Genomic DNA, 44,025 nt, shown 5'->3' with positions numbered 1-44,025 from the left:
CCGGTGGAGCGGATGATGCGGGACGCGAAGATCACCCAGATCTACGAGGGGACCAACCAGGTCCAGCGCATCGTCATGGCCCGCAACCTGCCGTAGCCGGACGACCGCCCCCGCTCCGGCCTCTGGCGCCTGCTCGTCGACGCCGACCGGCGAGACGAGCGGCGACCAGACGGCGGCGGAGCGGGAGTTGGAGCCGGCCGCGCGCCAGACCCGGCGGTGACGAGTAGGGTGCCGGACCATGACCGAGCCGGACTTCCTCGCCACGACCAGGGCGTTCTACGACGCCATCGCCGTCGACTACGCCGACCGCTTCCGCGACGAACTGGCCGGCGAACCGCTGTCCCGGGCGGTGCTCGCGGCCTTCGCCGAGCTGGTCCGTGCCGAGCGCGCCGACGGACTGGCAGCCGAACTGGGCTGCGGCCCAGGCCGGGTGACGCACCACCTGCACGGCCTGGGCCTCGACGTCCGCGGCATCGACCTGTCGCCGAGGATGGTCGAGCTGGCCCGCGCGACGTACCCCGGGCTGGACTTCACCGAGGGTTCGCTGTTCGACCTCCCGCTGCGGGACGGCGAGTTGACCGGCGCGGTCGCCTGGTACTCGATCATCCACACCCCGGCGGAGCGCCTGCCGGAGGTGTTCGCCGAGTTCGCGCGGGTGCTCGCCCCGGGCGGCCACCTGCTGCTCGCCTTCCAGGTCGGTGACGAGCCCCTGCGGATCGACCAGCCCTTCGGTCACCCGGTGGCGCTGGACTTCCGCCGCCAGCAGCCGGACCGGATCGCGGAGTTGGTCCGCGCGGCCGGCCTGCGGCTCACCTCCCGCACGCTCCGGGAGCCGGAGGAGGGCGTGCAGCCGACCCCGCAGGCCTACCTGCTGGCCCGCAAGCCCGCCTGAGCCGCGCGGGGCGGCGGTGACAGCGGCATGACAGCGGTGCCGGTGGGATGTGAGAGGTCTGGCAGCGGGCGCCCCGACCCTTGGTGACTGCACGTCAGTCCACCGAATCGGGAGGCCCTGCCCATGCCCCGACCCCGTCTCACCTCCGCCCTCAGAACCGGCGCCGCCGCGGCCACCGGGCTGCTGCTGGCCGGTCTCGCCCCGGCCGCCGCGGCGGCGGATGCCCTCGCGGCGCCGGTGCCCCGGCTGGACTGGCGGTCCTGCGTACCGGACTTCGACTGCGCCCGCGCCACGGTGCCGATGGACTACCGCGACCCGGCCGGGCGCACCGTCGAGCTGGCCGTCATCCGGCACCCCGCGACCGACCCGGCGCACCGGATCGGCTCGCTGTTCTTCAACCCCGGCGGCCCGGGCGTGCCCGGCACCCAGGCGCTGCCCGCCGTGTACGGGATGCTCCCGGAGCAGGTGCGGGAGCGGTTCGACCTGGTCAGCTTCGACCCGCGCGGCGTCGGCGACTCCACCGTGCCGCAGTGCTTCCCGGACGCGGCGGCCGAGCAGGGCCTGCTCGCCGGGCTGCCGGCCGGCTACCCGGTCGGCGCCGCCCAGGAGTCGGCCTGGGCGACGACGTACGCGCGCTTCGGCCGCCAGTGCGCCGACAACGAGCGGACCGGCCTGCTCGCCCACCTGTCCACCGCCGACACGGCCCGCGACCTGGACCTGCTGCGCGCCGCCGTCGGCGACCGCCGGCTGAGCTACCTCGGCACCTCGTACGGCAGCTACCTGGGCGCCACCTACGCCAACCTCTTCCCGACCCGGGTGCGCGCGATGCTGCTGGACAGCGCCCCCGACCCGGTCGCCTGGTCCACCGGGCGCTCGCCGCAGCAGCGCGCCCTGCCGCCGTTCCTGCGCACCGGCAGCGACCTCGCCGGCGCCCGCACCCTCGACGCCTTCCTCGACCAGTGCGCCGACGCCGGCCCCGCCGCCTGCGCCTTCGCGGCGGCGGACCGGGACGCCACCCGCGCCAAGTTCGCCGAACTGCTCGACCGGCTGGGCCGGACGCCGGTGACGCTCGGCACCCCGCCGGCGGCGGTCACCTTCGACCAGGCCTCCACCGCCTCCACCGTCCTGCCGATGCTCTACGCCGCCACCCCGGTGCCGAACGCCCCCGGCACCGGCTGGCCGGCGCTGGGCGGACTGCTCCAGCAGCTGTGGACCGCCGCCCCGGACGCCTCGGCGCCGCTGCCGACCGGCGGCCAGCCCAAGCAGGCGCAGACCCTCGGGGCGCTCTGCGCCGACACCGTCAACCCGCCTGTCTCCGGTGCCGACCCGGCCGCCGACACCACGTACCCGGCGCTGTCCGCCCTCGCCCGGGCCCGCGCGGGCGCCACCGGCCCGTACCTGGTCTGGCAGAACCAGCGCTGCGCCGCCTGGCCGGCCGAGGCCGCCCGGGACCGCTACACCGGCCCGTGGAACCGGCCGACCTCCGCGCCGATCCTGGTCGTGGCCCTCACCGGCGACCCGGCCTGGCCCTACGAAGGGTCCCGCGCGCTGGCCGACACCCTCGCCCGCGGCCGCCTGCTGACCGTCCACGGCTACGGCCACACGGCGCTGGGCAACCCGAGCGCCTGCGCCTGGGACCGCGAGCAGCGGTACCTGGTCAGCGGTGAACTCCCGCCGCCCGGCACGGTCTGCGAGCCGGACCACCAGGCGTTCTAGCCAGGACGCTCTGGCGGTGCAGCCGCCGGAGTCGTGCGCGTGCGCGGAGTCCGTGCACGCGCACGCACCTCGGTACGATGAACGTCATGAACCGTGCCGACCTCTCCCTGGGCCCGCTGTCCGAGCAGGACCACGCCTTCTACGGCCTGGTCTGGGCCGGCACCACCCTCGCCGCCCAGGTGGACCGCGAGCTCACCAGGGTGCACGGGCTGTCGCTGTCCTGGTTCGAGGTGATGCTCTGGCTCAACGGGCAGCAGGAGCCGGTCGCCGCCTCCGACTTGGGCGCGAAGACGATGCTCAGCCGCAGCCAGGTCTCCCGGGTGGTCGACGCCCTGGCCGCACGCGGCCTGGTGGCCCGCACGCCCTCCGCCTCCGACGCCCGGTCGGTGCGGATCGAACTGACCGGGCAGGGCCGCGCCGCCTTCGCCGAGGCCGACGCCACCCGGCGGGCCGTCCTCGCGCCGGTCTTCACCGACCGGCTCGACGAGGGCGACATCGCGGCCCTGGAGGCGGTCTGGCGCAAGCTGAAGGCCTGAGCCCTGAGCCCTGAGCCCCGGGCCTCCGCGGTCTCGGGCCTCCGCCGTCTCGGCTACACCGCGTCGGCCTCCGCCGCCCCGGCCCGCGGCCGGCCGGAGGCGGTCGCGATCACCTCGTCCAGCACCTCGCGGGAGCGGAGCAGGTCGGTGATCATCCGGTCGATCCGGTCCCGTTCGGAGGCCAGCTCCTCGACCAGCAGCGGGGTGGCGATCTCGTTCGGGCCGCCGTCGGAGTCGCGCATGCAGGGGAGGATCTTGTAGATCGTGCGGCTGTGCAGCCCGGCCGCGAACAGCTCCTGGATCAGCACGACCCGGTCCACCGCCGGCTCCGGGTACTCCCGGTGCCCGCCGTCGGTCCGCCGGGCGACCAGCAGGCCCTGCTGCTCGTAGTAGTGCAGCGAGCGCTCGCTCACGCCCGTCCGCCTGGCCAGTTCACCGATCCGCATGCCGTCCACCCCGTCGCCGTGACCGAACGCCTGAACCCGACGGCGATGGTAGCTTCCGCGGTCCTCGCGCCGGCCGGATAACACGGGGACGCCACCCGGCGGCGGGCCGGGGGTGACGCGCGTCGGCCGACGGGTCGTGCCATGATCCCTGCATGGCTTCCAACGTTTTCTTCGACATCGAGATCGACGGCGTTCCGTCGGGCCGCATCGTCTTCAAGCTGTACGACGACGTCGTCCCCAAGACCGCCCGGAACTTCCGCGAGCTCGCGACCGGCCAGAACGGCTTCGGCTACGAGGGCTCCGGCTTCCACCGCGTGATCCCGCAGTTCATGCTGCAGGGCGGTGACTTCACCAACCACAACGGCACCGGTGGCAAGAGCATCTACGGCGAGAAGTTCGCCGACGAGAACTTCAAGATCAAGCACACCCGCCCGGGCCTGCTGTCGATGGCCAACGCCGGCCGCAACACCAACGGCTCGCAGTTCTTCATCACCACCATCGTCACCGACTGGCTGGACGGCAAGCACGTCGTCTTCGGCGAGGTCGTCGAGGGCATGGACGTCGTGACGGCGGTCGAGAAGCTCGGCTCGCAGAGCGGCCGCACCTCGGCGAAGGTCACCATCGCCAAGTCCGGCATCGTCGAGTAGTCACCGGTTCATCAGTTCGAAACCGCACACCGCCCCGGCCGGGGAAGTCCGATCAGCCGACTTCCCGCTCCGGGGCGGTGGCGTGTCCGGGGGCAGGGTAGCCCGGTGAGCAGGCGGGCGGGCCGGAACCGCGCAATCACTCCGTGTGCCGACCCGGTCGCTCTAGGCTCTCCGTGCGCGGTCGGAGCCGCGGCGAACTCGACACTCCGGCAAGGTGGTTCACCGATGGAACAGGACGCCGACGACGGCGCGGTGACGTACGAGCAGGTGACGGTGGTCTCGCTGGCCTCGTGCGAGCCGGTCAATCCGGCGCGGATCGCGGTGCGGGTCGCCTGCGAGGTCATGACGGTCAAGCGGGTGGCGGGCTACTGGGTGCGCTGGGACGAGCGCTGGGGGCCGGAGGAGATCCGCCACCACTCGCGCTGGGTGCCGGACGAGGAGTACGTGCGGCCGGGCACCGGCGGGGTGGACGGCGCGCTCACCGTGACGGTGGCCGCGTACTGGACGTACCGGGAGGGCGGCAGCCCGCGCCGGCCGGCCACGGAGACCGCGGTGGCCTTCCGGCCGGGCGAGGCCGAGCACGAACTGGTGCTGGAACGGCCCGACCCGCACCGCCCGGCGGCCCTGACCGTGCACCTGACCGGCGCCCGCTGGCTGGCGGGCGGCGAGGGGCGGCTGATCCACTACGGCTACGCGGGCGCCACCGAGGCCGCCGGCGGCGAGGGGGAGTGGCTGGTCCGCTTCCCCGAGTGCGGCACCGGCCTGCTCCCGCAGGCGGGTTAGGCGACCGCGGCCCGCGGCCCGGGCCGACATCCACCCATGGTGTCGGCGTGGCCACTTCACGTCACGACGGGCTACTTGATGTCCGGTACCGCGGTGTCGTTCTTGAAGGCGTCGAAGACCTGCTTGGACTTGGCGGCGTCCCACAGCACCGCCGACTCCCCGGTCTTGGTCCGGTAGTCCGGGTTGCCGATCGGGACGGTCAGGGTCTTGCCGCCGCCGCCGTTGACGTCCTTCATGGCGAGGAAGAGCGAGCCGAGGTCGGTGAGGCCGGCGTCGTCGTCGACGATGAGGGTGCCGAGGGCGGAGTCGACCAGCGGGTAGAAGGTGAACGGGTTCAGCACGGTGCCGGGGGAGGCCGCCTGGTGGGCGAGGGCGCCGAGGAACTTCTGCTGGTTGCGCATCCGGCCGAGGTCCTGGTCGGCCATCTGGTGGCGCTGGCGGACGAAGGCGAGGGCCTGCTTGCCGCTGAGGGTCTGGTCGCCGGCCTTGAGGTCGAGACCGGAGTCCTTGTCCTTGAGGTCCTGGTCGATGTGCATCTCGACGCCGCCGATGGAGTCGACGATGCCGACGAAGCCGGCGAAGCCGATCTCGGCGTAGTGGTCGATGCGGATGCCGGTGTTCAGCTCGACGGTCTGGACGAGGAGGCGGCCGCCGCCGTTGCCGAAGGCCGAGTTGATCTTCGAGGTGGTGCCCTTGAGGGTCTTGCCGCTGCTGCTCTTGTACTCGGGGATCGGCACCCAGGAGTCGCGCGGGATGCTCATCAGGGTGTTCCCGTTGTCCCCGACGTGCAGGATCATCATCGAGTCGCTGCGCTTGCCCTCGGTGTCGTGACCGGTGTGCAGGTCGTCCTGTTCCGAGTCGGTGAGGCCCTGGCGGCTGTCGGAGCCGACGATCAGCCAGTTGGTGCCCTTGCCGGCCGGCGGGCGGCCGGGGTAGTCGGCGAGCACGTTCTCGTGGTTGAGCTTGGAGTCGGCCCAGAACCAGGTCGAGACGGCGGTGACCATGACGGCGATCAGGAGGCCGAAGACCGACCACTTGACGATCCGGCGCCGCGGCCACCGCTTGGTCTGTATACCGCCCGGCTGGGCGCCGCCCGGCCCCCCGGGCCCACCCGGTCGTCCGGGACCACCGGGACCGCCAGGACCGCCGGGGCCCCCAGGCCCACCGGGGCGGACGGCGGGCTGCCCGCCCGGACCCTGCGGCGGGACGCCGCCGAGCCGGGACGGCTCCGGCTGTCGTGGCGCGGGCGCACCCGGCCCGCGCGGGTTCATCGACGACGGCAGCGGCGGTTCGGCCGCCGCGCCGCCCCCGCCGCGCCCGTACGCGCCGCCGTTGCCGCCGCCCCCATACGGGTTCCCGTCTCGGTACGGGTTCCCGCCGCCTCCCGGGCGGCCCTCCTGCCACGTGTTCATGTCGTCGAGGATGCCCGACCCCGCTCGTGCTGACTCCCCCCGGGGTACTCCACCAGGTCGCTTGTAGCAGTTTTGATGCACGGGTCGGATCGTTCCGCCGCAACTTCCGCGCCGCCGTACGACGGTGGGGACGGGCGGCGCGGGCGCCGGGTCGACGTGAGCCCGGTCACCACGCGTCACGTCACCCGCCGTTCAACTGGCGAAACGATTCTTGACCGGCTCGAACGCAGCGTGTTTGCATTTCGGGTATGGATCAGCGTTGGGCACTCACGCGTCGGCGGCACGTCGACCTGCGGCGTGGTGTGGCCTGTTCGCTCTGTCGCGGCTGAAGCGCGCCCACCGGATCACCTCGGCGTCACCCCACCCGCGCCGAGCACCTCACCTCGAGCACGTCGAGCACGTCGAGCACGTCGAAACACCTTCCAGGGCTCCGACCCGCAGCGGTCCTCCTGCGCCGCGTGGCGCCGCCCCCGCTTCCAGCCAAAGGTGAACCCCATGGCCACCGTCCTGTCCGTTTCCGGCTCCCCGTCCGCCACCTCCCGCACCACCCGCCTGCTGCGCCACGTCGACGCCGGGCTGGAGGCCCGCGGCCACCACGTCGTCCCGTTCGAGGCGCGCAGCCTGCCCGCGCACGCGCTGCTGTCGGGCGACTTCGACCACCCGGAGATCGTCGCCGTGACCGAGTTGTTCGCCCGGGCGGACGGCGTCGTGATCGGCACCCCCGTCTACAAGGCCGCCTACTCGGGCCTGTTGAAGGCCCTGCTGGACGTGCTCCCGCAGTACGCGTTGGCCGGCAAGGCCGTCCTGCCGCTGGCCACCGGCGGCTCGCCCGCGCACGTGCTGGCGGTGGACTACGCGCTGCGCCCGGTGCTCAGCTCGATGGGCGCCGGCCACATCACCCAGGGCTGGTTCGTGCTCGACCGCCACATCACCACCGGGGAGGACGGGACGACCCTGGTCGAGCGCGAGACCGACGCCCTGCTGGCCCCGGTCGTGGAGGGTTTCGCGCAGGCCCTGGATCGGCTGGCCGTACCGGCGCTGACCGGCTGAGGGACCGGGGCCCGGGCCCCGTACGGGGCGTCCCCGAGACGGGGCGCGGCACCCCTTAGGGGGAGGGGGTGCCGCGCCCCGTAGATCCTTGGTTGGACGGCTTCATTCCGGCGGATGACGAGCGCGCCCGCCGTTGCTCCTAACGTTGTGGACGTCCCCGCTCGTGCCGACGAGGGGCGAGGTTCTCCCGGGAGCCGGCGCCCGCCGGGCCCGGTGGGTGGGGTCAACTCCCGGTCGACGACCCTTCCCGCGCCATGCCCGCGTCCTGCGGCATGCCCGCGCACGGAGGGCCGGCCGGGGTCGACGGTCGGGCCCACTTCTTAGGAGACTCCAGTGACGACGGCAGCCACAGCCGTGTACGACCCCCAGCTTCCCGGCGGCGCACCCGCCGTCGCCGCCGCGGCCCGTCAGGTCAGCAAGGCGTACGGCGCGGGCGAGACCAGGGTCACCGCGCTCGACGCGGTGGACGTCGACATCCAGCGTGGCCGCTTCACCGCGATCATGGGCCCGTCGGGCTCCGGGAAGTCGACCCTGATGCACTGCCTGGCCGGCCTGGACACGGTCAGCGACGGGCGGATCTGGATCGGCGACACCGAGATCACCGGCCTCAAGGACAAGCAGCTGACCAGGCTGCGCCGGGACAAGATCGGCTTCATCTTCCAGGCGTTCAACCTGCTCCCGACGCTGTCCGCGCTGGAGAACATCACGCTGCCGATGGACATCGCCGGCCGTCGGCCGGACCAGGCCTGGCTGGACCAGGTGGTGGAGACCGTCGGCCTGGCCGGCCGGCTCAAGCACCGCCCGGCGCAGCTCTCCGGCGGCCAGCAGCAGCGCGTCGCGGTGGCCCGGGCGCTGGCCGCCCGGCCCGAGATCATCTTCGGCGACGAGCCCACCGGCAACCTGGACTCCCGGGCCGGCGCCGAGGTGCTCACCTTCCTGCGCCGCTCGGTCGACGAACTGGGCCAGACCATCGTGATGGTGACCCACGACCCGGTCGCCGCGGGCTACGCGGACCGCGTGCTCTTCCTCGCCGACGGCGTGATCGTCGACGAGATGCACGCGCCCACCGCCGACTCCGTCCTCGAACGCATGCGCCGTTTCGACGGCAAGCGGACCAGCTGAGCGGGCGGGACGGGACAGATGCTGCTCAAGACCGCTCTGCGGAGCTTCTTCGCCCACAAGGGCCGCATGGCGCTCTCCCTGATCGCCGTGATGCTGTCGGTCGCGTTCGTCTCCGGCACCCTGGTCTTCTCCGACACCGCGACCAGTACCTTCGACAAGCTGTTCGCCGCGACCGCCTCCGACGTCTCCGTCCAGCCGCCCAAGCCGGCCGAGGACGACGACCAGCAGGCCTCCGACAAGCCGCGGACCGTCCCGGTGGCGGCCGCGCAGCAGGTCGCCGCGGTGCCGGGGGTGAAGTCGGCGGTCGGCCAGGTCATGGTCGAGAACGCGACCCTGGTCGACCCGGCCACCAACAAGCTGGTCGGCCCGACGTCCGGCGCGCCGACCCTGGTCGGCAACTGGACCGAGACCCCGCGCAGCGCGGTGCACCTCACCCAGGGTCACGCTCCCCAGAACGCGGGCGAGTCGGTGCTGGACGCGGACACCGCGAAGAAGGCCGGGCTCGGCCTCGGCGCCAAGCTCCGGGTCGACAACGCCGACGGCCGGCACGAGTTCACGATCTCCGGCATCGCCTCCTTCACCACCACCAACCCCGGTGCGGCGCTGGCCTTCCTGGACACCCCGACCGCCCAGCAGGTGCTGCTCGGCGAGCAGGCGTACACCTCGGTCGAGGCGTTCGGCGACGGCAGCCGCGGCAACGACCGGCTCAAGGCCGACGCCCTGGCCAAGCTGGGCGCCGGCTACCAGGTGAAGACCGCGGCCGAGCAGAAGGACGAGAACACCAAGAGCATCGGCAGCGGCCTCGGCTTCATGAAGAACGCGATGCTCGGCTTCTCGCTCATCTCGGCGTTCGTCGGCTGCTTCCTGATCATCAACACCTTCTCGATGCTGGTCGCCCAGCGCACCCGGGAGATCGGCCTGCTGCGCGCCATCGGCGGCAGCCGCCGGCAGGTGAACCGCTCGGTCCTGGTCGAGGCGCTGATCCTCGGCGTGCTCGGCTCGACCCTCGGGGTCGCGGCCGGTCTGGGCATCGCGGTCGGCCTGATCAAGCTGATGAACGCGATCGGCATGAAGCTCGACGCGGGCGACCTGAAGATCGGTCCGACGGTGTTCCTCGCCGGGTACGCCCTGGGCATCGTGGTGACCCTGGTGGCGGCCTGGGTCCCGGCCCGCCGGGCGAGCCGGATCGCGCCGATGGCCGCGCTGCGCGACCACGGCACGCCGGCCGAGGGCCGCGCCAACCTGGTCCGCACGGTGGTCGGCCTGGTCCTGACGGCGGGCGGCGGCGGTCTGCTGGTGCTGGCCGCGCAGGCGGAGAAGGCGGCCACCGGCGGCCAGTACCTGGGTCTCGGCGTGCTGCTCACCCTGGTCGGCTTCGTGGTGCTCGGCCCGCTGCTGGCCACCGCCGTGGTGCGGGTGCTGGGCGCGCTGCTGCCGGCGCTGTTCGGTCCGTCCGGCCGGCTCGCCCAGCGCAACGCGATGCGCAACCCGCGTCGTACCGGGGCCACCGCCGCCGCGCTGATGATCGGACTGGCGCTGGTGATCGGCTCCTCGGTGTTCAGCGCCTCGACGGTCACCTCGGCCAACGCGCAGATCGACCGGTCGGTGGGCGCGGACTACATCGTCCAGGGCGGCCGCACCTCGATCACCCCCGAGATGCTGGACGCCGTCCGCCGGACCCCGGGCATCGACCACGTCACCACCCAGAAGTTCTTCAGCCCCAAGCTCCAGCTGCCGGACGGCCGGAGCGTGAAGACCAACCTCACCGGCGCGCCGCCCGCCTTCTTCGGCACCGACTTCCACCTCCCGGTCACCGCCGGTTCGGTGGACGCGATCGGGCGGGGCGAGCTGGGGATCGGCGAGGCCTTCGCGAAGGACCACGGCCTGAAGGTCGGCGACCAGGTGACCGTCGCCTACGGCAAGGGCCGCACCCAGGTGCTGCCGGTGGGCGCCGTGTTCGCGAAGGGCTCGCTGTTCGGCGACGGCTCCTTCGTCGACTTCGACACCATGGCCAAGGCCGTGCCCGCCGCCGAGCAGCCGCCGGTCTGGACGTTCTTCGCCAAGGCCTCCTCCGGAGCCGACGTCGCGAAGACGCTGACCGCCCTGGAGGGCGCGCTCAAGGAGTACCCGCAGCTGACCATCAAGGACCAGGCCGGCTACAAGGAGGTCGTGCAGTCCCAGGTCAACACCCTGCTCTACCTGATCTACGGCCTGGTCGGCCTCTCCATCACGGTCGCCGTGCTCGGGGTGGTCAACACCCTGGCGCTGTCGGTGGTCGAGCGGACCAGGGAGATCGGCCTGCTGCGGGCGATCGGGCTCTCCCGCCGCCAGCTGCGCCGGATGATCCGGCTGGAGGCCGTGGTGATCTCGGTGTTCGGCGCGGTCCTGGGCACCGGGCTCGGGCTGGCCTGGGGCGTCACCGCCCAACGGGTGCTGCGTGACCAGGGTCTGGCCACGCTCTCCGTCCCGACCACCACGCTCGCGGTGACGCTGGTCGCCTCGGTGGTGATCGGACTGGTCGCCGCCCTCGTCCCGGCCTTCCGGGCCGGGCGGATGAACGTCCTCGCGGCCATCGCGACGGACTGACCGGGGCCGTCGCGACGGACCGACCGCGGCCATCGCGACGGACCGACCGGGCGGCGCGGGCCGCAGGACCCGGCGGTGGGGGGCCGCCGAGGGGGGAACGGGGGCAGGGGCCGGGTGCGGGCAGCACCCGGCCCCTGCGGCACGGGCCGCCCCCGGCCGACTGAGATGATCGTCCGATGTTCGCCCCGGATACCCCGGACGCCCCGCCGCTGCCCAGCGCCGCGCCCCTCACCGCCGCCGCTGCCACCCGCTGGCGCGCCGCCCGCACCGCCTGGCGCCTGGACAGCCGCTGGTCGGCGCTGCTGCCGGCCGCCTTCGTCGTCCTGGCCACCGCGGTGGAGCCGACCCCCGGTGACTGCAACGTCCAGGGCGTCTGCCGGGACACCTGGGGCTCCTCGCTGGCCGCCTGGTCGGTGCTCGCCGAAGTGGTCCTGCTGGCCGGCCGGTTCCGCGGCCGGGCGCTGGTCCCGCCGGCCGTCCTCGCGGTGCTCTGGTACGCCCCGCACGGCCTGGTCACCCCGCTCGGCCGCTGGACGGCCGTCCTGGTCCACCTGCTGCTCTCCGCCGCGCTGATCAGCGCCGAGCTCGGCCGCCGCCGCGCCCGCCAGCAGCTCGACGAACTGATGGCCCCGCCCGTCCCCTTCCCCTGGACCGCCGCCGGAGCGCCCTCACCCGTCCACCCCGACGGCCCGCCGGTGCTGCGCCGCGCGCTCGGCGGCCTGCTGCTCGCCGCCGCCCTGGCGTTCCCGCTGTACGGGTTGTGGGGACAGGCCCGGCAGCAGGCGAGCGCCGAACGGGCCGACCAGGTCACCGGCACCGCGGGCGACACCGACCAGGACGGCGTCCTGACCGTCCGCTTCCACCCGCCCGGCGGCGGCCCGGAACGCACCGCCCGGCTGGACGTCTGGTGGGCCCGGCCGCCGCAGCCCGGCGAGGCCGTCCCGCTGCTGGTGGACGGCGCCGCCGTCCGCGCCGCCGGCGACGACTACGACCTCACCGGCGCGCTGACCGCCGGCGGCCTGCTCGCCCTGCCCGGCCTGCTGCTGCTCGGCTCGGCCGCCACCGCGAACGCCCGCCGCTCCCGGCCCTCCTTCGCGGGCTCCGCGCCCGCCCTCGCCGTCCGGGTCCGCGCCGACGCCCGGGGCGACCTGCTGGTGCAGCCGCTGGACGGCCCGCCGGACGGCCCCGCGCTCTGGCGGCTGGTCGAGGGCGACCGCTACCGCTGGGCCCGCTACGGCGCCCCGGGCGGCGAGGGGCCGGCCTGGGTGCCCGAACACCTGGAGACCGAGGACGACGACGCAGACCACCTCGATCTCGAGGTCTCCTACGACGAGGAAGAGGAGGAGCTCGGGGACGTCTTCGACCGGCTGACCCCGGAGCAGGCCGCCGCCTGGCTCGCCCGTGCCGGCCGGAGCGTGCCGGCCGTGCTGTACCGGGGGCCCGACGGGCCGGAGCAGCAGCTCCTGGTCCGCCCCGGACTGCTGGACCACGACCCGCGCTGGGTGGCGGCCGTGGTCGCCCCCGCCGCCCGGGCCCCACGGCCGGGCCGGCGCACCGAGGGCTACCGGGAGCGGGAACTGGCCGTCGCCGCCCTGACAGCGGGGACGGTGGCCGCCGCCCCCGCGGCCGGGCCGGACGCCGAACCGGTGCCCGCCCGGCGCTGGGAGATGCCGCTGCCGCTGCGGGCGGTGGCCGGTCCGGTGCCCGCACTGCTGCTCGCGGGCCTCGTCGCGCTGCTCGGCAGGAGCGGCTGGTGGGGCGGGCTGGTGCACCCGCTCCTGACCGGCACGGTGGCGATCCTCGCCTGCGGCCGCACCCTCTCCTGGCAGATGGTCGTCGACCGGGACGGCCTGCGGATGGCCACCGCGCTGCGCACCCGGACCTTCCGGTGGCAGGAGATCAACGCGGCCGCGGTCCACCGCAACCTGCTCACCGTCCAGCTGCGCTCGGGCGAGGAGGTCACCGTCGGCAGCCGCCCGGCCGCCTGGCTGGCCGGACACTTCGGGGACCGCTACGACCCGGTGGAGCTGGCCCGGGCCGTCGCGACCGCCGCCCACCGGCCGGACCTGCGCCCGCACCGGTCGCTGCCGGATCGGCTGGGCGGCCCGCAGCACCTGCTGAACCGGTTGTCGCTGGCCGGCTACGCGCTCTTCACCATCGTTCACCACCTGCTCTGAACCTGCGCCGAACCTGCACCGAACCTGCACCGAACCCGCGCGGCCACCGCCGAACCCCGCCGGGGGCGCCCTCCCGGGCTCCGTCCCGTCCTCCGGAAACCGCCCGTTCCGACCCGGCTGCGGGCCCGTACGGGGAGCGGAGTACGGTGGGCGTGATCAAGGAGCTCAACCGGGCGTCGCGGGCTGCGTGCAGCGGCCCGGACCGGGACAAGACGGAGACGTGTCCGCACCGGTACGGTTGGCCCCGATGAACACCAAGGCTGCTGAGGAGCTGCCGGCTGTCTCCGTGATCATGCCGGTGCTCAACGAGGAACGACACCTGCGGACGGCGGTCCGGCGCATCCTGGACCAGGAGTACCCCGGGCCGATGGAGGTGGTGATCGCCCTCGGTCCGTCCACCGACCGGACCGCGGAGATCGCGGCCGAACTGGTGGCGGAGGACCCGCGGGTACGGACCGTGCCGAATCCCACCGGTCGCACCCCCGCGGGGCTGAACGCCGCGATCCGTGGCTCGCGCCATCCGATAGTGGTGCGCGTGGACGGCCACGGCCTGCTCACCCCCGGCTACATCACCACCGCGGTCCGGCTGCTCGACGAGATGGACGCCGCCAACGTCGGCGGCATCATGCACGCCGAGGGCGAGACCGAGTGGGAGAACGCGGTCGCCGCCGCGATGACCTCCAAGATCGGTGTCGGCAACGCCGCCTTCCACACCGGCGGCCTGGCCGGCCCGGCGGACACCGTCTACCTCGGGGTGTTCCGGCGCGAGGTGCTGGAGAAGCTCGGCGGCTACAACGAGGAGTTCATCCGCGCCCAGGACTGGGAGCTCAACTACCGGATCCGCCAGGACGGCGGGCTGGTCTGGTTCACCCCGCAGCTCAAGGTGACCTACCGGCCCCGGCCGTCGGTGAAGGCGCTGGCCAAGCAGTACAAGGACTACGGCCGTTGGCGCCGGGTGGTCACCCGCTACCACCGCGGCTCGGTCAACCTCCGCTACCTGGCCCCGCCGACCGCCCTGCTGGCCGTCACCCTCGGGCTGGTGCTGGGCGTCGCCGTCCACCCGGCCCTCCTCGCGGTGCCCGGCGCCTACCTGCTGGGCATCCTCGGCGGCGGGCTGGTCGGCGGCCGCGGCCTGTCCTTCAAGGCCAGGGCGATGCTGCCGGTGGCGCTCGCCACCATGCACCTCAGCTGGGGCTTCGGCTTCCTCACCTCGCCCCGCTCACTGGCCCGCCGGGTGATAGGCAGCGTCGGACCGGCCGCCAAGGACGTGCTCTCCAGGGCGAGCTGACGCCGACCCGGCAGGGTTTGTCCGACAATTTCCGCCGGGCGCGCGAATTGTCGGACGAACCCTGAGAGTCGAGCCCGCACCGCTATCGTCGGTGCGCATGGCGACAGTTGAGGGCGGGCCCGGCGCGGCCCGGATCGAGCCGAGCGCGGACGTCGACGAACGGGCCGTCATCGGCGCGGGGACGACGGTCTGGCACCTCGCCCAGGTCCGCGAGGACGCGGTGATCGGCGCCGAGTGCGTGATCGGCCGCGGCGCCTACGTCGGCCCAGGCGTCCGGATCGGGGACCGGGTCAAACTGCAGAACCACGCGCTGGTGTACGAGCCCGCGCTGGTCGAGGACGGGGTGTTCATCGGCCCCGCGGCCGTCCTCACCAACGACCGCCACCCCCGCGCGGTGACCCCGGACGGTCGGCCCAAGCGTCAACAGGACTGGCGCGCCGAAGGGGTGACGCTCCGTCAGGGCTGTTCGATCGGCGGCCGGGCGGTCCTGGTCGCCGGGGTGACGGTCGGCCGCTGGGCGCTGGTCGCGGCCGGCGCGGTGGTCCACCGGGACGTCCCGGACTTCGCTCTGGCCGCCGGCGTCCCGGCCCGCCGGATCGGCTGGGTCGGCCGCGCCGGCGAGCCGCTGGAGCCCGCCGGCGACGGCCGCTGGCACTGCCCCCGCACCGGCGAGCACTACCGGGAGACGGACGGAACCCTCGCGCCGGCGTAGGGCCTGACCACTCGGCGCACACGTCCTACTTGGCGCACGCGTCGGTGTCGTCCGCCTGCACCCGCTGGAGGTCCTTCGGTGCCTCGGTCGGGGCCGCCGCCGGAGCGGCGAGGACGTCCTTGCCCAGCACCAGCACCAGCGGGCCCTTCGGATCCGCCTTCGGGTCCGGCCGGACGGCGTCGCCCGGCAGGCCGAGCGCGGCGGCCAGGGCGGCGGCCGCGGCGTCCTGCCCGGCCGGGAAGGACACCGCGGTGGTCGCGGTGACGGGCGCGTCGGGGGCGGTCGTGGCCTTGGCGAAGCCCTTGCTGCGGAGCTTGTCCACGGTGGGCCCCGACTGCCCGCGCGTCCCGCTGCCGTTGCGCACCGTCACCCGGACGTCCTTGGGGTCCACCGTCGGGGCGGCGGCGGTCGGGGCCGCCGCGGTCTCCGGTGCGGCCGTGGCGGCGTCGGCGGGCGCGGCGGTCTCGGTCAGCGAGCGGTCGCCCGCGACCATCGAGAACAGCTGCCCGGCGTCCGGCTGCTTGAGCACCAGCCGGTCCTTGTCCTTGGGGTCGTCCAGGACCGGCACGGTGGCGAAGGTGATGTTCTTGGTGTCGACCTTGCTGAGGTCCAGCGCGAGGTCCTTGAGCTTGTCGACGCTGCCGATCCCGGAGTCCACGGTGAGCGCCTTGGTGGCGGCGTCGGCGAGCTTGTAGAGCTTGCTCGGGCTGGTCAGGGTGTCGTCGCTCTTGATCTTGCGGATCATCGAGCTGATGAACTGCTGCTGGAGCGGGATGCGGGTGAGGTCGCCCCCGAAGCCGACGGCGTGCCGGGTGCGGACGAAGGCCAGCGCCTCGTCGCCCTGGACCACGTGCCGGCCCTTGCTCATCTTCAGGTGCGAGTCCGTGTCGTTGATGTCCTTGGCCGCGCAGACCTCGACCCCGCCGACGGCGCTGGACAGCGTCTTCACCGCCTCGAAGTTGACCTGCACGAAGTGGTCGACCCGGATCCCGGTCATCTTCTCGACGGTCTTCCAGGTGCAGCCCGGGTCGCGCCCCTCCTGGCCGAGGCTGTTGTTGAACATGTCCCGCGCGGAGCCGGGGATCTTCTTGCCGTTGCTGCTCTGGCACTCCGGGATCGGCACCATCAGGTCGCGCGGGATGCTGATCGCGGTCGCGTTGGAGCGGTCCTTGGAGATGTGGAACAGCAGCGTGGTGTCGGCGTGCCCGGCGCTGCCCTCGTCGCCGTAGTCGCGGCCGAGGCCCTGCCGGCTGTCGGTGCCCAGCACCAGGATGTTGAGCGCGTCCCCGGCGGCCTTGGGCCGCTCCTCCTCGTTGCCCAGCTGGACCTTGACGGAGGTCAGGTTGCTGTTGAAGTGCTGGTACAGGTAGTACGCCCCGCCGCAGCCCGCGACCATCACCAGGGCGCCGGCCCCGGCGGTCCACTTGAGCGCCCGGCGGCGCCGGGTCCGCTTGGCGGCGGCGGCCGCCCGGCGCCGGGAGTCGCGGCGGCCCGGCCCGGGGGTGCCGGCGGTCCCGGTCCCGGACTCGGTGGCCGGCGTCTCCTCGGCGGCTCTCCGTTCGGCCGTCCGGCGGCGCTGCCCGGGGATTCCGGCGGCCGGGTCGAGGCGGTACTGGCCGGTTTCCGGGTCGCGCGTCCACTGGTCGGCGGGATCGACCTCCGGTTTGTCCTGCTGCACGGGGGTTCCCTACCTCCGACCGGTCACGGCTCCGGCTCGCCCGTTCGGCGGGCCGATCCGGACACACTAGACGAGCCGAACGGCGGAATCGCGCCGGTGTGATCTGCGCCATGTTCAGGTAATGGCCGGGTAAAGTTCCCTGGGTGTGCGGGATTTCCGGAAAACCCGTGCCGACCTGCGGCGCAGCCGCGGTCAGTGCTGCGCGCAGGCGTCCACGTCGGCCGTGCGTCCCTCGAAGGTGGGCGAGGCGTCCGCCGAAGGTGACGCCTTCGCCGGTGCCCCCGCAGCCCCCACGGCCCCGGCCGCCCCGTCCGACCCCGCGCCCGCACCTGCACCCGTCGCCACCGGGCTCGGGCTCGCACCCGCCCCGGCCCCGACGCCCGCCCCGGCCCCGACGCCCGCCCCGGCCCCGGCCCCGACACCGGCCCCGGCGACGGCGCTCGGCGACGGCGCCGAACCGGGCGGCCGGACGGCGACCGACCGGTCGTCCCGCAGCGCGGTGAACAGCTGGGTGGTCTGCGGCTGCACGAACTCGTCCCGGTCCGAGTCGTACCGGTACGGGCGGCGCGGCGCGGTCAGGAGCACCACGTCCGCCGAGGGGATGTCCCGCAGGTCCTGGGTGAGGTCGTACAGCGCCCCGAGCGAGGACAGCCCCCCGTCCGCCTTGACCGAGGAGGTGGCCGCGTCCAGCACCGGCCACAGCCGCGCCGGGTTCAGCAGCACGCCCTGCGACTGCACCTTGCGGATCAGCGCGGCCAGGAACTGCTGCTGACGGCCCATCCGCTGGGTGTCGCTGCCGTCGCCCAGGCTCTCCCGGGCCCGGACGTAGCCGAGTGCCTGCTCGCCGTGCAGGGTCTGCCGCCCGGCGGGCAGGTCGAGTCTGGCGTCCTTGTCGTGGATCGCCTGCGGGACGCACACCTCGACCCCGCCGATCGCGTTCACCATCGTCTTGAAGCCGTTGAAGTCGAGGATCACGTAGTGGTCGATCCGGATGCCGCTGAGCTGCTCGACGGTGCGGATCGAGCAGGCCGCGCCGCCCATCTCGAACGCCCAGTTGAACTGCATCAGCCCGGCCTTGCTGCGGGTGCCGTCCGGCTTCTCGCAGACGGGGACGGTGACCATGACGTCGCGCGGGAGGGAGACCGCCGTCGCGTGCTTCCGGTCGGCGGCCAGGTGCAGCAGGATCGTGGTGTCCGAGCGCTGGGTGCCCGGCTCGCCGCCGTACGAGGAGTTGGTGCCGGAGCGGTCGTCGCTGCCGATCAGCAGGATGTTCTCGGAGCCCTTGGCCCCGGCGGTCCGGCTCGGCCGCTCGGCCTCCAGTCGGGCGAGCAACCGGTCGGTGGCCGAGTCGGTGCGGATGTTGCCGTCCAGCTTGCGGTAGGCGATCCAGAGCAGTGCCCCGGTGGCGACCAGCAGGAACGCGACGACGCCGGCGGTGATCATCAGCCACCGCCGGCGCCGACGCGGGCGTTCGGGTTCGGAAGGGTGCGCATCCGTCGGGGGCGGGTCGGTCGGGAGGTGCGCGGTGTCGTCCTCGGCCATGGCAGGGATCCCTACCCGCCCGGTCCGACCCGGGGGTTACCCGAGGCGCAGTGTCACCCGTTCGGATTCGGTCCGCTTCTCCCACTGCTCGGGTTCGAGCCCCTGCGAGTTGCGGCACAGCACCACCGAGGCGCCGGCCGCCAGCGGCGCCAGCAGACCGGCCTCCAGACCGGTCCAGTCGTCGAACGAGAGGGTGGACAGCACCCGGTCGCCGGGCTTGAGCCCGAGCCGGGCGGCCCCCTCCCGGGCCAGCGCGACGGTCTGCTCGCCGGTCAGCTTCAGCGGCAGTCCGTCCACGGCGGTCTCCAGCGCGTGGCCGTCCGGGGCGACGGGCGAGTACGGCGCGAAGCGGTCGCCCTGGCCGGGCACCTCGGCGGCGTAGTCGAGGAAGCCGTCGGGGCGCTGCGGGAAGCGTCCGCCGAGCGGGCGCAGGGCCAGGGCCACCCGCTCGCCCTCGCAGGCCTGGGCGGCCGCCAGTCCGTCCGGACCGCTGACCACCAGGTCGGCGTCGGCCGGGTCGCCGCCGGGCACCGCCGTCACCCCGACCGACCAGCAGGCCAGCAGCCAGACGGCGCTCTGCCAGTGGGCGGGGAGCAGCAGTACGGCCCGGTCGCCCGGGCCGGCGTTCAACTCGTCCTGGAGGAGGTTGGCCGTCTTGGCCACCCAGTTGTCGAAGGTCCGGGCGGACAGCTCCACCCGTTCGCCGGTGGCGTCGTCGTAGAAGGTGACCAGCGGGGCCGCGGGATCGACCGTGGGCGTGCCGCCTCGCAGATATGCGTGCAGCAGTTCGACGGGGGTGCGGGCATCGGCAGCGAAATGCGCAGTCATGGTGCGCCCCAGCCTACGGCCTTCGAGTGGGCCGTCGGGAGGGGTGGCGGACCGGGCGCGAGGCGACGTGGCGAGCGGCCCGATTTGCCGCCACCATCCGGTTTATGCGCCTTTCCCTCCCGGCCGCCGTGCTCGCCGGCTGCACCGTCGCCCTGCTCCTCCAGCCCGCCGCCACCGCCGGCCCGGCCGACCCCGACGGCGCCCGGCGCCGCGGCTCCGCCGGCGGCGGGTCGGTCACCTCGCTGCCGCTCGGCCCCGGCCCCGCCCTGGCCCCGCGCACCACCCGGCCGTTCGAACTCCTCGGCGTCGGCTGGGACGGCCCGGCGGACGCGCTGGCCGGCGGCGCCGTCCGGGTCCGCACCCGGGACGCGGCCACCGGCCGCTGGGGCGACTGGCACGACCTGGAGGCCGACACCGAGGACGGCCCCGACCGCGCCCCGCGCGGCGCCACCGCGCCCCTGTGGACGGGCCGCAGCGACGGCGTCGCCGTCGAGGTGCGTCCCGGCCCCGCCGGGCCCCCGCCCGGCCTGCGGCTCGACCTGGTCGACCCCGGTCAGGGCGCGCCCTCGCCCGCCGCCCGGGTCCTGCCCCGCCGCCCCGCCGACGGCCGCCAGGCCCCGCGCCCCGCCATCGTCGCCCGGGCCGGCTGGGGCGCGGACGAGTCCCTGCGCGACCGGACCTTCGAGTACACCGGCCCGGTCCACGAGGTGTTCATCCACCACACCGCCACCGCCACCGACTACGCCTGCTCCGACGCCCCCCGGGTGATCAGGTCGATCTACCAGTACCACGTTCAGAGCAGCGGCTGGCGGGACATCGGCTACAACTTCCTGGTCGACCGTTGCGGCACCGTCTACGAGGGCCGGGCCGGCGGCGTCGACCTGCCCGTCCACGGCGCCCACACCCTCGGCTTCAACACCGACTCGGCCGGCGTCGCCGCCATCGGCACCTACGTCGGCGACGCCCCGCCCCAGCCCCTCCTGGACGGCCTGGCCGCCATCGCAGGCTGGAAGCTCGGCCTCGCCGGCCACCCCGCCGACGGCCGCACCAAGCTCACCTCCGCCTCCGACGCCAGCCGCTACCCCAAGGGCACCGTCGTCGACTTCGACGCCGTCTCCGGCCACCGCGACGCCTTCAACACCGAATGCCCCGGCAACGCCCTCTACGCCCGGCTCCCCGCCCTCCGCACGGCCGCGGCCCACCTCCAGGCCCCCTGACGCGCCGCACCGCACCGCCCTACGCCGGCCCGGGCCCCCGCCCGACCAGCCCCCGCAGCTCCGCCGTCAACGCCGCCGCCAGGTCCGGCCGGAGGTCGTAGCGCGCCGGCGTGTTCTGCAGCAGTCCGATCCGCCAGCCCGCCCCGGCGTTCACCGCGATCACCGTCTGCACCGCGTTGAGCGCCGGGTCCAGGTCCTCCGCGGCGTCCGGCACCAGCCCCGCGACGGCGTCCAGCTGCGCCACCCCGGGCCCCAGCGCGCGGACCCGGCGCACCCTGGCCACGTACTCCGGCGTCGCGTGGTCCGCGAAGAGCCGCCCCAGTTCGGCGGCGATCACCGACCGCCCGCAGTGCCGGGTGCCGTCGAAGCCGATCACCTCCCCGTCCTCGGCGAACGGCCCGGCGAAGGCCGAACCGTCCCGCTGGTTCCACCCGTCCAGCGCCCGGTGGTACAGCGCCCGCACCGCGCTCTCGTCCCCGGAGGACAGCTCCGGCAGCCGCGTATCGTTCATATCCCCATGGTCGACGAAGGCGGTGGAGCCGGACAGCGGAGGAGGTGCGCGGCGGTGACGGGCGAGTCGGTACGGCGCTGGCGGCCGGGTTTCCCGCTGGACGTCGCCCGGACGCTGCTGCCGCTGCGCCGGGGCCCCGCCGACCCGGCGTACCGCACCACCGGCGACGGCGCGCTCTGGCGGGCGTCCCGGACCCCGGCCGGGATCGGCACGCTGCGGGTGCTGGCGCGCCCGGCCGCCGGCGAGGTGGAGGCGACCGCCTGGGGCCCGGGTGCGCCGTGGCTGTTGGAGCGGCTGCCGGTGCTGCTGGGCGCGCAGGACGACCCGGAGGCCCTGGTGCTGCCGCCCGGCCCGCTGCGGGACGCCCAGCGCCGCACCGCCGCGGTCCGCCTCACCCGCACCGGGCTGGTCCTGGAGTCCCTCGTCCCGGCGATCCTGGAACAGAAGGTGACCACCGACGAGGCCTACCGCGCCTGGCGCACCCTGCTACGGGACTTCGGCACCGCGGCGCCGGGCCCGGCCGAGGGCATGCGGGTGGCGCCGTCGGCCCGGGAGTGGGCGCTGGTGCCGAGCTGGGAGTGGCACCGCGCGGGGGTGGACCCGAAGCGCTCGGCGACGGTCATGCGCGCCGTCCGGCTGGCGCCCCGGCTGGAGGAGGCCGCCGCGATGGACCACGCCGAGGCCTTCGCCCGGCTCACCGCCGTCCCGGGGATCGGCCCCTGGACGGCCGCCGAGACCCTGCAACGCAGCAACGGCGATCCGGACGCGGTCTCGGTCGGCGACTTCCACCTGCCCAACCTGGTCGGCTGGGCCCTGGCCGGCCGCCCCCGCAGCGACGACGCCCAGATGCTCGCCCTGCTGGAGCCCTACCGCCCGCACCGCCACCGCCTCTGCCGCCTCCTGCTGGCCACCACCCCCCACGCCCCCCGCTACGGCCCCCGCCTCACCCCCAACGACCACCGGCGGCGATGAGCCGGAAGCGCCGTGCGGTGTACACGCCGATGTGTACGCTCGACGCGTGACTGACGCACTGAGCATCCGGGAACTGCGTGCGAACATCGCCGAGGTGGTCAACCAGGCCGAGGCCGGCAAGATCACCGTGATCACTCGGAAGGGCGAGCGGGTCGGAGCGGTCGTGCCGATCGAGATCCTCGACGCCATCGAGGATGCCGCCGACGAACTGCTCGCCCGTGAGGCCGAGCAGCACCGGAACGATCCCACCGTGACCATGGCCGAGCTCCTGGCCGACCTGTTCGACTCGCCCAGGGACCCGTCCGGGAGCGCTGCGTGAAGTACGCGTTCCGCTTCACCGCGCATGCCAGGCGCCAGCTGCGTGACATCAGCCAGGTCGACGCGATGCGGATCCTCACCGCACTCACCGTTCTCGGCGAGGACCCGTACGTCGATGGCCCGGATGCCAAGATGCTGGCGGGTCACGTCGGCCTCTACCGTCTCCGCGTCGGCGTCCACCGCGTGGCCTACGAGATCCACGACGGCGTGTTGGTGATCCTCGTGGTGGCCGTTGGAAATCGCCGCGAGATCCATCGCGGTCTCTGAACCGCTACCGCACCTCGATGAAGGCGTCGGCGTCGCGTTCCGGGCGTTCGCGCGGGGGTTCGGCGGGGCGGCCGACGGCGATGGCGCCCATCGGGTCCCAGCCGCCCGGGAGGTCGAGGGCCGCGCGGACGGTGTCGCGGCAGAACATGGTGGACGACACCCAGGCGGAGCCGTAGCCCTCGCCGGTGAGGGCGACCAGGAGGTTCTGCACGGCGGCGCCGGCGGCGACGGTGAACATCTCCCGTTCGGCGGCGGCGCGCCGCTGGTCGGGGTAGTGGTGCGAGCCGTCCATGACGAGGCAGGGCACCACCAGGTAGGGCGCGTCGCGCAGGACGTCGCCGCGGGCGGTGCGGCGGGCGATCCGGGCGTCGTCCCAGCAGTCGAGTTCGCGCAGGTCGCGCTGCCAGGCGGCGAGCATCGCGTCGAGCAGCCGGGTGCGGGCCCGCGCCGTCTCCAGCAGGACGAACCGCCACGGCGTGGTGTGGTGCGGGGCGGGCGCGGTGACGGCGGCGGCGACGGCGCGGCGCACGGCGCCGGGGTCGACCGGGGCGTCGGTGAAGGAGCGGACGGTGCGCCGCAGGGTGACGGCCCGGCGCAGCGCCTCGGAGGTGCCGAGCCGGAACATGTCGTCGGCGGCGGGGCGGACCAGCGGCCGGGTGCCGTCGCCGTCCTCGGCGGTGACGAGGTGGCCGAGCCCGCGGACGACGGCGACCGGCACGCCGCTGGTCTTGCCCTTCACCAGGTCGGCTGCGGCGGCGAGTTCGTCGGCGGTGGCGGTGACGGTGAGCGCCAGCTCGTTGCCGTGGCTGTCGGTGCGCCCGCGGTGGTCCTCCAGCACGGACAGCCCGGCGGCGCCGATGGCGACGTCGGTGAGCCCGTTGCGCCAGGGCCGGCCGAAGGTGTCGGTGACGACGACGGCGAGCCGGCGGCCGGTGAGCTGCTGGAGCCGCCCGCGCAGGGCGCGGGCGGAGGCGTCCGGGTCCTCGGGCAGCAGCAGGACGGTGCCGGGGGCGGTGTTGGAGGCGTCGACGCCGGCGGCGGCCATGACGAAGCCGTTGCGGTTCTCGACGATCCGGGCGTGGCCGCGCCGGGCGACCACCCGGACGGTCTCGGCCTCGATCGCGGCCTCGCGGTCGGTGGCGTGCAGCAGCCGGCCCTCGGCCTTGCTGACGATCTTCGAGGTGACGATCAGGATGTCGCCGTCCTGGTACTCGCCGGCCTTGGCGAGCAGCGCGGCGAGGTCGGTCCCGGCGTCGATCTCCGGCAGCCCCTCGACCGGCAGGATCCGCAGGCTCATGCGCCCGCCCCGCTGCGCCCGCGCCCGCTCACTTGCGCACCTGCTCGGCGAGGGCGAGGGCGGCCCGGGCCATCTCGGCGGTGGCCTCGACGTCGGTCATCAGCAGCGGGACGGCCCGGCAGGCGATCCCGGCGGCTTCGACGGCGGCGACCGAGGCCTGGTCGGCGGTGTCGACGAGCCAGCCGTCGATGAGTGCGGCGCCGTAGTTCAGCGCGACCGCCTCCGCGGTGGCCTCGACGCCGACGGCGGCGAGCACCTTGTCGGCCATGCCGCGCACCGGGGCGCCGCCGATGATCGGGGAGAGCCCGACGACGGGGGCGGGGGCGGCGGCGACGGCCTCCCGGATGCCGGGGACGGCGAGGATGGTGCCGATGGAGACGACCGGGTTGGACGGCGGGAAGAGGATGACGTCGGCGGCGGCGAGGGCCTCCAGGACGCCGGGCGCGGGCTTCGCGGTGTCGGCGCCGACCGGGATGATCGCCTCGGCGTCGACGGTGGCGTGCAGCCTGACCCAGTACTCCTGGAAGTGGATCGCCCGGGTGCCCTGCTCGTCGGTGATCCGCACGTGGGTCTCGACCCGGTCGTCGCTCATCGGCAGCAGCCGTACGCCGGGCTTCCAGCGCACGCACAACGCCTCGGTGACCTGGCTGAGGCTGTAGCCGGCGGTGAGCATCTGGCTGCGGACGAGGTGGGTGGCGAAGTCGCGGTCGCCGAGCCCGAACCACTCGGGGCCGACGCCGTACTCCTTCATCTCGGCCTTGATCGACCAGGTCTCGTCGGTACGGCCCCAGCCCTGCTCCTCGTGGATGCCGCCGCCGAGGGTGTACATCACGGTGTCGAGGTCGGGACAGACCTTGAGGCCGTAGAGGTGGATGTCGTCGCCGGTGTTGCCGATGACGGTGATCTCGTCCTGCGGTCCGACCGCCGCGAGGAGTCCGCGCAGGAAGCGCGCTCCGCCGATTCCGCCTGCCAGTGCCACGATGCGCATGGGTTCATCCTGCCACGGTCCGACTGCCCGTCAGCCCGGTCGCCGGCCCGGCCGTCGGCGGGTGCGACGGCCGGGCCGACGTGGGCGGGTGCTCAGTGCGCCTCGGCCTGGGCCTGCGGGTGCTGCTCGGGGACGGCGGTGCCGCCGTACTGGTTCATCTCGGTGAGGCCCGGGGTGTAGAGGTGGATGGAGACGGCGGGTTCGAGCGTGCCGTTGACCACCTCGTGGAGGTAGCCGGAGGAGAAGACCCGCTGCCCGCCGGGGCGCAGGGTGCGGGCTCCCTCGCCGGCGCGGGTGAGCGAGCGTTCGATCAGCTCGCCCTGGACGACGGTCATCACGCCGGAGGACTCGCCGTGGTCGTGGAAGCCGCTGCTCTGGCCGGGCAGCCAGCTGAGCAGCCAGACCTCGTAGCCGGGGCCGGTCTCCAGCCGGGCGTACCAGCGGGTGAGCGCGTCGTAGCGGACCAGGGGTTCCCAGCGGGCGCGGTCGGCGGCGATCTCGCGGATCAGCCGGGCGTGGCCGGCCACGGTGGTGGGGTGGCGGGGCAGGTCGGTGCGGGCCAGGTGCGGGAAGGCGAGCGGGTCGCCGGCGATGGAGACGTCGCTGAGACCGTCGGTCCAGCCCCGGGCGGGCGTGGTGGGGGCGGTGGGCGCGGGGCTTCGGCGGGCGATTTTGCTGCGGTCGCGGTTCCGCTTGCGGATACGGGTCATACGCACGGGAGTCGTCCTCGGAGTGGCGGCTGTTCGTCGGGGATCAGCCGGATCCGGGATGTCCTGGGACGGGAATCGCGGGCGGCCTCTGTGCTTCCTGGGGGCGGCGCGCGGTGGGACGCGGGCGCCTAGATACAGCAGGAACAGAGGCGACAACAAGAGCTCACGGCACGGCGGAGCGTGGAACCGCTCCGGGGGCTGGCGAACTCTGACATAGGGGAAAGGAGACCGCATCCGTGGGGCCGGTGTCAAACACAGGGATGCGGCATTCGAGGGGGTTACGCCAAGAAGTTGCCCGGATGGGGTGATAAATCACGCTCTATGTTTCGATGGGAAGATCGCCGGGAAGGCAGGGCGATGACCGGCCTGTGATGGTGACCGAGCGTCACTCGCCGAATGGTTGTGGCTGGTTCGACGCCGTTCGGGGCTTTCGGATCGAAGGTCCAATGTGTCCGAATATGTACACTATTCGTAACGGCTTGGTGCCGGGGAGTGAATCCTCGCCCCAATACCAGAGCTCGGCTTGACTGAGCCAGAGTGACGCAACTGTAATTTCACTCGTGTCGTCGGCCGCACGAGGCAACGGCAACCACGGGGACGCCAAGTAGGGGCAGAGGAGGCGCGCCACATGAGCGAGCTCTTTGAGCTGTTGATCGGTGACGGCATCACGGAGGAGGAAGAGGAACTCGGTTGGCAGGAGCGCGCGTTGTGCGCCCAGACCGACCCCGAGTCCTTCTTCCCCGAGAAGGGCGGCTCCACGCGCGAGGCCAAGAAGGTCTGCCTCGCCTGCGAGGTCCGTTCGGAATGCCTGGAGTACGCCCTCGCCAATGACGAGCGGTTCGGCATCTGGGGCGGCCTCTCCGAGCGCGAGCGCCGCCGGCTCAAGAAGAGCGCGGTCTGACCGGGGCGGCCGCCGACCCCCGCTGACCCTTCGACAACCACACGGCAGTACGGGCGCCTCACCGCGGCGGTGGGGCGCTTTCGTGTTCCCTGCCGGCTCTTCACCGGTCCCGCACCGGCACCGCGGACGAAGCCGCCATCCGGAGCCGTTAGTGTGGTGCGCCATCCGGTTGCCGTTCACCGGCTGTGTCCACCGAGAACTGAGGCCCGCGCACTCGATGACCGTCTACAGCCACCAGAGCGGCTTCACCGCTGCCAGGCCGCCCGCCTACCCGCGCCACCTGGTCACCGCGGTGATCGTCTCGCACGACGGGGCCCGCTGGCTGCCGCAGGCCCTCGCCGGCCTGCTCGGCCAGGACCGCCAGGTCCAGCGGGTGCTCGCGGTCGACACCGGTTCCACCGACAACTCTCCGCAACTGCTGGCGGACACCCTCGCGGACTGGCTGCCCGAGAGCGGCCCGCTGCTCCTCGGCCGCCGGGCCGGCTTCGGCACCGCCGTCGCCGAAGCCGTCTTCGGCAGCCCGCCGCTGCGCCCGGAGGACCTGCCGTACCGGCTCGACCCCTCCGGCTACGACCCGGTCACCGGCGGCTGGGACGACTTCGGCGACCCGCTCGCCCAGGAGGACGACCTCGGCCGCGGCGGCCCGCGCGAGACCCAGCCCGTCGAATGGCTCTGGCTGCTGCACGACGACTGCGAGCCGCAGACCGACGCGCTGCGCCGGCTGCTCCAGGTCGCCGACTCCACCCCCAGCGCCGCCGTGGTCGGCCCCAAGCTGCGCAGCTGGTACGACCGCCGCCAGCTGCTGGAGGTCGGCGTCACCATCGCCCGCTCCGGCCGCCGCTGGACCGGCCTCGACCGCCGCGAGCAGGACCAGGGCCAGCACGACCAGGTCCGCCCGGTGCTCGCCGTCTCCAGCGCCGGCATGCTGGTGCGCCGCGACGTCTTCGAGGAACTCGGCGGCTTCGACAAGGCGCTGCCGCTGATGCGCGACGACGCCGACTTCTGCTGGCGGGTCAACGCCGCCGGCCACCGCGTGGTGATCGCCCCCGACGCCGTGCTGCGGCACGCCGAGGCGGCCAGCCGCGAGCGCCGCGCCATCGACTGCGGCCCCGCCCACCCGCACCGGGTGGACAAGGCCGGCGCCGTCTACACCCTGCTCGCCAACTGCAAGGGCGCGCTCTTCCCCTACGTCCTGCTGCGGCTGGTGCTCGGCACCCTGCTGCGGGCCGCCACCAACCTGCTCGGCAAGGACCCGCGCCAGGCCTTCGACGAGCTCACCGGCCTCGGCCACGAACTCGTCCGCTTCCCCCGGCTGCTGGCCGCGCGCAAGCAGCGCGCCCGCACCCGGGCCGCCGACGCCCTGGACGACCGCACGCTCTTCCCGCCGCCCGGCGCCACCGCCCGGCTCGCCGTCGAGGGCGTGATCGGCTCCCTCGGCATAGGGGGAGAGGACGACACCGGCCGGCACGGCTCGGTCGAGGCCGGGCCGGGCGGCGAGGACGACGAGGACCTGGTCGTCGAGCAGTTCACGCTGATCAAGAAGCTGGCCCGGCGTCCGGCGCCGGTGCTGTTCGCGGCCCTGCTGGTGTTCGCCCTGATCGCCTGCCGAGGCCTGTTCGGCAGCGGCGAGCTGTTCGGCGGCGCCCTGCTGCCGGCCACCGACGGCGCCGGCGGCCTCTGGTCGATGTACGCGGACGCCTGGCATCCGATCGGCACCGGCTCCACCGCCGCCGCGCCGCCGTACCTCGGCGTGCTCGCGGTGCTGTCCTGGGTGCTGTTCGACCACGCCGACCTCGCGCTCACCCTGCTGGTCGTGCTCACCGTGCCGCTGTCGGCGGTCAGCGCCTACCTGGTGTCCCGGCCGCTGCTGGACTCCAAGCTGGTCCGGGCCTGGGCCAGCGCCGCCTACGCGCTGCTGCCCGCCGCGACCGGCGCGCTCGCCCAGGGCCGGATCGGCACCGCCGTCCTCGCCGTGCTGCTGCCGCCGCTGGCCCGCGCCGCCGCGATCGCGGCCGGTCTCGGCATCCGCGACGAGAGCGCCGCTAAGGGCGCCCGCCCGGGGTGGCGGCCGGTCTGGATGACCGTCCTGCTGCTCACCCTGGCCACCTCCTTCGTGCCGTTGACCTGGGCGCTCGCGCTGCCGCTGTGCCTGGCGACGCTGGTCGTCGCGGTGGTCCGCGGCGGCGCCTTCGGCTCGGGCGGCGCCGCGCTGCGCCTGCTCGGCCTGCGCGTCCTGGTGATCCTCGCGCTGCCCGTCCTGGTGCTGGCGCCGTGGTCGCTGACGGTGCTGACGCACCCGCAGTGGCTGCTGCTGGAGGCCGGCCTGCCCGGCCTGCACGGCACCGGTGCGAGCGCGGCCGGCCTGCTGCTGGTCAACCCCGGCGGCGCCGGGGTGCCGCCGGTCTGGCTGTCGGCCGGCGTGGTGCTCGCCGCGCTCGCCGCACTGCTGCGCGCCGACCGCCGCCGCGCGGTGCTGGCCGCCTGGGGCGCGGCCGGTGCGGGCCTGGTCTTCGCGGTCGCGGTGGCGGGCACCTCCGTCACCCCGGCCTCCGGCGGCCCGGCGGTGCCCGCCTGGGCCGGCCCGGCCTCGCTGATCGCCGGGATCGCCCTGCTGGCGGCCGCCGCGATCGGCGCCGACGGCGCCAACGCCCGCGTGGCCGGGATCGCCTTCGGCTGGCGCCAGCCGGTGGCCGCGCTGGTGGTGGCCGCCGCGGTGCTGGCCCCGCTGGGCACCGGCCTGTGGTGGGCGCTCACCGGCGCCGGCAAGCCGCTGCACCGGGCCCAGGCCGGCCAGGTGCCCGCGTTCATCGCGGAGGAGGCCGGCACCACCGACCGGTCCCGCACCCTGGTCGTCACCGGCGACCCGGGCGGCGGCGCGGTCCGCTACACCGTGGTCCGCGGCGCGGGCCTGACGCTCGGCCAGGCCGAGTCCACCGTCGACCCGGCGACCGGCACCCAGGACGGCCTGAACAAGATGGTCGGCAGCCTGCTGGCCGGTTCCGGCGCCGACCAGGCCGGTGCGCTCTCCGGCTACGGCATCGCCTACGTGCTGGTCCAGAAGTCGGTGATCGCCACCTACAAGGACGTCCTGGACACCACCCCCGGCCTGGTCAAGGCCAACCAGGACGGCGACTCCGCGCTCTGGCAGGTCACCGGCGCCCCCGCCGTCCGCGCGGTGATCACCGCCCCGGGCGCCGCCCCGGTGGTCGTCCCGGCCGGGGCCCGCGACCTCACCGCCACCGTCCCGGCCGGCCCGGACGGCCGGGTGCTGCGGCTCGCCGAGTCCGCCGCCCCCGAGTGGAAGGCCACCGTGGGCGGCACCGCGCTGGAGTCCGTCACGGTCGACGGCTGGGCGCAGGGCTTCAAGCTCCCGGCCGGCGGCGGCAAGCTGTCCGTCACCCGGGAGGACGGCTTCGCGCACACCGGCTGGATCTGGGCCCAGGTGCTGCTCGGCCTGACCATCCTCGTGCTGGCCCTGCCCGGACGCCGCAGCCACAAGGACGACGACCTGCCCGAGGAGGTGGTGGCCGCCGCCGCGCTGGCCGCCGCGGCCCAGGCGCAGGCGCCCGCCCCCGGCAGCCGCCGGGCCCGCCGGATGGCCGAGCGCGGCGAGGGCGGCGAGGACGGCGGGGTGTACGAGGGCCCGCCGGGCGCGATCCCGGCGCAGCCCGCCGGCGAGCCGGTGGCCGAAGCGGTCCAGGCGGCCGCGGCCGTCCAGGAGACCGAGCCGTACACCGACCCGTACCAGACGTACCAGCAGGCCGACCCGTACAGCTACGACCAGTACGCGGCCCAGCAGCCGGTGGCCGCGCCGTACGGCGGCCAGGGGTACGACGGCCAGGGCTACGAGGGCTACCAGCCGCAGGCGTACCCGCAGCAGGGCTACGAGCAGCAGCCGTACCCGCAGGAGCAGCAGTACGGCTACGAGCAGCAGCCCTACCAGCAGACGGAGCACCAGCAGCCGTGGGTGCCGGGGCAGCCGCAGGCCGAGCCCTACTACGACCCCAACGACCCGAACGACCCCAACGGCACGGGCCGGTACCCGCACCAGCACGGATCGGGGAGCTGACCCGCGATGAAGAAGCCCGCATTCAGGAAGAAGTCCGCGCCCGAGGCCGTCGAGCCGACGGAGGCCGCCGAGGCCGGGCAGTCCGGGCACGCCCCGGCCCAGGCGCCGGAGCCCGCGGCCTCCGCCCGGCCGGCCGGGCGGTCCGGGGGCACCAGGACCACGCAGTCCCTGCTGGCCGCGGCCGTCGTGCTCGCGGCGGTGTTCGGGATCGCCGAGACGCGCCCGCCGGCCGCCCCCGCCAAGGCGGACGGTGGCGTCGCCCCGACCACCGCGCAGGTCGAGCGGACGGCGGCGGTCTGCCCGCAGCCGCTCCAGGGCCTGACCGGCTCGACCACGCTCACCGCCTACACCCCGCCCGGGACGGGCGGCGCCACCGGCGGGGCCGGCTGGCTCTCCGACGCCGCCGCGCCCGCGACCCCGCCGACCACCGCGCCCTCCGCCCCGGCGGCCGGCGCCCCCGCCGCGCCGTCCGGCTCGGCCGCCCCGGCCGCCCCGGACAAGGGCGCCGCGCCCGCCGACGCCCGGCTGACCCTGGCCAAGCCCGGCACCCCGGCCACCGGCCCGGCCGCCAACGGCGACACCGCGCCCGGCACCGGGGCCGTCGCCACCGGCGCCCTCGCCCCCGGCTTCACCGTCACCCAGACCACCGTGGTCACCGAGCAGCGCGGCCTCGGCCTGTCCGGCCTCACCTGCACCCCCGCGGGGACCAGCTTCTGGTTCGCCGGGGCCAGCACGGCCGGCGACCGGGTCGACTACGTCAGCCTGGTGAACACCGAGTCCTCCGCCGCCGTGGTCGACATCAAGCTGTACGGCGACAAGGGCCTGATCGAGAACGACGCCGCCAACGGCATCACCGTCGCCCCCGGCAGCTCCCAGTCCGTGCTGCTGCCGACGATCAGCAAGGGCGCGGTCAACGACCTCGCCGTGCACGTGGTCGCCCGCAGCGGACGGGTCGGCGCCGCGCTGCACGCCGCCGACGGCGGCAGGGGCGCCGACTGGATCCCGGCCTCGGCCGAGCCGGCGGCCACCCAGGTGCTGCCCGGCCTGCCCGCCGACACCTCCGCCGCCCACCTGGTGGTCTGGGCGCCGCCGGAGGACGACGCCGACCTGAAGATCCAGCTGTCCGGCAAGAACGGCTGGTTCACCCCGGCCGGCAACGAGTCCATCCACATCAAGGCGGGCATGGTGGCCGCCGTCGACCTCGGCAAGGTCACCCGCGACGAGGTCGCCGGGCTGCGGCTGTCGCCCACCGACGACAAGCACCCGACCCCGGTCGTGGCCGGCCTGCGGGTCGACCGGGCCGGGGGCGGCGGCAAGAGCGACGCCGCCTGGCTCACCGGCACCGGCCCGGTCGGCGCCCGCGCCACGGTCGCCGACAACCGGGCCGGCGCGTCCACGCTGTTCCTGACCTCCGCCGGCGACGCCGCCACCGTCCGGGTCACCGCCTCGGCCGGCAGCGGCGGCGGCACCCCGGTGAGCAAGGACGTCCAGCTGCCGGCCGGCGGCACGGTCGCCCTCCCGGCGCCCGAGCCCGGCGGGCTGAACGGCAGCTTCGCGCTCACCGTCGAGACCGTCTCAGGCGGCCCGGTGATGGCCGCCCGGATGCTCTCGCTGCCCGCCAAGGACGTGCCGATGTTCACCATCCAGTCGCTGCGCGACGACCACAGCACCGTCAGGGTCCCGCGGGCCGGGCAGGATCCGGGCGTCGTCCTGCGCTGACCGGTCGGACGGGGCGGTACCCGGCAGGCCCGGGTACCGCCCCGTCCGCGTGCTCAGTCCTCGTCGTAGCGCGGGTCGATGGCGTCCGGGGACAGCCCCAGCAGCTCCGCCACCTGCTCGATCAGGATCTCGTGCACCAGTGCCGCGCGGTCCTCCCGGGTCTTCGCCCGGATCTCCACCGGCCGCCGGTACACCACGATCTGGCTCTTGCGGCCCTGCTTGCCCGGCAACACCCGCCCCAGCGGCACGCCGTCCTCGCCGTCGGCCGCGTCGGGCTCGTGCAGCGGCACCTCCTGGACGGCGAACTCCACTTCGATCAACTGCGGCCAGCGCCGTTCAAGACGCTCCACCGATTCGCGCACGTAGTCGTCGAACAGTTCGGAGCGGGTGAGCGAGATCGGCACCTGGGGCGGCGCCAGCGGGCCGCGCAGCCCCCTGCCGTGCCGGTCGCGATGCCGGGGACGGCGCGAGGGTCCCGTCGATGACTGCGGTGCAGAGCTGTCCATATCACTGCCGAGGGTAGTCCTTGGACGGTCGGAAGTGGACTACTCCGACGGGGAAACGCCCGGGGCGGCGGGGCGCGGACCGGCGTGCGGACCGCGACACGGCACACCCGCCGGACAGGCGGTCTTCGCTCCCCGGCGAGGAGTGCGGTACCGTCCACCCTCGTGAGCTCTGTACGTCGTTGTTCGCGGACCGCGTGCGGCCGGCCGGCCGTCGCGACGCTGACGTACGTCTACGCGGACTCCACCGCCGTCCTGGGCCCGCTCGCCACCTACGCCGAGCCGCACTGCTACGACCTGTGCGCCGAGCACGCCGAGCGCCTCACCGCCCCGCGCGGCTGGGAGGTCGTCCGGCTGGCCGCCGAGGCCGGGCCGCTGCGCCGCAGCAGCGACGACCTGGAGGCCCTCGCCAACGCCGTCCGCGAGGCCGCCCGGCCGCAGACCCCCCGTCAGGGCCGCGGGTCCGAGGGCGAGTCCACCGAGGGCGGCCGCCGCGGCCACCTGCGCGTCCTGCGCTCGCCGGACAACTGACGCCGCACAGCCGACGCCGTACCCCGCCCGGGCCCGCACCGGGCGTTCGTCCGACTTGGGTACGCTGCCCGTCTACCGTCACCGCGGACCGTCGACCGAACGGGCGGTGACCCCGACGTATCGTGACCGTGGGCGGCCAGCCGCCGATCACACGCACACCGACCAGTACAGAGACCAGGGTGGAGCCGCAGTGCGCGACCTCAAGCAGCTCGTGAAGGCCTACGACGTCCGAGGCGTCGTCCCGGACCAGTGGGACGAGCACCTGTCCCGGGCCTTCGGCGCCGCGTTCGTGCAGGTCACCGGCGCGTCCGCGATCGTCGTCGGCCACGACATGCGCCCCTCCTCCCCGTCGCTCACCCGGGCGTTCGCCGAGGGCGCCGCCGCCTACGGCGCCGACGTCGTCCAGATCGGCCTCTGCTCGACCGACCAGCTCTACTACGCCAGCGGCAAGCTCGACCTGCCCGGCGCGATGTTCACCGCCAGCCACAACCCGGCCCAGTACAACGGCATCAAGCTGTGCCGGGCCGGCGCCGCCCCGGTCGGCCAGGACACCGGCCTCGCCGAGATCCGCGAGCTGGTCGAGTCCTGGACGGGTGAGGACGACACCGTCACCGTCCCGGCCAAGGACGTCAAGCCGGGCGCGCTGTCCGAGCAGGACACCCTGCGGGGCTACGCCGACCACCTGCTGGGCCTGGTCGACCTCACCGCGATCCGTCCGCTCAAGGTCGTCGTGGACGCGGGCAACGGCATGGGCGGCCACACCGTGCCGACCGTCTTCGACGGCCTGCCGATCGAGCTCGTCCCGATGTACTTCGAGCTGGACGGGACCTTCCCCAACCACGAGGCCAACCCGCTCGACCCGAAGAACATCGTCGACCTCCAGGCCCGGGTCCGCGAGGTCGGCGCCGACCTCGGTCTGGCCTTCGACGGCGACGCCGACCGCTGCTTCGTCGTCGACGAGCGCGGCGAGCCGGTCTCCCCGTCCGCCATCACCGCCCTGGTCGCCGCCCGCGAGATCGCCCGCGCCCAGGCCGCCGGCGAGGCCGAGCCGACCGTCATCCACAACCTGATCACCTCCTGGACCGTCCCCGAGGTGGTCCGCGAGCTCGGCGCCAACCCGGTGCGCACCCGGGTCGGCCACTCCTTCATCAAGCAGGAGATGGCCGTCACCGACGCCGTCTTCGGCGGCGAGCACTCCGCGCACTACTACTTCCGCGACTTCTGGCGCGCCGACACCGGCATGCTGGCCGCGCTGCACGTGCTGGCCGCGCTCGGCGGGCAGCCCGGCACGCTGTCCGCGCTCACCGCCGAGTACGACCGCTACGCCGCCTCCGGCGAGATCAACAGCACCGTCGCCGACCAGGCCGCCAGCACCGCCGCCGTCCGCGCCGCCTACGCCGGCCTGGAGGGCACCACCGTCGACGAGCTGGACGGCCTCACCGTGGCCGGCCCGGACTGGTGGTTCAACCTGCGCGCCTCCAACACCGAGCCGCTGCTGCGCCTGAACGCCGAGGCCAAGGACCCGGCGAAGATGGCCGAGCTGCGCGACGGCGTGCTCGCCATCGTCCGCGCCTGACCGAGGCCTGCTGTGCCCCGGCCGGTAGGGTTGCCTATCGGCCGGGGCACCGCCGTGCCACCCCCCGACTTTTGGAGAGCCCCATGAAGCTCGAATCCTTCCTGCTGGAGATCCTGGTCTGCCCGCAGTGCCGGGCCGCGCTCACCGAGGGCGGCACCGAGGAGCAGCCCGAGCTGGTCTGCACCGGCGCGGACTGCGGCCTCGCGTACCCGGTGCGGGACGGCATTCCGGTCCTGCTGGTGGACGAGGCCCGCCGCCCGGCCTGATCCTTGGGGCGAAGCCCCCACCCCGTCAGCCCAGCGCGCACAGGACAGCAGCCGGAGGCCCGCCGCATGCTCGACGACACCCTGCTCGACGACCCGGCCGCCCTGCAGCGCGCCGACCGCGACCGCGCCCTGCTGGCCCTGGCCGGCGCCGGCGCGCGGGTCCGCACCGCGCTGCGGCTGGCCGACGCGGCCGGCCTGGACCGGCTGCGCCCGGACGGCCGCCCGCGCGCCGTCCTGGTCGCGGGCCACGGCAGCGCCCTGACGGCGGGCGAGATCCTGACCGCGCTGGCCGGCAGCGCCGGCCTGATCACCACGCTGCCGCCGACCGAGGCGGCCGCCCCGCGCGCCGACCGGGCCGGCGCGCCGCCCGCCTTCACCACCGGGCTCGGCTGGCAACTGCCCGGCTGGGCCGGCCCGCTGGACCTCCTGGTGGTCAGCTCCGCCGACGGCGGCGAACCGGGCCTGGTCAGCCTCGCCGAGCAGGCCTACGCGCGCGGCTGCGCGATCGCGGTCACCGCCCCGGTGGGCAGCCCGCTGGCCGAGGCCGCGTTGCAGGTGCGCGCGCTGCCGCTGCCGTACGTGGCCTCCGCGCTGCCCGAGGACGAGGCGCCCGCCCGCCCGGCCGCCGAGCCGGACCTCCCCGCCGAGGACCCGGCCGCGCTGTGGTCCCACCTCACCCCGCTGCTCGCGCTCGCCCAGAAGATCGGCATCACCCAGCTGCCGTACGACGCGCTGCCGGCCGTCGCCGACCTGCTGGACGCGACCGCCGTCCGCTGCCGCCCCGACGCCGCCGCGTACACCAACCCGGCCAAGGGCCTGGCCGCCCGGCTGGCCGGGACGGTCCCGCTGCTGTGGGCCGAGGGCCCGATCGCCGGGGCCGTCGCCACCCGCTTCGCCGCCCAGCTCGCCGAACGGGCCGGCCGCCCGGCGCTGGCCGGGCCGCTGCCGCAGGTGCTCACCGCCCACCGCGGCATGTTCACCGGCCAGTTGGGCGCGGGCGCGGACCCGGACGACTTCTTCCGCGACCGGGTCGACGAGCCGGATCCGCTGCACCTCCAGGTCCTGCTGCTGCGGCACGTCCCGGGGGCGCCCGGCGGTCGGCCCGGGGCCCAGCCCGGCGGCGCGGCCGACGAGGCGGACGGGCCGGCCGAGGTGCCGGAGGACGACGCGGGCCCGCGCAGCTTCGGCGTCACCCGCGCGCACCGGCTGGCCGGCGCCCACGACGTCCGGCTGACCGAGTACGCGACCACCCGGCCGGACCCGCTGCACGCGCTCGCCGACCTGGTCGCGCTGACCGACTTCGCCGCCGTCTACCTCGGGCTCGCCGCCGCGCAGTCCTGAGCCGGCGTCGCACGGCCGGTACGGTAAGCGCTCGACGGAGCAGCGCGACCAGCCATTGCGGCGGAGGGACCCGGAGCATGAGTACAGAAGGCGGCACCAAGGCACTGGTCGCGGCACTGTCCGCGAACCTGGCGATCGCGGCGGCCAAGTTCACCGCCTTCGGCTTCACCGGCTCCTCGTCGATGCTGGCCGAGGGCGTGCACTCGGTCGCCGACTCGGGCAACCAGGTGCTGCTGCTGATCGGCGGCAAGCGGGCGCGCCGGGCGGCGGACGAGGAGCACCCGTTCGGGTACGGCCGCGAGCGTTACATCTACGGCTTCCTGGTGGCGATCGTCCTCTTCAGCGTCGGCGGCCTGTTCGCGATCTACGAGGGCTGGCACAAGGTCAACCACCCGGAGAAGCTGGACTCCTGGGGCTGGGCGGTCGGCGTGCTGATCTTCGCCGTCGCGATGGAGGGCTGGTCCTTCCTCACCGCGATGCGCGAGTCGGCGAAGGCCAAGGGCGGCCAGGGCTGGGTGCAGTTCATCCGCACCGCCAAGGCCCCGGAGCTGCCGGTGGTGCTGCTGGAGGACGCCGGCGCGCTGATCGGCCTGGTGCTCGCGCTGCTCGGCGTCTCGCTCACCGTGATCACCGGCGACGGCGTCTGGGACGGCGTCGGCACCCTGGGCATCGGCGTCCTGCTGGTGCTGATCGCGGTGGTGCTCGCCCTGGAGACCAAGTCGCTGCTGCTCGGCGAGTCCGCCGACCGGGATTCGGTGCGCCGGATCCGCGAGGCGCTGGTGGACGGCGAGGCCGTCACCGGCGTGATCCACATGCGCACCCTGCACCTGGGGCCGGAGGAACTGCTGGTCGCCGCCAAGATCGCCGTCAACGCGGAGGACAGCGCGGCCCGCGTCGCGCGGGCGATCGACGCGGCGGAGGAGCGGGTCCGGGCCGCCGTCCCGATCGCGCGGGCGATCTACCTGGAGCCCGACGTCTACAGCGCCGAGAAGGCCGCCGCGGGCGAGGACCCGGCGGCCACCCCCGGCGGGCCCGGGCCCGGCGCCTCGCACTGACCGGCGCCGGTCCGCCGCCGGCCGGGGTCGGCTGGGATCCGCTTGAGGACCCGTCCGGTCCGAGGCCGAAATCGCTCATCGGCGGACGGCCGGTGGGGCCGCCGGTGTAGATTCGTCACCAGAGCCAGAACGTCGCTGCTGATGGCGGTTGATCGGCGGTCCGCCCCTGTGGGGTGTGCCCCGGTCGAGGGAGAGAGGTCCTCCGACGGTTTGTGCTGCGCAGCAGGGAACCGGTCCGCCACCACGGATCCGGCCGCCCCGGCGTAGCCGTGCACCCGTACGGCCCCGCCCCCGCTGCGACCGCACACACAGGACCTTGGCCACGCCCACCCCATCAGCGAGGAGCAGACGCATGTCGACCGACACCACCGGTGACTTCAAGGTCGCCGACCTTTCCCTGGCGCCGTTCGGCCGCAAGGAGATCCAGCTGGCCGAGCACGAGATGCCCGGCCTGATGTCGATCCGAGCCGAGTACGCCGAGTCGAAGCCGCTGACCGGCGCCCGCATCACCGGCTCGCTGCACATGACCGTGCAGACCGCCGTCCTCATCGAGACCCTGACCGCCCTGGGCGCCGAGGTCCGCTGGTGCTCCTGCAACATCTTCTCCACCCAGGACCACGCGGCCGCCGCCATCGCGGTCGGCCCGGAGGGCACCCCGGAGAACCCGCAGGGCGTGCCGGTCTTCGCCTGGAAGGGCGAGACCCTGGACGAGTACTGGTGGTGCACCGAGCAGGCTCTGACCTGGCCCGAGGGCAAGACCCCGAACATGATCCTGGACGACGGCGGCGACGCCACCCTGCTGATCCACAAGGGTGTCGAGGTCGAGAAGGCCGGTGCCGCGCCGGACCCGTCCACCGCGGACAACGACGAGTTCCGGATCATCCTGGAGCTGCTCAACCGCACCCTCAAGGACTCCCCGAACAAGTGGACCGAGGTCGCCGCCACCATCAAGGGCGTGACCGAGGAGACCACCACCGGTGTCCACCGCCTGTACGAGATGCACCGTGACGGCCAGCTGCTGTTCCCGGCGATCAACGTCAACGACTCGGTCACCAAGTCGAAGTTCGACAACAAGTACGGCTGCCGCCACTCGCTCATCGACGGCATCAACCGCGCCACCGACGTCCTGATCGGCGGCAAGGTCGCCGTCGTCTGCGGCTACGGCGACGTCGGCAAGGGCTGCGCCGAGTCGCTGCGCGGCCAGGGCGCCCGCGTCATCGTCACCGAGATCGACCCGATCTGCGCGCTCCAGGCGGCGATGGACGGCTACCAGGTCGCCACCCTGGAGGACGTCGTCGAGACGGCCGACATCTTCATCACGACCACGGGCAACAAGGACATCATCATGGCCTCCCACATGGCCCGGATGAAGCACCAGGCCATCGTCGGCAACATCGGCCACTTCGACAACGAGATCGACATGGCCGGCCTGGCGCAGCTGCCCGGCGTGGTGAAGACCGAGGTCAAGCCGCAGGTCCACGAGTGGCGCAAGGCCGACGGCCGCACCATCATCGTCCTCTCCGAGGGCCGCCTGCTGAACCTGGGCAACGCGACCGGCCACCCGTCGTTCGTGATGTCCAACTCCTTCGCGAACCAGACGATCGCCCAGATCGAGCTGTTCACGAAGACCGAGCAGTACCCGATCGGCGTCTACGTGCTGCCCAAGCACCTGGACGAGAAGGTCGCCCGGCTGCACCTCGACGCGCTCGGCGTGAAGCTGACCACCCTGAGCCAGGAGCAGGCCGACTACATCGGCGTCCCGGTCGAGGGCCCGTACAAGGCGGAGCAGTACCGCTACTGATGCGGTGAGCCGTACGCCGGTGGCCGGCACCCCTGCGCAGGGGTGCCGGCCACCGGCGCGTTCGGTCGGCCGTCGGCGATTCAGGGCACGATGACGTCGGTGGTCCAGTCGGTGGCGTCCGGGCCGAGGGCCTCGGTGTGGGCGAGCATCCAGGGGAGGCCGCCGAGCTGCTCCAGGGAGGGCGGATCGCCGGCTCCGGTGCCGATGGAGATCTCCACCCCGTTCTGGACGGACTCCAAGGGCGGGTGCGGGTCGGTGTAGGGCGAGCCGTCCGTGCTGGTGTAGACCGGGCGCGGCCCGATCGGCCGCAGGGTGACCGAGACGTTCTTCCCCTCGACCTGGAACATCAGCCACAGGCTCCAGGCGCCGACGCCGTCCGTGTCCGGCCGCCAGAGCGAGATGTCGGTGGCCTTGAACGTCTCGGGCAGGCCGGTGAACCGCACCGGCAGGGGGACGTCCCAGTGGCCGTACCGGACATCGGCCGCGACCCTGAGCAGAATCTCCTGGGAGAAGTTTTCGAGGCGGCCGCCACCGTTTCCGCTGATCTCCGCCCACCGGCCGTCGGGGGTCAGCCAGCGCAGCGTCGGGGCGGCCGTACCGCCCGAGTCGACCAGCCAGTAGGCCGGCCGCCGTTGGCGGGCCGGCAGCGTCGCCAGGGCGTGGCGCAGGTCCAGCGAGGCGTCGAGGTCGACGGGTACGGACTCGGTGTCGAGGTCGGTGCCCGGCCGGCTGGTCCGTCGCCACCAGGAGGTGCGCTGCTCGGCCAGGAAGGTGTTGACCAGCACCCTGCGGGCGTAGCCGTCCAGGTTCTCCATGCGGCCTGCCCGCGACCAGTTCACGTACAGCTTGGTGATGGTCTCCTGGACCAGGTCGTCCGCGCGGTGCCAGTCCCCGCACAGCAGATAGGCGACCTTGCGCAGCCAGCCGCTCCTGGAAGCCACGTACTCCGTGAACTCCTCGTCGCGTGCCTGCTTCGCCATCTGCGCCCCCCTTCTCCCGCGTACCGTCGGCGCTCGTGCGCGCCGTCCACCCCCCTAATGCGGGCACCCGCCCCGAACGTTGCATGCGAAGTGCGCACGTAGGCTTTCGGGCATGCCCAACGGCCGGTACTCGCTCCATACAGCCATGACTCCTCTGGGTCACGACCGCGTGCTGCTCGGGGAGGAGCGCTTCAGCTGCGCCCCCGGGGCGGCCGGCTGGCGGTACGTCTCCAAGACCTACGCGCCGGACGGGCGGGTGATCGGCAGCGTCGACCTCACCCTGGACTCGCGGGCCCGCCCGCTGCGGATGGAGCTGCGGGCCGGTGGCTGGCAGGTGCGCGGCGGCGCGGTGGACGGCGTCGCCTGGGTCCGGACGGACGCGGCGGACCCGGGCGGCGAGCACAGCGTGGAGGGGCACGACCGGGCGCACGGGTTCACCGGCGGCTCGCCGGCCTTCCTGGTCGCCACCGCCCGGCTGCTGCGGCTGCGGGAGGGGGCGAGTGCACGGGTGCGGCTGGTCGCCTTCACCGAACCGGTGCTGGCGCCGCGCACCTTCGACCAGGGGTGGCTGCTGGAGGGTGTCGACACGCACCAGACCGACTCCGGGCCGCTGCTGGTCGAGCGGTACCAGGTCGCGGACCTGGAGACCGGCGAGCAGCAGGTCGTGCACCTCGCGGGGGACGTGGTGCTGGCGGCCGACGGGATCGAACTGGAGGAGCTGGCGTCGCCGCCGAACGCCTGGCCGGCGCAGTTCGGGGAGTAGGTCCGGGCTGAGTGGGTCGGGCGGCGGGCCCGACAGCGCGGTGGGCCTAGGCGGGCGGCGCGAAGCCGGTGCCGGGGGCCGGTGTCGGGGCTGGGGCCGGTGTCGGGGACGGCTGGTCGGCGGTGGGCGGGGCGGGCTTCTCGAAGGAGGGGGCGGCCGGGGCCGCGGTCGTCGGCGGGGTCGTTGCCGCGGTCGTCGTCGGGACGCCGAGGACGCGCAGCGGCCCGCCGTCCGCGGTGGGCGGCTGGGGCGCGGGAGCCGGCCACGCGGCGGGTGCGGGGGCCGCGGTCCGCTGCCGCTGCCACTGGGCCTGGGCCCGCGTCCACTCCCGGCGCTGGCGCTCGGTGAGCACCGCGCCCAGGTATGCCGCCGGGTGCAGCCCCTGCGCCACCGGATGACCGGTCCGGGCGGCCAGGTCGCCGGCCAGCCGGGTGGACATCTGGAGCGCCACCGTGGGGTCCAACTGGCCTATGCGGCCAAGCAGTTGGCGAATCGCCAGCCAGAGTGGCTCCGGCACGGCGGACAGGTCCATCGCGACCAGCTCCCGGCCCATCGTCTGGAGCAGGTGCGGGTGCACGGGCGGCAGCGGCGGCGTCCCCCCGCCCGGGGTGCGCTCGCGGACGACCACCGTCCCGGCGAAGATGTCGCCCAGCCGCTTGCCGTCCACGTTCACGGCCGAGGTGATCACCGCCGGCACGCCGGTCATGGCGACCAACTCCATGAAGCCGACCAGCCCGCGCACCAGCGAGTGCCGGAACCGCACCGGGCCGCCGTCGGTGCGCACCACCCGCAAGCCGAGCGCGGCCTTGCCGAGCGAGCGCCCGTGGGTGAAGGTCTCGACCATCACCGGCACGGCCACCAGGAAGAACACCAGCAGCCCGATCAGGGTGGCCGCCAGCGCCGCACCGTCCAGTCCGATCAGGGCGACGCTCAGGGTGAGCGAGACCAGGAACAGGGCGGCGAACTCCACGAGCAGGTCCAGCGTGATCGCCAGCGCCCGGCTGGGAAGCTTCGCCGTCTGCAGGTCGAGGACGACCGCCTCACCCGTCACCAGGTCGCTCAAGACACCTGTCCGTTCACGTTCGTGGAGCCGTACAGCTCACTCATGGAGGCCGCCGAGGGCGGCACGGACGAGGGGAGGGGCGTCATCCGGACCGGCCCCCACGACCTGCTCTCCGCAGTCTGATCCGCAGCCGCAAACATACGGCGCCCGGTGGTCGCACGGGAAGTGAGATCCCGGCGGTCGGGGGGCCCACCGCTGCTGGCATGCTGGGCCGCGCGTATCCGTACGTACCCGCCCGTCCACCCGCCCGCGACCGGGCCCCCTCGCGCCCACCGCCGACCATGGAGCCGCCGAATGGACCTGGACGTCTTCGTCGCCACCCACCAGGGGGAGTGGGCACGGCTGGACGCCCTCGCCCGACGGCGCCGGCTCAGCGGAGAGGAGGCCGACGAACTGGTCACCTTGTACCAGCGCGCCACCGGCCACCTGGCCAAGGTCCAGGCCGCCGCGCCGGACCCTGCCCTGCTCAGCCGGCTGACCGGCCTGGTCTCGCGGGCCCGCAGCGCGGTGACCGGATCGCGCAGCAGCGGATGGCACGACGTCGCCCGGTACTACACGGTGAGCTTCCCGGCCGCGCTGTACCGCGCGCGCCGCTGGTGGGTGCCGGTCGCGGTCGTCTCGCTGCTGGCCACCGCGGTGCTCGCCTGGTGGATGGCCACCCACCCCGAGGTCCGCAACAGCCTGGTCGCCCCGGATCACCTGCGGGAGATGACCCGCCCGGGCGGGCAGTACGAGTCGTACTACTCGGACCGCCCGGCGAGTTCGTTCGCCGCGCAGGTCTGGACGAACAACGCCTGGATCGCCGTGCAGTGCCTGCTGTTCGGGATCGCGCTGGGTCTCCCGGTGCTCTGGGTGATGTGGACCAACGTGGTCAACCTCGGTGTCGGCGTCGGGCTGATGGCCTCCGCCGGGCGACTCGACGTCTTCCTCGGCCTGCTCATCCCGCACGGCCTGCTGGAGCTGACCGCGGTGTTCGTGGCCGGAGGCCTCGGTCTGCGCCTCGGCTGGACGGTCATCGACCCCGGCCCGCGCACCCGTGGAACGGCCCTGGCCGAACAGGGCCGCTCCATCATCGGCATGTCCATCGGCCTTGCCACGGTGCTGGCCGTTTCCGGTGTGCTCGAAGCGTTCGTCACCCCTTCCGGGCTGCCCACCTGGGCACGCATCTCGATCGGAGTGCTGGCCGAGGCGGCATTCCTTCTCTACGCGCTGGTGTGGGGCCGAAAGGCCGCCGAGGCCGGCGAAGTCGGTGATCTGGACGCGGCCGATCGGGCGGATCTGCAACCCGTCGCGGCCTGAGACGAGGTGATCGACATGCCTCTGACCTGGTACTCTTCTCGCATCCCGACCAAACCATTGACGTGGTGAGGGTGGGCTAGTAGGTTTGAACGGTTGGGACAGACTGGACAACGGTCAGTCCCGGGCGTTAGTGTCTACGACACCGCCAAATTGAGGTGAGCGCGTTTTATGAATGCGCATCCTTCGACGAAGCAAAATCCCGCGGACTGAGCACATCGAAAGCTTTGATAAGCTTCGGAGCGAAGTTCGAAGGAAATCCCGCCAGCGGGAATTCGGAGAAACGAAGCCGGTAAGAACGGCCGCGAGGATCTGATAAGCTGGAAACACGAAAGAACGAAGCGCCCGGAGGGCCCGCTGGAAGGCGGCCTGAAGGAAGTGTCCGTTCCTTGAGAACTCAACAGCGTGCCAAAAGTCAACGCCAGATATGTTGACATCCCCGGCCTCAGAATCTTCTGGGGTTGGA

General features: G+C 74.0%; 39 protein-coding genes. 27 read left to right on the top strand and 12 right to left on the bottom strand.

What is annotated here, in order from left to right; translation table 11 throughout:
• From ACIP37_RS35050 to ACIP37_RS35035, 4 genes are all read left to right on the top strand, one after another.
• The coding region (locus tag ACIP37_RS35050) for an acyl-CoA dehydrogenase family protein (RefSeq protein ID WP_157849844.1) at positions 1 to 96 on the top strand (96 nt) is incomplete at its 5' end.
• 142 nt (positions 97 to 238) lie between these two features.
• Positions 239 to 892: a class I SAM-dependent DNA methyltransferase gene (locus tag ACIP37_RS35045; protein ID WP_400812240.1), complete on the top strand. Its 654-nt coding sequence runs from the start codon at positions 239 to 241 to the stop codon at positions 890 to 892.
• Positions 893 to 1,015: 123 nt separating this feature from the next.
• The gene (locus ACIP37_RS35040; RefSeq protein ID WP_400812242.1) at positions 1,016 to 2,608 is read left to right on the top strand and encodes an alpha/beta hydrolase; all 1,593 of its coding nucleotides are present in this window, start codon (positions 1,016 to 1,018) and stop codon (positions 2,606 to 2,608) included.
• An 86-nt stretch (positions 2,609 to 2,694) separates the two neighbouring features.
• Positions 2,695 to 3,144: a MarR family transcriptional regulator gene (locus ACIP37_RS35035; RefSeq protein ID WP_363625811.1), complete on the top strand. Its 450-nt coding sequence runs from the start codon at positions 2,695 to 2,697 to the stop codon at positions 3,142 to 3,144.
• Positions 3,145 to 3,197: 53 nt separating this feature from the next.
• Here the strand turns inward: ACIP37_RS35035 and ACIP37_RS35030 are convergent, their stop codons facing one another.
• Positions 3,198 to 3,590, bottom strand: coding sequence for a MerR family transcriptional regulator (locus tag ACIP37_RS35030; protein ID WP_363633092.1), 393 nt, complete (start codon positions 3,588 to 3,590; stop codon positions 3,198 to 3,200).
• Positions 3,591 to 3,742: 152 nt separating this feature from the next.
• Between ACIP37_RS35030 and ACIP37_RS35025 the strand changes: the two genes are divergently transcribed.
• Positions 3,743 to 4,237: a peptidylprolyl isomerase gene (locus tag ACIP37_RS35025; RefSeq protein WP_363587628.1), complete on the top strand. Its 495-nt coding sequence runs from the start codon at positions 3,743 to 3,745 to the stop codon at positions 4,235 to 4,237.
• A 225-nt stretch (positions 4,238 to 4,462) separates the two neighbouring features.
• On the top strand, positions 4,463 to 5,020 hold the full coding sequence (locus ACIP37_RS35020; RefSeq protein WP_363587626.1) for a hypothetical protein: 558 nt from the start codon (positions 4,463 to 4,465) through the stop codon (positions 5,018 to 5,020).
• Between the two features lie 71 nt (positions 5,021 to 5,091).
• Here the strand turns inward: ACIP37_RS35020 and ACIP37_RS35015 are convergent, their stop codons facing one another.
• A complete protein-coding gene (locus ACIP37_RS35015) occupies positions 5,092 to 6,024 on the bottom strand; it encodes an LCP family protein (protein ID WP_363587624.1) in 933 nt (310 codons plus the stop codon).
• A gap of 903 nt (positions 6,025 to 6,927) precedes the next feature.
• Here ACIP37_RS35015 and ssuE point away from each other — a divergent pair.
• The 6 genes from ssuE (at position 6,928) to ACIP37_RS34985 (ending at position 15,367) form a co-directional block, all read left to right on the top strand.
• Positions 6,928 to 7,482, top strand: a complete 555-nt coding sequence (gene ssuE, locus ACIP37_RS35010; protein ID WP_400812246.1) for an NADPH-dependent FMN reductase — start codon at positions 6,928 to 6,930, stop codon at positions 7,480 to 7,482.
• A gap of 333 nt (positions 7,483 to 7,815) precedes the next feature.
• Complete coding sequence (locus ACIP37_RS35005) at positions 7,816 to 8,604, top strand: ABC transporter ATP-binding protein (RefSeq protein WP_363587620.1); 789 nt, start codon at positions 7,816 to 7,818, stop codon at positions 8,602 to 8,604.
• Positions 8,605 to 8,622: 18 nt separating this feature from the next.
• The gene (locus ACIP37_RS35000) at positions 8,623 to 11,190 is read left to right on the top strand and encodes an ABC transporter permease (protein ID WP_400812248.1); all 2,568 of its coding nucleotides are present in this window, start codon (positions 8,623 to 8,625) and stop codon (positions 11,188 to 11,190) included.
• 176 nt (positions 11,191 to 11,366) lie between these two features.
• Complete coding sequence (locus tag ACIP37_RS34995) at positions 11,367 to 13,367, top strand: hypothetical protein (protein ID WP_400812250.1); 2,001 nt, start codon at positions 11,367 to 11,369, stop codon at positions 13,365 to 13,367.
• Positions 13,368 to 13,614: 247 nt separating this feature from the next.
• Entirely contained in the window at positions 13,615 to 14,655 is a 1,041-nt protein-coding gene (locus ACIP37_RS34990; RefSeq protein WP_063349120.1) for a glycosyltransferase family 2 protein, read from the top strand.
• Between the two features lie 97 nt (positions 14,656 to 14,752).
• Complete coding sequence (locus ACIP37_RS34985; RefSeq protein WP_363587614.1) at positions 14,753 to 15,367, top strand: acyltransferase; 615 nt, start codon at positions 14,753 to 14,755, stop codon at positions 15,365 to 15,367.
• 25 nt (positions 15,368 to 15,392) lie between these two features.
• Here the strand turns inward: ACIP37_RS34985 and ACIP37_RS34980 are convergent, their stop codons facing one another.
• From ACIP37_RS34980 to ACIP37_RS34970, 3 genes are all read right to left on the bottom strand, one after another.
• On the bottom strand, positions 15,393 to 17,045 hold the full coding sequence (locus tag ACIP37_RS34980; RefSeq protein ID WP_400812253.1) for an LCP family protein: 1,653 nt from the start codon (positions 17,043 to 17,045) through the stop codon (positions 15,393 to 15,395).
• 192 nt (positions 17,046 to 17,237) lie between these two features.
• Entirely contained in the window at positions 17,238 to 18,587 is a 1,350-nt protein-coding gene (locus ACIP37_RS34975) for an LCP family protein (protein ID WP_400812255.1), read from the bottom strand.
• A gap of 36 nt (positions 18,588 to 18,623) precedes the next feature.
• A complete protein-coding gene (locus tag ACIP37_RS34970) occupies positions 18,624 to 19,415 on the bottom strand; it encodes a TIGR03089 family protein (protein ID WP_363587608.1) in 792 nt (263 codons plus the stop codon).
• 104 nt (positions 19,416 to 19,519) lie between these two features.
• On the opposite strand from ACIP37_RS34970, the gene ACIP37_RS34965 reads away from it, so the two are divergent.
• Positions 19,520 to 20,632 (top strand): N-acetylmuramoyl-L-alanine amidase, encoded by a 1,113-nt coding sequence (locus ACIP37_RS34965; RefSeq protein WP_363587606.1) that lies wholly within the window; start codon positions 19,520 to 19,522, stop codon positions 20,630 to 20,632.
• Between the two features lie 19 nt (positions 20,633 to 20,651).
• Here ACIP37_RS34965 and ACIP37_RS34960 read toward each other — a convergent pair whose 3' ends face one another.
• Complete coding sequence (locus tag ACIP37_RS34960; protein ID WP_363587604.1) at positions 20,652 to 21,143, bottom strand: SgcJ/EcaC family oxidoreductase; 492 nt, start codon at positions 21,141 to 21,143, stop codon at positions 20,652 to 20,654.
• 6 nt (positions 21,144 to 21,149) lie between these two features.
• Between ACIP37_RS34960 and ACIP37_RS34955 the strand changes: the two genes are divergently transcribed.
• Genes ACIP37_RS34955 through ACIP37_RS34945 form a run of 3 tightly spaced genes read left to right on the top strand, consistent with a single transcriptional unit; the run spans position 21,150 to position 22,700 of the window.
• A complete protein-coding gene (locus ACIP37_RS34955; protein WP_063349127.1) occupies positions 21,150 to 22,115 on the top strand; it encodes a DNA-3-methyladenine glycosylase in 966 nt (321 codons plus the stop codon).
• Positions 22,116 to 22,161: 46 nt separating this feature from the next.
• Positions 22,162 to 22,434, top strand: coding sequence for a type II toxin-antitoxin system Phd/YefM family antitoxin (locus ACIP37_RS34950; protein ID WP_400812258.1), 273 nt, complete (start codon positions 22,162 to 22,164; stop codon positions 22,432 to 22,434).
• Positions 22,431 to 22,700: a type II toxin-antitoxin system RelE/ParE family toxin gene (locus tag ACIP37_RS34945; RefSeq protein ID WP_363633083.1), complete on the top strand. Its 270-nt coding sequence runs from the start codon at positions 22,431 to 22,433 to the stop codon at positions 22,698 to 22,700. The genes ACIP37_RS34950 and ACIP37_RS34945 overlap by 4 nt, the downstream gene beginning before the upstream one ends.
• Before the next feature lie 4 nt (positions 22,701 to 22,704).
• Here ACIP37_RS34945 and ACIP37_RS34940 read toward each other — a convergent pair whose 3' ends face one another.
• From ACIP37_RS34940 to ACIP37_RS34930, 3 genes are all read right to left on the bottom strand, one after another.
• Positions 22,705 to 23,997: a coenzyme F420-0:L-glutamate ligase gene (locus tag ACIP37_RS34940; RefSeq protein ID WP_400812260.1), complete on the bottom strand. Its 1,293-nt coding sequence runs from the start codon at positions 23,995 to 23,997 to the stop codon at positions 22,705 to 22,707.
• Positions 23,998 to 24,025: 28 nt separating this feature from the next.
• Positions 24,026 to 24,985, bottom strand: coding sequence for a 2-phospho-L-lactate transferase (gene cofD / locus ACIP37_RS34935; RefSeq protein WP_400812262.1), 960 nt, complete (start codon positions 24,983 to 24,985; stop codon positions 24,026 to 24,028).
• A 92-nt stretch (positions 24,986 to 25,077) separates the two neighbouring features.
• The gene (locus tag ACIP37_RS34930; RefSeq protein ID WP_400812270.1) at positions 25,078 to 25,695 is read right to left on the bottom strand and encodes a cysteine dioxygenase; all 618 of its coding nucleotides are present in this window, start codon (positions 25,693 to 25,695) and stop codon (positions 25,078 to 25,080) included.
• A gap of 628 nt (positions 25,696 to 26,323) precedes the next feature.
• On the opposite strand from ACIP37_RS34930, the gene ACIP37_RS34925 reads away from it, so the two are divergent.
• From ACIP37_RS34925 to ACIP37_RS34915, 3 genes are all read left to right on the top strand, one after another.
• Positions 26,324 to 26,596, top strand: coding sequence for a WhiB family transcriptional regulator (locus ACIP37_RS34925; protein WP_045702141.1), 273 nt, complete (start codon positions 26,324 to 26,326; stop codon positions 26,594 to 26,596).
• 217 nt (positions 26,597 to 26,813) lie between these two features.
• Complete coding sequence (locus ACIP37_RS34920) at positions 26,814 to 30,665, top strand: glycosyltransferase family 2 protein (RefSeq protein ID WP_363633080.1); 3,852 nt, start codon at positions 26,814 to 26,816, stop codon at positions 30,663 to 30,665.
• A gap of 6 nt (positions 30,666 to 30,671) precedes the next feature.
• A complete protein-coding gene (locus ACIP37_RS34915; protein ID WP_363633079.1) occupies positions 30,672 to 32,384 on the top strand; it encodes a DUF5719 family protein in 1,713 nt (570 codons plus the stop codon).
• A 53-nt stretch (positions 32,385 to 32,437) separates the two neighbouring features.
• On the opposite strand, the gene ACIP37_RS34910 is transcribed toward ACIP37_RS34915, so the two are convergent.
• The gene (locus tag ACIP37_RS34910; protein ID WP_079135840.1) at positions 32,438 to 32,890 is read right to left on the bottom strand and encodes a metallopeptidase family protein; all 453 of its coding nucleotides are present in this window, start codon (positions 32,888 to 32,890) and stop codon (positions 32,438 to 32,440) included.
• Between the two features lie 84 nt (positions 32,891 to 32,974).
• Here ACIP37_RS34910 and ACIP37_RS34905 point away from each other — a divergent pair, with 84 nt between their 5' ends.
• The 6 genes from ACIP37_RS34905 to ahcY all read left to right on the top strand — a co-directional run bounded on the left by ACIP37_RS34905 (position 32,975) and on the right by ahcY (position 39,457).
• Entirely contained in the window at positions 32,975 to 33,418 is a 444-nt protein-coding gene (locus ACIP37_RS34905; protein ID WP_079136306.1) for a DUF3499 domain-containing protein, read from the top strand.
• 190 nt (positions 33,419 to 33,608) lie between these two features.
• The gene (locus tag ACIP37_RS34900) at positions 33,609 to 34,994 is read left to right on the top strand and encodes a phosphomannomutase/phosphoglucomutase (protein ID WP_363587590.1); all 1,386 of its coding nucleotides are present in this window, start codon (positions 33,609 to 33,611) and stop codon (positions 34,992 to 34,994) included.
• 83 nt (positions 34,995 to 35,077) lie between these two features.
• Positions 35,078 to 35,260, top strand: coding sequence for a Trm112 family protein (locus tag ACIP37_RS34895; RefSeq protein WP_280686052.1), 183 nt, complete (start codon positions 35,078 to 35,080; stop codon positions 35,258 to 35,260).
• Between the two features lie 66 nt (positions 35,261 to 35,326).
• Complete coding sequence (locus tag ACIP37_RS34890; protein WP_363587588.1) at positions 35,327 to 36,601, top strand: SIS domain-containing protein; 1,275 nt, start codon at positions 35,327 to 35,329, stop codon at positions 36,599 to 36,601.
• A gap of 77 nt (positions 36,602 to 36,678) precedes the next feature.
• Entirely contained in the window at positions 36,679 to 37,656 is a 978-nt protein-coding gene (locus tag ACIP37_RS34885) for a cation diffusion facilitator family transporter (protein WP_363587586.1), read from the top strand.
• Positions 37,657 to 38,008: 352 nt separating this feature from the next.
• A complete protein-coding gene (gene ahcY, locus ACIP37_RS34880; RefSeq protein ID WP_363633078.1) occupies positions 38,009 to 39,457 on the top strand; it encodes an adenosylhomocysteinase in 1,449 nt (482 codons plus the stop codon).
• An 80-nt stretch (positions 39,458 to 39,537) separates the two neighbouring features.
• On the opposite strand, the gene ACIP37_RS34875 is transcribed toward ahcY, so the two are convergent.
• Positions 39,538 to 40,437 (bottom strand): sigma factor, encoded by a 900-nt coding sequence (locus tag ACIP37_RS34875; RefSeq protein WP_400812267.1) that lies wholly within the window; start codon positions 40,435 to 40,437, stop codon positions 39,538 to 39,540.
• A gap of 112 nt (positions 40,438 to 40,549) precedes the next feature.
• Between ACIP37_RS34875 and ACIP37_RS34870 the strand changes: the two genes are divergently transcribed.
• Positions 40,550 to 41,200 carry a hypothetical protein gene (locus ACIP37_RS34870; protein ID WP_350886472.1) on the top strand — a complete coding sequence of 217 codons (651 nt, stop codon included), beginning with the start codon at positions 40,550 to 40,552 and terminating at the stop codon, positions 41,198 to 41,200.
• 46 nt (positions 41,201 to 41,246) lie between these two features.
• On the opposite strand, the gene ACIP37_RS34865 is transcribed toward ACIP37_RS34870, so the two are convergent.
• A complete protein-coding gene (locus ACIP37_RS34865; RefSeq protein ID WP_363625778.1) occupies positions 41,247 to 42,263 on the bottom strand; it encodes an RDD family protein in 1,017 nt (338 codons plus the stop codon).
• Between the two features lie 294 nt (positions 42,264 to 42,557).
• Here ACIP37_RS34865 and ACIP37_RS34860 point away from each other — a divergent pair, with 294 nt between their 5' ends.
• Positions 42,558 to 43,562 (top strand): stage II sporulation protein M, encoded by a 1,005-nt coding sequence (locus tag ACIP37_RS34860; protein ID WP_063349146.1) that lies wholly within the window; start codon positions 42,558 to 42,560, stop codon positions 43,560 to 43,562.
• Positions 43,563 to 44,025: the final 463 nt, after the last annotated feature.

Source organism: Kitasatospora sp. NPDC088861 (assembly GCF_044750105.1).
Lineage (GTDB): Bacteria > Actinomycetota > Actinomycetes > Streptomycetales > Streptomycetaceae > Kitasatospora.
This window is presented reverse-complemented; position numbering and strand designations above follow the sequence as displayed.

Excerpts from the sequence above, each read along its gene's own strand:
- ACIP37_RS35045 (WP_400812240.1), top strand. The coding sequence starts at position 239 with ATGACCGAGCCGGACTTCCTCGCCACGACCAGGGCGTTCTACGACGCC.
- ACIP37_RS35040 (WP_400812242.1), top strand. The coding sequence starts at position 1,016 with ATGCCCCGACCCCGTCTCACCTCCGCCCTCAGAACCGGCGCCGCCGCG.
- ACIP37_RS35035 (WP_363625811.1), top strand. The coding sequence starts at position 2,695 with ATGAACCGTGCCGACCTCTCCCTGGGCCCGCTGTCCGAGCAGGACCAC.
- ACIP37_RS35030 (WP_363633092.1), bottom strand. The coding sequence starts at position 3,590 with ATGCGGATCGGTGAACTGGCCAGGCGGACGGGCGTGAGCGAGCGCTCG.
- ACIP37_RS35025 (WP_363587628.1), top strand. The coding sequence starts at position 3,743 with ATGGCTTCCAACGTTTTCTTCGACATCGAGATCGACGGCGTTCCGTCG.
- ACIP37_RS35020 (WP_363587626.1), top strand. The coding sequence starts at position 4,463 with ATGGAACAGGACGCCGACGACGGCGCGGTGACGTACGAGCAGGTGACG.
- ACIP37_RS35015 (WP_363587624.1), bottom strand. The coding sequence starts at position 6,024 with ATGGTCACCGCCGTCTCGACCTGGTTCTGGGCCGACTCCAAGCTCAAC.
- ssuE (WP_400812246.1), top strand. The coding sequence starts at position 6,928 with ATGGCCACCGTCCTGTCCGTTTCCGGCTCCCCGTCCGCCACCTCCCGC.
- ACIP37_RS35000 (WP_400812248.1), top strand. The coding sequence starts at position 8,623 with ATGCTGCTCAAGACCGCTCTGCGGAGCTTCTTCGCCCACAAGGGCCGC.
- ACIP37_RS34995 (WP_400812250.1), top strand. The coding sequence starts at position 11,367 with ATGTTCGCCCCGGATACCCCGGACGCCCCGCCGCTGCCCAGCGCCGCG.
- ACIP37_RS34990 (WP_063349120.1), top strand. The coding sequence starts at position 13,615 with ATGAACACCAAGGCTGCTGAGGAGCTGCCGGCTGTCTCCGTGATCATG.
- ACIP37_RS34985 (WP_363587614.1), top strand. The coding sequence starts at position 14,753 with ATGGCGACAGTTGAGGGCGGGCCCGGCGCGGCCCGGATCGAGCCGAGC.
- ACIP37_RS34975 (WP_400812255.1), bottom strand. The coding sequence starts at position 18,587 with ATGGCCGAGGACGACACCGCGCACCTCCCGACCGACCCGCCCCCGACG.
- ACIP37_RS34970 (WP_363587608.1), bottom strand. The coding sequence starts at position 19,415 with ATGACTGCGCATTTCGCTGCCGATGCCCGCACCCCCGTCGAACTGCTG.
- ACIP37_RS34965 (WP_363587606.1), top strand. The coding sequence starts at position 19,520 with ATGCGCCTTTCCCTCCCGGCCGCCGTGCTCGCCGGCTGCACCGTCGCC.
- ACIP37_RS34960 (WP_363587604.1), bottom strand. The coding sequence starts at position 21,143 with ATGAACGATACGCGGCTGCCGGAGCTGTCCTCCGGGGACGAGAGCGCG.
- ACIP37_RS34955 (WP_063349127.1), top strand. The coding sequence starts at position 21,150 with ATGGTCGACGAAGGCGGTGGAGCCGGACAGCGGAGGAGGTGCGCGGCG.
- ACIP37_RS34940 (WP_400812260.1), bottom strand. The coding sequence starts at position 23,997 with ATGAGCCTGCGGATCCTGCCGGTCGAGGGGCTGCCGGAGATCGACGCC.
- cofD (WP_400812262.1), bottom strand. The coding sequence starts at position 24,985 with ATGCGCATCGTGGCACTGGCAGGCGGAATCGGCGGAGCGCGCTTCCTG.
- ACIP37_RS34930 (WP_400812270.1), bottom strand. The coding sequence starts at position 25,695 with ATGACCCGTATCCGCAAGCGGAACCGCGACCGCAGCAAAATCGCCCGC.
- ACIP37_RS34925 (WP_045702141.1), top strand. The coding sequence starts at position 26,324 with ATGAGCGAGCTCTTTGAGCTGTTGATCGGTGACGGCATCACGGAGGAG.
- ACIP37_RS34920 (WP_363633080.1), top strand. The coding sequence starts at position 26,814 with ATGACCGTCTACAGCCACCAGAGCGGCTTCACCGCTGCCAGGCCGCCC.
- ACIP37_RS34915 (WP_363633079.1), top strand. The coding sequence starts at position 30,672 with ATGAAGAAGCCCGCATTCAGGAAGAAGTCCGCGCCCGAGGCCGTCGAG.
- ACIP37_RS34910 (WP_079135840.1), bottom strand. The coding sequence starts at position 32,890 with ATGGACAGCTCTGCACCGCAGTCATCGACGGGACCCTCGCGCCGTCCC.
- ACIP37_RS34895 (WP_280686052.1), top strand. The coding sequence starts at position 35,078 with ATGAAGCTCGAATCCTTCCTGCTGGAGATCCTGGTCTGCCCGCAGTGC.
- ACIP37_RS34890 (WP_363587588.1), top strand. The coding sequence starts at position 35,327 with ATGCTCGACGACACCCTGCTCGACGACCCGGCCGCCCTGCAGCGCGCC.
- ACIP37_RS34885 (WP_363587586.1), top strand. The coding sequence starts at position 36,679 with ATGAGTACAGAAGGCGGCACCAAGGCACTGGTCGCGGCACTGTCCGCG.
- ahcY (WP_363633078.1), top strand. The coding sequence starts at position 38,009 with ATGTCGACCGACACCACCGGTGACTTCAAGGTCGCCGACCTTTCCCTG.
- ACIP37_RS34875 (WP_400812267.1), bottom strand. The coding sequence starts at position 40,437 with ATGGCGAAGCAGGCACGCGACGAGGAGTTCACGGAGTACGTGGCTTCC.
- ACIP37_RS34870 (WP_350886472.1), top strand. The coding sequence starts at position 40,550 with ATGCCCAACGGCCGGTACTCGCTCCATACAGCCATGACTCCTCTGGGT.
- ACIP37_RS34860 (WP_063349146.1), top strand. The coding sequence starts at position 42,558 with ATGGACCTGGACGTCTTCGTCGCCACCCACCAGGGGGAGTGGGCACGG.